Raw genomic sequence first — 57,671 nt, forward strand, 5'->3', positions numbered from 1 at the left:
TCAACGAGAAACGTGATGAAGGCAAATCTGAACTAACCATTTCATCTGCCGATCTGACCTCTGATGGTCTGAACCTGACCGATGCCACGTCCCTCAGCGCTGATGAATCCAACCTGAAACTGGATTCCTTGTCAGACGCTCTAACAACACTGCGCAAGCAGGCATCAACCTTCGGTTCCAACCTTTCTACAGTGCAGATCCGTAAGGACTACACCAAGGAAGCCATCAACACCCTTCAAACCGGTGCGGATGCTCTGGTTCTGGCCGATGGCAACGAAGAAGGCGCAAACATGCTGGCCTTGCAGACCCGTCAGACGCTGTCTACAACAGCCCTGTCTCTGGCATCTCAAGCAGACCAAGCCGTTACAAGCTTCCTTCGGGCCTAATAAGCTCCGTTACAAAAATACGAAAAGGCGGGGAAATCCCCGCCTTTTTTCATTTTTACGGTTAGCAGCTTATCAGCCCTTGCCTTTTGACCTTTGCATACCGCTTTAACTAGACTAGAGCCTATCCATATAACATTGCGAGGTTTTTGCGATAAGTGATCTCGTTTAAAGAAAGACTTCAGCATCCTACAGTATGAGGATCGTTGGAACCGCTCTGGGAAAAAAGGTGGGCTGCTGGCCTAACTGCGAAAACACAGGATTTGCTATGTCTTTGAAAATAGAACTTCGCCCCGCCGAGCGCATCATTATTGGCAACAGCGTCATCACCAACGGAGACAATCGCGCCAAACTATATGTCGATGGCACAGCCCCTATTTTGCGCGAAAAAGACATCCTGACGAGCGATACCGCCAACAGTCCAGCTCGGCGCATTTATCTATGCATTCAGCTGATGTATTTGGGCCAGGATCTCTCCAAGCATAAAGAAACCTACTTTACTCTTATCAACGATTTTTTACAGGCCGCCCCCAGTGCATTAACGATTGTAGACACCATAAATAGTAAAATATTAACTAATTCTCTCTACCCTGCTTTGAAAGAAGCCAAAGCTCTTATTAGGTATGAAGAGGAGTTACTCCGGGATGTACAGCCAGTCCGCAGCGAAAGCCTACCAGAACACGGGTAACCAGGCAGGAAATCCACGTGAGCGAGAAGCTGCGCTTTTGATTAAGGCAGCCGCATATCTGCAACGCACCAAATTGGAAACATCGACACCCGACGATCTTGATTATGCCCTGACTTTCAATCGCAAAATCTGGACTATGTTTGTTGGTGAACTGCTTGATGAAAACCATGAAATGCCCAAACCGTTGCGCGAAAACTTAGTCAATCTGGGACTGTTTACATTCAACCATACCTTGGAAATCATGACGGATCCCCAATCCAAGACAGTGGATAGCCTGATCAATATCAACCGCAATATTGCTGAAGGTCTGCGCGCCAACAACTAGGCGAGACGCAAACAGATGATCGCATTTTTCTGCGCCGCCCAAACGGGTCCGGCGCAGTTTTTGTTTGTGGAGTTCCTATAAATCAAGACACCAAAGGAACCACAAGCAGACCGACACCGAACAAAAAGGGCAGCTGTTAAGCCACCCATTTTCAATTGCTCCAGTGCTATTCACAACAGGCTAAATATAGTTGGTCAAGGTCAACTGATACATCATAGACGCTGCCTGATAGGAGGCTTCTATGGTATTTTTCAGGGTCATGATTTTCGCCGCGACCTCTTCCGTATCAACGCCCTCGATATTGTCTGAAACCGTCTGAAGCATGCTCGTAGTCGTCATATGCCGCGTATCCGCGTCCTTCATCACTTTACTTGCAACACCGAGTTGGGTTTGAATGGTCTTGACCACGTCACCCTGATTGACGCTTGAAAGGCCGGACGAAATTGCATCGGCAAGAGCACCGTAGCGGTTCTTATCCAGGCTGCTATTCTCATCAAAGGTAGGCAGTGAGAAGGCGGTCATATAGGCCAACTGCCGCGCGATACTGTCTTCATTTGCTCGCGCTCCGTAGGATATATCCAGCCGACTATCGACCTGTGCCACGGCCGTATCACGAGCACTTCCGATACTATTGTCTCCCACATACCAATTCACGGTTGGTTTGCCCGCAGCAGTCGCAGTATCCAATGTGGTGGCTGTTTCAGGGGTACCAACAACGCGTTTGGGTTCCCCGCCATTTCCGGTGAGGAAAAAGTCCTGCGCGGCTTGTATTCGAGAAGCCGCCTCTCCCTCTGTCGCAACACTTTGCTCAATCTGAAAGGCCAACTCAACTTCGATTGCAGCGGCGATATCATCGGGTGTGCCATTTAGAGAGAAATTCCCCTCACCCGGCATCGTTATGCCATTGGCAGCAACCAAACGCACCACTTTGGACGATCCATCAGGCAGTTCAAAGGTAAAACTCATGGCCTCATTAGCCGAAGGCGCCGCCGTTAGAGCCACTGAGATACTGGCGGGACTCCCCGTAGGGCCCGTAACGGTCGCATTACTCAGAGTGCTTGAGACCGCGCTCAGCTTATAACCAAAATCGGTAACCTGTTCCGACATTGTCATGATCGAGCCGGTGGTTGAAAGGTCCAATCGACCACGCCCGTCACTACCAGCATCGGCACGCATCCGTTCATCGGTCACAGTGATCAGACCATCCTGACCAGTCATACCATTGACGATCTGATCGTAGCTCCTTGTCGGCTGAACATCGGATGTCGTGCCTGAAAACACAAAATCACCATCGACCTCAGTATCAAGAAGCCCCAAGGCCTCTTTCACCAAAGTCGCAGCCGTCATCTGACCAACAGACTGGTTCTCGGCGGTGATATCATATTGGGTTGACGTCGCCGAACCACTGACCTCAGAGCCAATATCGACCAGACGCTGCAACGATACATCCATCATGGAAATCTGAAGTTGTGCTTGATCGATCGTGGAACGAAATCCATCGATTGACGAAATCTGCGCACGTAGATCCAGAGACTGTCCGACGTCCCCACCCAACCCGCTATAGGTTAGAGACTTCTTGCCCGTGCTGAGCTGGACGGTCAAATCTTCCAGTTTGTTGGAATTGCCGCTGAGGATATTCATAAGCACAGAAGAGGAGTAACCATTAGGTCCAGTGATCATAATAAGCCATCTCTCTTTAAATACGCATCAACGCGTCCATCATTTCCTTAACAGCGGTCATGACACGAGCATTTGCGGAATAGGCTGTCTGCAATTCCAGCAGATTGGCCAATTCGATATCAATGTCGACATTTGAGGTTGATTCAAACCGCGCCTGAACATTGTTCATCACAATTTCCTGGCCCTCTAGTCGGGTCTGTGCGGTATTAGCCTGTTCGGCCTGATAGGAAATGATCTGTCTCGCAAATTCATCCACCGTCATCGTCACCGGGGCGCCGCCTGACTGATAGGTGAACTGCAGTTCAGTGTTGGTCAGCGCATCATACAATGCGCTCGGACGCGTCTGATCCGATGCCCCTGCAGAACTGTCATATTTAACGAGCAAACTCGGATCGTCAACAAGAGCCGAATTGATGGCAATGCGTCCAGCAAACCCCACTTGCTGAGGGATACCTTCCACTTCACCTGAATAGATACCCGGTCCTGTGCCACTATCGACAAAAAACGGTAACGCCGTTGCCTCTTGCTGCAAACCGGTTGCAGTGGCTTTGGCATCAAAAGACTGAATATCGACCGTATTTGCTGCGCCATCATCCAGAACACGCAAAGAATTACCAGATGGATTGCTGACTGTGAAAGCCGCTCCAAGAGCTGTCTGCACCTGCGCTGCAACACTGGCCATGCCACCGGAAAAGTCAATGCCGACAACTCGATCATCATTGCGCGCGGTTACATCATCAACCAATGGCAAAGACAAAGCAGTCTCGGCCCGCACGAATGATACTGTGTTGGTATCTCCTGTTCCGACATCCTGATACGTAAAGGTGAAGACATCACCCGATTGCAAATCGCTCAGGTCAAGATCAAATCCGGCTTGCGCGCCAGATGTTGCGGCAACGCCCTCAACATCAAACTTGCTGAACGCATCGGCCATGCCGTCGGCCAAACTATCGAGTTGGTTCTGCGCTTCAACCAAAACGTCATCGCGCAATTCGATCAACGCACCAATCGTACCGCCATCAAAACCACCCGACGACGTCATGTCCAACAGACCGCCATTGGAGTTTTTCAGAGAAATACTACCCAACATGCTTTGTGCAGGATCTGCGTTCCATTCGGTCTCGGCACTGACGGTGCCATAGGCTGTAAATTCAAATTCTGAAGCAGCTTGATCATAAAGTGACACGCCATTGGTCGTAGAAATCTTGACAGAATTATTCTCGCCATGTTCGACGCGAACTGGCACCAGTTCAGACAATTGTGTAATCAGCATATCTCGCTGATCCATCAATCCCACCGGATCCACGCCATTCAGCGTCATTTCCTGAATTTTGCTGTCAATGCTATCAATATTTTGCAAATATCCATTGAGGTTTGCAACAGTTTCCTCAATTTCAAACTCCGCGTTCTGACGCAGTCCCTGAATGGCTTCAGAGGTTTCATTCAGTTTCTGGACCAGAACCGCAGCTTCATTGAACACTTCCAGCCGCGTTGCCTCGTCATCTGGACTTGTCTGTAGTTTCTGCAATGAACTGCCAAATTCATTGACCAGAGTATCGAGTGCGTTCGACCCACCCGGTTGCCCCAATAGGGCATCAACCTGACCGAGATATTGGTTGAGGGTGCTGGCATAACCGGTGGCAGCGGTTTCCGACCAGAATTGCTTCTGCGCAACTTCATCGAGCGTCCTCTGCATAGTCGTATTGACTACGCTGGTGACTTGCCCATTGAGAACCAGATCCTCGCGGTTGCTTGTCTTTCTAGTGTAACCAACCGTATTGGCATTGGTAATATTGGAGGACACAACCTCCAGCTCGCGGTTGGTCGCCCGCAATCCGGATTGCGCAATCGTCAATGCTGTACTCAGAGCCATTTGACTTCCTCCTGATCGCAGCCCCCCGATCCACAAAGGATCGGGAGACTAGGATCAATTTCCATAAACTAACGAATGACCTGCATGACTTCCGAAAGCATATCTCGTGCGGTCGACAACACGCGAGTATTGGCGGTATAGGCCTGTTGAGACACGATCATCTTGGAAAATTCATCAGCAATATCAACGTTAGAGGCTTCAAGTGAGGAACCGCGAATCGAACCGGTCGCTCCCAAAATAGCTTCGCCCGAATCTTCAGATGCGAGGAAAGCGCCGCCACTTTCTCGCGCCAGATAGTTATCACCATCAAACGACGCCAGAATGATCTCCGCCATATTGCTTGATTTGCCGTTGGAATAGTTAGCAACCACATACCCGGAAGAGTCGATGCTGATATTGGTCAATTCGCCGGCAGCTGCACCATCCTGTGACAAATTCATATTGGCCACACCTGTGTTGGTGGAGTAGCCGGTGATGCCGTTGCCACCATGGTCGAGCACGATATTACCCAGATTATCGCCATCAACCGTCATAGCAGGCACAGTTACCGAAGCCGTAGGAGCCGTCATGTCACCTGCAACGTTAAACGTATAATCCTGCCCTACGTTGGTCCATTTGGTTGCAGTCCCTGTGGCCTCAGAATCGCTTTTGTAAAACAGGTTCCACGTATCTTCTGTCGCGGGCACCGCAGATGCGTCGCCTTCAAGGGTTTTGGCCCAACGCAGCTGTACGCTGACATTTTCACCATTAGCGACATAAGCAGTGATTGCGCCACCAGAGATGGACTGGGACAGGAAATTTGTTTCATCCTGAGCCTGAACCGTACCGGTACCAGCCGTGGTTGGATCTACGGTATATCCTGATCCCGGGGTCAACACAGAACCGCTTGAATCTGTGGTAGATGGTGTTGCTGGCAAGTTACCGGTGTAGGTAATGGTCGTTGTTGCCTCGGCCGCCATAAAGCCTTCTTCAAAAGTAGTCGGCTTGGGAACAGAACTAACGGGGTTTCCGGTCGCATCATCCAATTCAATCACGGCCAGATAGTTGCCGGCGTCATTGACAAAATAGCCATCCTGATCGAGCGTAAAGTCACCTCGGCGGGTATAAAGCGGTGTGCCATCAAAAATTGGGGAGCCATCCACTTCGCCGATTTTGTTATAAACCACGAAATAGCCATCGCCACTGATCGACATATGTGTCGAAGTATCCGACGCACCGACAGGTCCAGCCACTGTGTTGGTGCCGCGTGAACTGGTCAACACAGAGCCAGATTTCTGAGCGCTTTTATCAGAGGTAAAGTTGCTTACCAAATCAACAAACGCCGTATCAACGCGTTTATAGCCCGTGGTAGAAGCGTTGGCGATGTTGCCTGAAATGTTTTGCATTGCAGTTGACTGCGCGCTCATTCCTGCGACGGAGGTCGTTAGCGCTGAATAAAGACTCATGGTACTTCCCTTTGAAGAGATACAAATCAGATTGCCTTTACATCAGCAAGTTTCGGGCCAGTTTTGATAAATTTTTAAATTCAATAAAATCAAATACTTATCAATATTAACCCTTTATTAAGCAGGAAGTTTTGACCTTATCGAGAGGGCAAGCGGAAATATTTGCCCGTAGGAACGAGGCCATTTGAGTCGCGGTTCTGGTTCTGAAATTGGCTCGCGCCCGGTGAAATTTGATTGCACGCCTCATTCTGGCCGATATAGTCGCACTGCGAAGATGAGCAACCTCAAGTGCTCGGACCTTAAAATGGCCAGCCAATCCAAAAAACCACAGGGGAATGTTATGCGCTTTGAAGGCACATCAAATTATGTCGCCACAGAGGATCTCAGAATTGCGGTCAATGCGGCGGTAACACTGCAACGCCCCCTTCTGGTCAAGGGAGAGCCGGGCACCGGAAAAACAGTTCTGGCGCAAGAGATTGCCAACGCCCTTGATGCCCCTTTGATAGAATGGAACATCAAATCAACCACCAAGGCGCAACAGGGCCTGTATGAGTATGACGCTGTCTCACGCCTGCGCGATAGCCAATTGGGCGATGAACGGGTCAAGGATATCGCCAATTATATTCGCCGCGGTAAGGTTTGGGAGGCGTTTGAATCTCCCAAACGGCCAGTGTTGCTGATTGACGAGATCGACAAAGCGGACATTGAATTTCCAAATGATCTTTTGCAGGAACTGGATCGCATGGAATTCCATGTCTATGAAACCGGCCAATTGGTCAAAGCAAAACAGCGCCCGATTATTCTCATCACCTCGAACAACGAAAAAGAATTGCCCGACGCCTTTTTGCGCCGCTGCTTCTTTCACTATATCCAGTTCCCCGATGAACAAACGATGCGCGACATTGTTGAAGTTCACTATCCGGGTATCAAAAACCGGTTATTGAATCAGGCATTGTCTATCTTCTATTCTGTGCGTGATGTCTCCGGCCTGAAAAAGAAACCGTCAACGTCTGAATTGCTCGACTGGATCAAGCTATTGCTCAACGAGGATATTGATCTGGAAACCTTGCGAGAAACCGACCCAACCAAGACAATTCCGCCTCTGCACGGTGCCTTACTCAAGAATGAGCAGGATGTGCATTTGTTCCAACGCCTTGCTTTTATGGCCAGAGGGCAACGTTAAAACAGGACAACGTTAGACCCAACACCCAAGACAGTGGCGCTTAACTGCGCCACTCATCCCACCAGTCATGCATTTGCAGTCCCCAATAGACAAGCTGCGTCCCCATACGTCCGATAGGACCACCGCCCCATTGCGCATCAAAAGGCTCAAACAGGCGATGCCGGTCTGAAAGCCCCGCGATCCCTTCCGCTGCCAGCATGCCGATGGTTGCCGTGCTGTTGAGCCCATGCCCGCCCGTCGCAGTCGCAGACCACAGTCCGGGCTCCATTTCGCGTAAGACAGGCATTTTGTGCAGGCAATAGCCCATCAAACCAGCCCAGGCAAAATCCACCCCGAAGTCGCCAAGCTGCGGATAGATCGAAAGAATGTCTTTTTTCAGCATTGATGCCAGCGCCTGAGGCTGCGACCGGCGGGTCGTCATGCGACCACCCCACAACAACCGCGAGCTATCTTCAACGAGGCGGTAATAATCCCCTGCTCGACGCGTATCCCCAATGCACCCCGCGTATCGAATGGCACGGCTTAACTGGTGCGCCATCGGCTCAGAAGTCATAACATAGGTCGCAACAGGCAGAACCGCGCGTTCGAGCTTGGGATAAAGATCTTGCATATAGGCACTGCCGCACAGCAAAACCGAACCGGCTTGCACATGCCCATTGCCCTCACAGCGCACAGTCCAATGCCCACTGGACTTTTCCAACGAACGGGCCTGTTGGCCTTCATATATTTGCCCGCCGCGCTGCCGAATATCCTGAGCCAAGGCCAATGCATAATTGAGAGGTTGAATATGAAAAGCCTCAGGATCTTCCATGCCCTGAAAATAGAGTTCTGAGACCAGATGCTCGCGGACGCGTTCCTTTGGCCAATAGCCATAGGCGGTGCCATACACCGAATTGAAATAATCGATGTCTCGTTGCAACCGGTCTTCATTGCTATAGCGAGACACCCGAAGCCAGCCTTCTTGGGGGCGCACACCGCGCGCGCCCAGCTCTGAGACAGCTTGCTGAACATAATTGGTCCCCAATCTGGAGACATCGAACAGCGCCTTGGTTTGCGCCACCCCGAGCTGCCGCTCCAGCGCACCAAGCCCTTGCGCATAGCCGTCAGAGACAAAACCGCCATTGCGGCCAGAGGCACCCCAGCCAACCCGATTGCCTTCAATCAGCACCACTGACTTACCGGCTTTTAGCAACTCACGAGCAGCAGTGAGGCCTGCCAACCCCGCCCCGATGATACAAACATCCACCTGCACTAGACCATTCAGGGTCAAAGGACTTAAAGCTGGCACCATTGTGTGCTTATAAAAACTGTCAATATAGTCAATATGTGTCATGCAATTGCAGTATCTTTGAGTAAAATATCAGGACTTGCGTCGCGTTCATCGCGGCTACACTATAAATGTCTTGCCAAAGATATGCCCTTGTCGTGCTGCATGCCAGCCTCTTTCCTGATGTGTAGCTTCGTTTTCACAGTTCAATCAATGATGAGTGCAACTGAAGTGCGCGTCATGGACCCGAAGGAAGTTGCATTCATGCTCAGACTTTTTTTGCTGCGCCACGCCAAATCATCATGGTCTGATCCAGACCTGCATGATTTTGACAGGCCCTTGAACAAACGCGGCAAGAAGGACCCGCCCAAAATCGCCCTCGCGATGAAAGAACGGGGGTATTGTCCCGACCGCATTCTCTGTTCATCGTCCATGCGCACAAAAGAAACACTGGGCGGCATTCTTCCCGGTTTACAAGGCGACGTCAGCCTGAAGCTGCTGGATGATCTCTATGAAGGCCATGCCCCCGACTATCTTGTGATCATGCGGGCCCATGCCAAAGACAGCAACAACCTGATGATCGTCGGGCACAACACCGGCCTGCACGAAATAGCCCTTCGGCTGATCACCAACACCAACACACCGTTGGCTACCGACATGGAAATAAAGTTCCCAACTTCGGCTCTGGCCGTGATCGACTTTGATTGTGACAGTTGGAACATGGTAACGGCCCAGAGTGGTCAGCTGATCGATTTTATAAAACCACGAGATATAGCAATTGATATGCACGCAATCCTTCTGGAAAATCCGGCACCCGCGTTCTTTCGTCGCTAAGCACCAGAGGCGCAACAGCCGCTCACTTTGATAAAACGCCTGCGTTATATTTGCATTCTCGCCGTGCCTTGCTTACATCCATAAGCATGCTAGAGCATGATGGATAAGCGTGGTTGCGCCGTTTCAAGCGACCAAAGACAGGCGAAGCTATGAAACTATTCGATGAAGTAAGGATCGCAACGTCCAATCTAACGGATTTTGCCAGCGACTTGGCAGAGCCCACCTTGCGTTTGGGTGTCACGGGATTGGCGCGTGCGGGCAAAACCATTTTCATATCCTCCAGTCTGCATAACATCATCCATGGGGGGCGTTTGCCACGCTTTGAAGCCCATGCGACAGGACGCATCGGCACCGCAGAAATCAGCCCCCATCCAGACACCCTCATTCCGCGCTTTCGGTATGAAGATCATATCGCAGATCTAACCGACACCCGCGTCTGGCCCTCCTCCACCAGCAGAACCAGCCAGGTCCGTCTCTCCCTTCGATACCAATCCAAAGGAAGCTTCAAACGCACGTTCCAATCGGACAGGTTGGCGCTCGATATTGTCGATTACCCCGGTGAGTGGTTGCTCGATCTGACCTTGATGGATCAGGACTATCGCACGTGGTCTGCACGGTCCTTCAAACAAGCCAACAAACCGCTTTACAAAACCCATTCGCACCTATGGCGGGCCTTCGCCGAGGGCATCCATGGTAAGCTGGACACACAGCTGCAAGGCGACGAACCAGTGTTGGAGACCATCGCCCGCGAGACCACAAACAACTTTACCGCGTATCTACTTGAGGCAAAAAAGGCCCGCGGAGCCTATGCTCTCCTGACCCCTGGCCGCTTCCTTATGCCCGGCGATTTACAAGACAGCCCTGCCCTAACATTTGCTCCCTTGCCCGACGATCTGTTTAGCAAAGACCGCAAGAGCCTTTGGGCCATGATGGAACGCCGGTTCGAGGCTTATAAAAATTCGATCATTGTGCCTTTCTATCGTGATCACTTTGCCAGACTTGATCGACAGATTGTCCTGATTGACCTTCTTGCCGCTCTTAATGAAGGACCTGAAACGCTGGCCGAGCTGGAAGAAACCATCACCGAAATTCTCCGCGCCTTCCGCCCCGGCTCTCGTTTCTGGCTTCGCAATTTAGTCTCCCGCCGGATCGATAAAATCCTGTTTGCCGCCACCAAAGCAGACCATTTGCACCACACCTCCCACGACCGTTTGGAGCGCATTCTCAATCGCCTCGTTGAGCGCGCCGCACAGCGGCTGGAATCGGCAGGTGCCGACTATGAAACCATGGCCATTGCCGCCGTCCGCGCCACCCGTGAAGCCACACTTAATGTAGATGGTGAAGATCTACCGTCCTTGGTCGGAATCCCGATGGCCGGTGAATCTTTAGGTGAAGACGAATTTGACGGAATATCAGAATTTGCCTTATTCCCCGGAGACTTACCGACAAATTTTGAATCACTTTTTGAACCAATTGATTCAATATCTCAAAAAAAATCTAACACTAGGGATGAAGAAACCAGCAGCAAAGCGATTTCGGTTTCCGCACCGCCGCTCCACTTCAAGGACCCGTTACGGTTTGTGCGATTCCGGCCTCCCGAACTTGACAAATCCTCAAGTGGAACGGCGCTTTCGCTGCCCCATATCCGCCTTGACCGCGCCCTTGAATTCCTGCTGGGAGATATTTTGAAATGAGCAAAAAAGACCCAAAATCTGGCTCAACACCCTCCCACAGCAGGCGTGCTCCGCGTGCAGTCCGCCTTGACCGCGGGGCCTATGGTGACGATATTGCACGCCCCACACCAGACACTGGTGCCACAATCTCCATGGGATCAGGTTCAAACGCCAACGGCAGCGATTATTTTGACAATACCGCTCTGGAGGAAGAACCGGCCTACAAGCCCATCCGCAAGAAGGGCTGGTCTTTGGCCTCACTATTCTGGAGCGCCCTAACAGGGGTCTTGATGCTGGCGCTTGGGCTCTGGCTGGACACCCTGATCCGAGAACTTTTTGCTCGCTGGCAATATCTGGGATGGTTCGGAATCGCACTGGTTAGCATGGCAGTTTTATCCCTGCTGTTCTTCCTTCTGCGAGAGCTACTGGCCCTGCGACGTTTATCACATTTGGACCACCTACGCGAAAAAGTTGCAGAGCTTTATAAAGACGGAGACCGCAAACAAGCGATGAAAATCGCCAACGATCTGCTGCACCTCTATGAGCCACAACCCTCCTTGTTTCGCGCCCGTCAGTCCTTAAAACAGGATCTTCCCCACCTGTTTGACCCCGAAGATATTCTCGCCCAAACCGAACAGACCTTGATGCCGCCGGTCGATCAGGCCGCCACCCATCGGGTACATCAAGCCGCCAAGCGCGTCGCCGTCGTCACAGCCCTCAGCCCGCGCGCACTGTTCGATATCATTGTTGTTCTGGTCGAAACCGTCCGTATGGTCCGCGCCATTGCCGAGGCCTATGGCAACCGCCCGGGCTTTGTTGCCATGCTTCGGCTAACGGGCCATATCGCAGGCAATCTAGCCGTCACCGGCGGCATGGCAGCCGGTGAAACCCTGATGCAGCAAATCATCGGTCACGGCCTTGCCGCGCGCCTCTCTGCCAAGCTGGGAGAAGGGTTGTTAAACGGCATCCTCACCGCGCGGATCGGACTGGCAACCATCGCTCTGTGTCGCCCTATGCCCTTTGTCACGCAAGAACAACCCAAGCTGGGCGCGGTCATAAGAACCTTGCGCGCCACATCTGACGAGATGGAAGGCGAGCCGGTTAAAAACAAGAAAGCCAAAACTTGAGTTTGGCCCCGCGCCCTATTGGGTCCGGCATCACGCATCCTGCTAAGGACCACTTGCCCCAACCATCCAAGCGCGCCTAACTGAAGCGAACGCCCCATCTTCTCAGGGCTTTAAATCTGGCCCGCTTTGACTTTGAGATGTACCGATATGTTCATCCACTTCTTCACACAATTACGCGCTGCCAAGGTCCCCGTTTCATTGCGCGAATATTTGATGCTGATGGAAGCACTCCAAGCCGACCTTGCGGAAAAGAGAGTGGAGGACTTCTACTATCTCTCCCGTGCGATTCTGGTTAAAGACGAAGCCAATCTAGACCGGTTCGACCAAGTCTTTGGTGCCACCTTCAGAGGCTTGGAAAGCTTGAGCGATGCGGTAAACGAGGCACCCATTCCTGAAGAATGGCTCAAAAAACTAGCCGAGAAGTATCTGACAGAAGAAGAAAAGGCGGAAATTCAGGCTCTGGGTGGTTTTGACAAACTGATGGACACGCTGAAAGACCGGCTCAAAGAACAGCAAAAGCGTCATCAGGGCGGCAACAAATGGATCGGGACGGCAGGTACATCTCCGTTTGGAGCCTATGGCTACAATCCCGAAGGCGTTCGCATCGGACAGAGTGAGTCCCGCCATCGCCGCGCGGTTAAAGTCTGGGACAAGCGCCAATTCAAAGATCTGGATGGAGATTTGCAGCTTGGCACCCGCAACATCAAGGTCGCGCTGCGTCGCCTCAGACAATTTGCCCGCACCGGTGGCACAGAAGAGTTGGACCTATCGGGCACCATCAACAGCACAGCCCACAAAGGCTATCTCGACATCACGATGCGTCCGGTGCGGCACAATGCGGTCAAGGTCTTGCTGTTTTTCGACATTGGCGGATCCATGGACGACCATGTGCGCATTTGCGAAGAGCTATTCTCGGCTGCACGCACCGAGTTCAAGCAGCTAGAATATTTCTACTTCCACAATTGCCCCTATGAATATGTCTGGAGGACAAATGCGCGCCGCCATGCAGAGCGCATCCCTACATGGGATGTGCTGCATAAATTTGGCTCCGATTATAAAATTATCTTCGTCGGTGACGCTGCCATGTCACCCTATGAGATCGCCCACCCCGGTGGTTCAGTTGAACATTGGAACCAAGAGGCCGGCCATGTTTGGCTTTCTCGCATTCAGACTATTTATGACCATGCGGTCTGGCTCAACCCTACACCGCAACAGCACTGGGACTATACCTATTCTATCGGAATGATCCGAGACTTAATGCAAAAACGCATGTATCCGCTCACGTTGGAAGGCATTGATCAGGCCATGCGCACCTTGATGCGGTGACCTCAGCCCTGACATTTGTGCCCATCCTGTTGTTGCATGTCTGCAATCCATCTTCTTTATTTGACGTAAAACGGCCTTAGCTGCTAAATCAAGGCTACCTTCCCTGATCTGACAGGCCCCCGAAATGACCGCGACAAATTCCCAGACAGCCAGCAGCTGGCGCACTCCCTTTATGTTGCTCATGCTTATGAGCGCCGCTATGCAGCTGTCTTTTGCCAGTTGGTGGAACCTGTTGAACAATTTTGCGGTCAATGAGATCGGCTTCACCGGAAGAGAGATTGGCATTCAACAGTCACTGCGCGAGGTCCCCGGCTTTCTGGCCTTTACTGCAATTTTCGTCTTGTTGATCCTGCGCGAACAGACCTTTGCACTCTTGGCGCTGCTGCTGCTCGGCATAGGTGTGAGCCTGACAGGCATGATGCCATCAACTTGGGGGCTATATTTCACAACCATCATCATGTCCATTGGCTTTCATTATTACGAAACGACCAATCAATCGCTGTGCCTTCAATGGCTACCCAAAGACAAAGCCCCCGCGATGATGGGGCGCATCCTGTCCGTCGCAGCCATGGCGCAATTGGTCGCCTATGCAGTGATTTTCATCACATGGCAAACCCTGCATCTTTCCTTTGAACTGGTGTTTGCCATCGCAGGAAGCCTAACCATTGTGATGGTGATCTTCCTTTGGCGTGCCTTTCCCCAATTTGAAGCAACAACACCACAGCGCAAACATTTGGTGCTGCGCAAACGCTACTCGCTCTATTATGCCCTCACCTTTATGAGCGGCGCTCGGCGTCAGATCTTCACAGTCTTTGCCGGTTTTATGATGGTTGAGCGGTTTGGCTATCAGGTGCACGAGATTTCGGCCCTCTTCCTGATCAACTGCCTGTTCAACATGTTCTTTGCTCCCGTTATTGGTCGCTTCATTGGCCAATTCGGCGAACGCAGAATGCTGACAATCGAATATACCGGACTGATTGTTGTCTTCCTGTCTTATGCCTTTGTATCAAATCCATGGATGGCAGCTGGCCTGTATGTGATAGACCACGCCTTTTTTGCCATGGTGATCGGCACAAAGACCTATTTCCAGAAAATTGCCGACCCTGCAGACATTGCTCCCACTGCCGGTGTGGCATTCACGATCAATCATATCGCTGCAGTGATCATTCCGGTTGTCTTTGGTCTGATATGGTTGGCGCATCCGTCAGCGGTCTTCCTGATCGGTGCGGGCCTTGCTTGCATTTCGCTTGTTTTGGCGCGGCTCATTCCAACAGACCCGATTGAAGGAAGAGAATGGATCGGCAAAGTCACAATACCACAACAGCCCGCTGAATAAACGGCTGCACCAAAAGCCTATCCTCTGCGGGCGACGCCCACATGGTGGGTACCGATAATGCGAGAGCCGAACCCCAAATCATAAATATCGTAGCGCTCAAGCTCAAACCCTGCCGCTTGGATCAGCCCACCCACATCGCGATTAAGATGGCATCCCGATGCCATCCACCGCCACGGTGGCGTTAGAACATCCTGCAATCGGGATACATGGTGTGTTTCGGACCGACCATGCTCACAAAAATACAGCCGCCCAAACGGCTTGAGCACTCTATGGGCTTCCGACAAGGCCGCTGCCACATTGGGTATAGAACAAAGCGAATAGGTCACCACCACAGAATCAGCACAGTGTGAGGACAGTGACATCGCTTCTGCGCTTTCAACCAACAGCTCGGCAGGGATATCCTGTTGCGCAATCGCCCGTCGCGCCAAGCGCGGCAGGCCGTCATCGGGGTTGATACCAATTACCTTGCGCACCAATGACCGATCATAGTGCGGGAGATTGAGCCCAGAACCGAAACCGATCTCCACCACATCACCAGAGGCAAAAGGCACGACCTTCTGACGCTGACGCGCCACCATAGGTAAGCCACAAACCAGATGCACGCCCGACGGCATAATACGGCCTAAAAGAGTGTCAGGCTTACTATCTTGGCAGCTGTGCGTCATGTCTCACCAATGCAATTGATATATTCGATATATCGAAACTACATATTGCGACTTCCAACACATAGGTCAACCCACGCTTTTGAGAAGGCCCGTTGCAAGAGACACAAGAACAAGAGATCGCCTGATGGGAAGATACATCTTGTTAAAAAAAAGCCGGCATCACGGTGCCAGCTTTTCCCGTCCGAATGCAAATCCGGATCCACTCACGTGCGCGGTTGTCGTATCAAGCCTGAAATTCGGGAATACGAATAACCACACCATCAAGCTCTTGGGTCATTTTGATCTGACAGGACAAACGACTGGTCTCGTTGGAATCCTGAGCAAAATCGAGCATATCTTCTTCCATGGCCTGAGGTTCGCCGGTCTTATCGGTCCATGCCTCATCGACATACACATGACAGGTCGCACAGGCGCAAGCACCGCCGCACTCGGCTTCAATTCCCGGAACGCCGTTTTTCACGGCGGCTTCCATCACGGTTGCGCCATCTTGGGCTTCAACTTCATATTTGGTTCCGTCAAACGTGACGAACGTAATCTTAGGCATTGAATTAGGCTCTCTAATAAAAGGTTTGATGACCTTCGCTATACCCTAATTCGCCCACAAGGCAAAGAAGCAGATTGTATCGTAAAGTATCGTTTCGAATCCTAGGCACCCTTAAGTGTTTAGAATCGAGCGGATCTCCAGCAAGGTTTCATCGACAGCCAGCCGCAGCGCTTGCACCAGATTTTGAGTATCACCTTTACCAGCTTCCAACGCCTCCGCGGCATGGGCCACTTGCCAAGCCCCTATGCCTTTGGCCGCTCCCTTGATACTGTGAGCATACTCTTTGCGATCAACCACTCCCACATCCAATTGGCCAAGTTTCAACACCATTTGATCGGTGAACAATTGCAAAACCTCACGTTGGAGATCTTCATCTTCCATCGTTTGCCGCGCCAAATGATCGCGATCTAATATCACCGTCTGACTTTGCATTCCGCCCTCACTGCCCAGCCTCAACAGACCACTCCAATTTTGAAAAATCCAATTTTAACGACCTCTGTTAACCATAAAACCCTATTTTGCCGCAAACCAAAGCAATTAATTTGCAGACAAGCAAAGCCGTCGGCAGCAAAGCCAATGAAGGCATGCACAGAGGCAAAATAATCAAATTTTCCAAGCTCTTAATGACGGCAATCTGGGCTACAATCTGGCGATGTCAAACCTTTGATCGCCGAATGGTTAACAAATAGCGACAAGGGTCGGAAAATTATGGTTTCTTTGCCTTTCCTCTCCTTGTACGATGCTCCTCTATATATCGGACATCTGCGACCAATCGGCATTTGCACAATTTCGCTCTTTTCGCTGCCTAACTTTGTTACAGTCAGAATAGCGCTAAAAAGAAGTTTGTTGTTGGATTGATCGACTGTGGTGATATCAAAAAATTCCCGCAAGGGTGGCATTGTTGTCTCTATGAGGCAGAAACCCGATGGATGACATCGGGGGTTAGAAACGACAATGAGTTGGCGAGTATCGAGTAAATAAGGCTAGAACCGACATGGTAAGAAAGTCTCCAAAGATTCAGGACCCGACAGAAGCGGCTTTGTCGGCAGTTGAAGATGCTTTGAAACTGGATTTCGATGTCTCAGAAGAGACTGGCGAAAGCAAATCCACAGACAGCGCTGTGACTTCACGCGATTCCCTATCAGACAATGGCTCAGCCACGTCTGATGCGAGAAGCAACAGGGTCAAACCAAGACCTGCCAACGACGATCAGCAGTCGGTCGGCCATTTGCTTCATGCTTTGCAGCAACCACCCAGCTCAACACCCTATTGGTTTGCAACCCTGCTCTCTGGTGCCTGGTTCGCCATTGGCGGTGCAGCTTTCTATTTTGGGTTGGCCAAGGACCTCCTCGCCACGGGAGGCATGGATGCCCTTTTGACCTCTCCCACCGCATTGGCATCGCTTGCAGGGGTCGTCCTGCCCGTCATCCTATTCTTTATGATGGCTTATATGATTGTCCGCTCGCATGAAATGCGTCAGGTCTCTTATACCATGACCGAAGTTGCCATGCGTCTGGTTGAGCCGGAAAATGTCGCCAAAGAATCTGTCGTTAACGTTGGACAAGCCATTCGCCGCGAAGTGGCTTCCATGAGTGATGGCATCGAACGGGCATTGGCCCGCGCTTCCGAACTGGAGGTGATGGTGCATAATGAAGTGTCTTCACTGGAGCGCGCTTATTCAGAAAATGAATTGCGCATCCGCTCACTCATCGAAGAATTGATCACCCAGCGCGAAGCCATTGTTACCAACTCCGAGCGTGTGCGTGCATCAATCTCTGGCGCCCACACAAGCCTGACCGACGAGTTGAGCACATCAAGCGAATCTATCTCCAAAAGTGTTTCGGACGCAGGGTCACGCGTTACCTTGTCTTTGGCTGAAAAAGGCGAGCAAATCACCATTGCTCTGGCCAATGCAGGCGAGACCATGGTCAATGTCCTGTCCAACCGTGGTTCCGATCTGGTTGACCGCCTCTCTTCAACCGGTTCAAACGTTACTGAGTCGCTCTCGACAGCCGGTGAAAGCATCACCAATCAGCTCAACATGTCCGGCACCGACATTTCCCAAAAACTGGAACTCACCGGTAGTGATCTGACCAGCCAACTCGCAAGCATTGGCCATGAAGTCACGGACCGTTTCATCGGAGCGGGTCAGGAATTGACCACAACATTGTCCGAAACCGGAGCCAATGTTACACAGAATATTTCGCAAGTCGGCGATGGCCTGAATGCCAATCTGAAGTCCATCGGTAGCGAAGTCACCGAGAATTTGGCCAACACCGGCGGCGCACTGACGCACGAGCTGAAAGAAATCGGCGCCAATGTTACCGGTAGCCTGACCGAGATCAGCACCAATGTGACCACCAGCCTGACCGAAATCAGCGCCAACATGACCAATACCATGTCGGAGACCGGTTCAACGGTTGCCGAAAACATCCGCGAGCAAGGCACCCAGATTGTTACGGCGATCACCGAACGCTCTGCCGATGTTTCCGAAGCACTCAAAGGGACAGGCGACGCATTGTTGGTCGATTTGTCCTTGCGCGGCAACGAAATCAACGAAAAACTGGATGAAACGGGCAGCAACATTGCCCATACCATTTCCGGTGCTGGCGACAGCCTCACCTTGAATATGACCGAAACCGGTACACGCATTGCAGAAACCATCTCCAGTCAGGGCGACAGCCTCACAAGCAAGCTGGACCAAACGGCAGACCGTATACATCAGACCGTTACGGTCAAAGGCTCCGAGCTCAACCAGCAGCTTGAAGGCCATGCAACCAATCTGGGCGCAATCCTCGATGAGCGTTCACAATCCATGGGCACTTTGCTCGAAGGCCAGACCAACAATCTTACAGAACGTCTCGATGAAGCGGCAGGCAAAGCAAGTCAGGCCCTCAACAGCCGTTCAATGGAAGTGACCGAACGTCTCGCAATGGTTGGCACCGAAATCGCCAAAGTCATAGCGCAACGTGGTAACAAAGTTAAAGAGCTGTTCGAGACGACCGGTGGCGAACTCACGGACGCCCTGCAAGGCCAGAGCGAGGCAATACGCCAAGCTATGGAAGAACGGGTCAAAGCCTTTGATGACGTCATTGGAGTACAGGGCACAAATCTGGTCAGCCACCTGGGTGACAGACTGGATACGCTCAGCCAATCCATGGACCAGCGCATCAATACGCTGGATCAAACCCTGTTTGCCCGTGCTGGCGAAATAGAAAGCATGCTGGACACCCGTCTGGAAGGCTTCTCTGTCAGTGTTTCAACCAAAGCACAGGAAGTGGCCAGCACTCTTATCAGCCACACCACCGGATTTGAAAAAGGTATCTCGGAACGCTTGGGCGGGTTCGAACAAAATATCTCCAGCCTAACGCAGACATTTGCCTCCAAGGCAGACACACTCAATACGACATTGGACGAACGCACATCCAAACTCGACGATACTTTGGATAATCGTGCACGGCAGATCAACGAAACGCTGTTGGAACGCACCACCGACATTGCCGCGGCCTATTCCAAAGGGCAGAAAGACATCAACGAGAGTATGGACAACCGTCTCACGATGGTTGGCGACACCTTGTCCCGTCAAGCCCACGAGCTTACGGAAACACTTTCTGATCGTGTTGCCGAGATCAATGTCTCACTCGGTAGCAAAGTCTTTGAAGTGGCCGAAACCCTTGATAGCCGCTCGGCTCAAATCGAGGCTATTCTCAATGATCGCATGAACGCCATTTCGACCAATTTCGCGACAGAGAGCGCCAAAGCGCGCGATTCACTGGCTTCGACCCTCACCACCGCCAGCGCCGAAATCACCGAGAAAACAGAAAACTTCAATGCAGTTCTAGGCTCCCGGTCTGCCGAATTGTCCTCCATTTTGGATGAAAAAGGCAATGCGGTTGTGCATGCTCTGGACAGTCGTTCAGAAAATATCACCAGCACATTCCAAAAAGCGGGTGAAAGCATCATTCATAGTCTCGCAAGCCGCGGTGGTGAGATTGCTAAAGCTGTGGCTCAGGAAAGTGCCCGCGCTTCTCAGACTCTGGCTCAAACCGGAGAGAATCTGGTCGCAGCCATCACCGAGAACAGCACACGTGCAACAGAAACACTGGATCTAAGCGCCAGCAAAGCAGTTCAGGCAATCACAGAAAGCTCAGATCGTTCTGTCGGTTCCCTAACCAGCAGCACAGAGCGTGCAGCACAAACGATGATCGCCAGTTCCGAAAAGGCGGTACAAACGCTGGAAGAAAGCACCAACAGGACCCAGCAATCATTGGTCGCAACCTCTCATCAAGCTGTACAGACTTTGGAAGAGACCACCACCCGCACGCAAGAAACAATGTCTGCCAGCTCACAAATTGCGGTTCAGGCACTTGAAGAGAGCACCAACCGTACCCAGCAATCACTGGCGACAAGTGCACAGCAGGCAGCAGAATCTCTCAGCCAAAGCTCCAGCGAAACACTTTCTGCAATGAATGAAAGTTCGCAGCGTACGGTCAATGCCCTGAACCTCAGTTCCGAGCAAGCCAAAGCCGCTCTGGAAGCGTCTTCCAGTAATCTGGTTAAAGCAATCGCCCAGAGCAGCCATGATGCCATCATCGATCTGGACACCTCCAACAAGCGTCTTGTTGAAGCGATCCGAACCTCTGCCGAGGAAGCATCGCAGTCGATGAACAGCACCAACGAGTTGTTGCGCTCGGACGGAACCGAAATCGTAGAGCGCCTGAAAAATGCCAACGACACCTTGTCCGAGCTCTTGCTCAATGCTGGACGCAGCTTGTCGACCATAGAGACCAGCCTGTCAGCCCAGACCGGACAGTTCCGCGATGTTGTTGAAACAGTGGTTGCGGAAGCAGGCAACTCAACACAGCAGCTCACAAGTCATGTTCACGATTTGCGCAACGTCTCCAGTGGTATTCTTGGGCAAGTCGCATCCCTGACCGACAAATTCGAAGAACAGGCCTCTGCATTGGTCAATACCACCCAACTGATGGAATCCACCAACCATCGCCTGGAAGGAACGACTGAGGAACGCCGCGCCATGTTGGCGTCCATGACGGACGACCTCACACGACGCACCGAATCTATCGAGGCTGTGCTTAATAACTTCACCTCAATCATTGCAAGCACCCTTTCCACTGCGGAAGGCCGCGCACGCGATGTAGGCATGTTGCTCAGCCAAAGCACCGAAGGTGTTTCAAAAGAAGTGATGGATCAACTCGAGCAACTGCGTATCAGCGCCTCTTCCGAGGGACGCCGCGCAGCGGAATCCATCCGTGAAGTTCAGCGTGAAATGAGCGAAGAAATGGCTCAGTCCATGGCGGAAGCCAACGAGCGCTTTGAAAAGGCAACTCACGACATTCGCTCAATCACACAAGAAGTGAAACGAGATCTAGATGCCACACGGGCTGAGCTCAAACATGGTCTTGCGGAACTACCCGGCGAAACGCGGGAAGCAACAGGCGCAATGCGCCGCGTTGTATCAGAGCAGATAGACGCTCTGAAAGAACTGTCGCGTGTGGTCCAACGCCACGGTAACAGCTTCGATACAGTGCCAGCTGAAAGGCCTGCCCAACGCCCTGCACCAGCGGCACGCACCTTGCCTCCTGTCCCTGTGCAACAACCGACCCGTCATCCAGAGCCGCAAGCGCCTGTAGCCCCTGCTCCAAGCAGCTATACCGCACCGGCACATCATGACGACGACGACAATCGGTCCGGTGGATGGGTTTCCGACTTACTGCGCCGAGCGTCCCAGGAAGACTCGATGCCACAACCCGGCGACGCTGCCGCTCTAGCCCCGCTGAGCAATGACATTGTCAGAGGAATCGATGGGTCAAATCAGTCTCTAGCTTGGGAAAGCTATCGTCGCGGCGAAGGGGGAAGCTTCACTCGTAGGCTCTACACTTTGAAAGGCCAACAAACGTTTGAGGATATTCGCACCCGCTATCAGCGTGACAATGACTTCCGCACAACGGTGAATCGTTATGTTGCAGACTATGAGCGCATTCTCGATGACATTTCCAGAAAAGACCGTGATGGCTCGGCGACGATGAACTATCTCACCTCCGAGACGGGCAAGGTCTACACCATGCTGGCTCATGCAAGTGGTCGCTTGGGCTAAACCAGCGGCGATTTAAGCAACGATTGAAAACAAAAAAGGGTGCCAAATGGCACCCTTTTTATTCGCACTTCTTTTAGGTGCTCTAAATAGAGACGTTAAAGATTGGACTTAACTGAAATCAGCAACACGGTCTCTTAAATCAGCAAGTCGCATTTCCATGTCTCCGACCATGACATCCCGCTCAGCCTTAGCATCAGACTTATCCGCTTTAGCAGAAGCAAATACATCTGCATCAGCGCTGTGCACATCAGAACCAGTGAGAACTTTTGCTTGCGCAGAAGCCTCTTCATTCTGCTGACCTGTTTCCTCAACAAGGGCAGAAGCAAAAACATCCGCCTCTTCCATTTTGTCGTTTGACGACACAGCGACAGCATCTACCGTTTCAGTCGCCCAATCGAGATCGTTCATGTCAAGAGTGGCAAACTCGACGGTCTCAGCAGTCAATTCCGAGATCGGCTCATCAGCGGTAACGGAGGTTTCAGAATCGGTTTCGGTTTCTATGGAGTCAAAATCAATATCAATCGATGCATTGTCAAACACATCAGTTGCATCCGCAACATCTGACATCTGATCAAAAAGAGCATCGACATCATCTTGACTGGAATCATGTTGTTCCGCAGATTGACTCAGGATCACATCCACATCACTCTGCTCAACACCTTCACCATTCAGAGAAGGGCCATTAAGCAAGTGGGAATCAGGGCGCGCATCCTGAGATTTGGCCTGTGTATGATCAATCTCAACACCTTGGGATTCAAATCCCCAGATGTTGATCATGGAATTGATGCGGGTTTCAACATAACTCATCGCATCTACGATTTTCTTGATACGTTGCCCTGTCAAATCCTGGAATGAACAAGCCATATAGATATTTGTTGCTTCACCATCCAACGCATTGCAATCTTCTTCATTGGCGCCCTGTTCACGTAAAGTCCAAGCATATTCCTGAATCTTTTCAGCAGCACCGAGAATTTCACTGGTCGCGTTTTCAGTCTGGGAAACAATGGCATCCAGTTCGACGGTTGCTCGCTCAAAGCGCTCGGCACCATCGTTGTCTTCGTGCTTGATCTGAGCAATTTCCAGTTTGGTTTTTTCAATGGCGGCCGCCATATCCGCCAGATCCAGCTTAACCCGGTTCATCACAGACGCAGGAGCACGCTCACGAACAACTGATTTTTCCAGTTTATCTATCGCGTTTAATAGAGTATCTGTATCAGCATTCCGATTTCGTCTCGCATATTCCGACAAGAACCACCGACCTCGAGCGGTCTCCATCACAGCGGCTTCAATTGCCAGATAGTCCTCTTGTCTCAGAGGTGTTGGTGGCATGGGCTTGCTCATCTGTTTGACCACAATCCTATAGTAATTGGCTCGAATCAGCGTCTGGATTACGCATATTCATACTCAGATGCTACAGCCGAATCCTTAACGTTTTTTTACTTTTCATCAGGCGGCCCAAAATGCAAGCACCATCACCAAAGGGATATGCGCTCCGCATGTCGGCTTTCTTTGGAGCCTTTTTCTTTCCACTTGGCATTTATATTCCATTTTTTGCCGTTTGGCTAAACAGCCTCGGCGTGGAACCAAAAGAAATTGGTCTCATACTGACCATTCCAATGGCAACGCGCGTGATTTTCACCCCTTTCATGGCAGGAATCGCTGATAAAATTGGAGACCGCCGGCTGACATTGCAAATTTATTGTGTTGTTTTTGCAGTTACTTTTGCCATGATCACAATCAGCGACAATCTCCTATGGATCGCGCTGGTCATGGCAGTATCCCACATCGCCCAGAGTGCCATTATTCCCGTATCTGACTCTCTAGCCATGGCAGGAACAAGACGCTTTGATCTGGATTACGGACGGATGCGCAGCTGGGGATCCCTCGCCTTCATGGTCGCCAATTTGATTGGCGGGGTGGTTCTTGATGCCTTTGGTGCTGCAAATATTATTTGGGTTATGGTGATCGGAAATATGCTGCACATCATCTTTTCCATGACATTACCCTCAGATCCAAGGTTAAATGACAACCGTAATCTGTCCAAAGGTGCAAATTTAAACTGGGCTCAACTTAAACAATTTGCGCAGTTAGGTTTCTGGATCATTTTATTTGCCGCCAGTTTTGTACAAGCCTCACACAGCGTACTCTATGCTTTTGCGACAATTTTTTGGCAAAAAATCGGCATTTCGGCCAACATGACTGGAATCTTCTGGTCGGTTTCCATTCTGGCTGAGGTAACGCTATTCTTCTATTCCAAAAAGATTTCAGGCAGACTTAGCTGGAAATCCTTGCTTATAGTCGGGGCATGTTTGGCGACATTACGTTGGCTTCTGTTCCCGCTAGAACTGCCCGTTAGTGGCTATTTTCTCTTGCAAATACTACATGCTGGAAGCTTCGCCTGCACCCATCTTGGCATGATGTTCTTCCTCACCAAAATGGTAGATGATGAATTGTCAGGCACCGCTCAAGGACTTTTTACCATGTTAACGGGCTTGTTAATGGCCATCGCGACCTTTTTGTCCGGTTACCTTTATTCACTTCTGGAAGGCGATGCCTTTTACATAATGGCTGGGATCAGCCTGTTCGGACTAGTGCTGTTCCTCATCGCGCCTATGTTCTCACTCGGTCATATCAATGCCGACACAGTGCCTCTAGACAGAGACTAAAACACCGAGCACCATAAAATCGTGACGAAACCATCGATCTTTCCTTGCCTCACAGTAAGGATGTGGGGCATGTAACACATGAGAAAAGCCTTCCTATCGACAGATTCTTGCGTCATTATAAAGCAAGCATCAATCCCAAGGAGCTGGCTAAAATCAGGACCTGTGACCGAAGCGTGAGACCGAACATGACTCCAGACAAGATCGACCAAGGAGCACAGATCACAACGGTCTTTCAAACACCACAAATCGTGTTGGGGAACGCTGGCGCCGAAGGCACCCTTTTTATCAAAGGTGACTGGACGATTGAGACCATCAAGGACGCCGACAAACTTGTCTCCGATGCCTTTCAGCAACAGTTACATCCCACTGCTATTGATTTCTCGGATCTATCAATCCTGGATACATCGGGCGCTTGGGTGATTGTGCGCCTTATGCGCGGATTAAATCTAGAACTCTTCGCGACAAGCCCAATCCAATCTGACCACCGCATTCTGTTTGATGCCGTGTGGCAAACCAACCGCGTCCAGCCCCAAACCCAGCCTCCCCCCAATATGTTTATACAAGCCGCCGAACAAACAGGCCGTGATGTATTCGAAATCTATAAAGACATCAAAATTCTGACCTTTTTGATGGGCAGCGTGATCGCTGGTTTGGTGCAAAGTCTGATTAATCCGCGTAAGCTGCGCATAACCGCCATTGTGCATCATCTCGAACAAACCGGTCTGAAAGCTGTTCCTATCGTTGCAATGATGTCCTTTCTCGTCGGCGCGATTGTTGCTCAGCAAGGGGCATTCCAACTTCGCCAGTTTGGGGCCGAGCCATTTGTGATTGATCTGGTTGGCATTCTGGTGTTGCGCGAAGTCGGTATTTTGCTAACGGCCATTCTCGTTGCGGGCAGATCCGGTAGTGCTTTTACGGCAGAAATCGGCTCCATGAAAATGCGCGAAGAAATTGATGCCATGCGCGTCATGGGTCTGAATGTAACGCAAGTGCTCATCACGCCACGCGTGATCGCCCTTGTTATTGCTCTGCCCTTGTTGGGGGTGGTGGCCAACTTCTCTGCCTTGTTTGGTGGCGGGATATTGCTTTGGGTTTATTCAGATATAACGCCCATTGCCTACATCAACTGGTTGCGAGAAGCGATCGCTGTCAACACATTCATGGTTGGCGTTATCAAGGCGCCTTTCATGGCTTTGATCATCGCGCTGATCTCCTGTTCAGAAGGTCTTCAAGTCGGAGGCAGTGCAGAATCTCTAGGTCGTCGCACAACAGCAGCGGTCGTGAAATCCATTTTCCTGATGGTTCTTGTCGACGGCGTCTTTGCCATTTTCTTCGCAGCCATTGGATATTAGGGAAGATTGCATGACCGTAAATAATCTTCACCAGCATTCTAAACCCGGAGCAGGCAATCAGGACGATATCCTGCTTGCTGTGCGCGGCCTAACGGTCGGCTTTGGTGATCGGGTGATCCTTGAGAATCTGGATTTGGACGTCAGACAAGGCGAGATTATCGGCATTGTTGGCGCCTCCGGCACCGGTAAGTCGGTCCTTCTGCGCGCCATCCTTGGCCTCACCCCAAAACAGAGTGGAACCTTTATTCTGTTCGGTCAGAATACAGACCAGCTCAAAACGGCTGAACGCATGAAGATTGAGCGCAAACTGGGCGTATTGTTCCAACATGGTGCGCTTTTTTCTTCGCTGTCAGTGTTGCAAAATATTCAGGTGCCAATGCGCGAATATCTTTCGTTGCCCAAGCGCCTCATGGATGAATTGGCAATCTCCAAACTTGAACTGGTCGGACTGTCCCCTGACGCAGCCCACAAGCACCCGTCAGAGCTGTCAGGCGGCATGATCAAACGAGCCGCCCTAGCCCGCGCGCTCGCGCTCGATCCCGACATGGTGTTGTTGGATGAACCAACCTCCGGTCTAGATCCAATCAGCGCCGAAGAGTTTGATGACCTCATATCCAAACTCAGAAACACTTTGGGCCTGACTGTTTTTATGGTAACTCATGACTTAGACAGCCTGAATCAAGCCTGCGACCGTATTGCCGTTTTGGCAGAACGTCGGGTCCTGACGACAGGCACCATGCACCAAATGCAAAACAATGATCACCCCTGGATCCGGAAGTATTTCACCGGCAAGCGCGCCATCCGACAGTGGGACAGGAACTGACACATGGAAACCAAAGCCAACTTTATACTCATTGGCCTGTTTACCCTGCTGTTGACCGCAGTCGGCTTCGGCTTTGTCTTTTGGATCGCACGTTATGATGACGTGAAGCCAATGAAAGAAGTCATTGTGCGCTTTGAAGGCTCTGTAGCAGGGCTTTTCAAGGGAGGGCAGGTTCAGTTTAACGGCATCAAAGTCGGTGAAGTCTCCAATCTCAACTATGATCCTATCAATCCAAAATATGTAAAAGCCCATCTGCTGGTGGATTCAGAGATCCCGCTGAAACAAGACAGCAAAGTCGAGCTTGCCTTTCGCGGCCTAACTGGCGTTGGCAATGTCGAGATCAAAGGAGGCACACCAGAGCTTCCAGATCTGCTGGATCAGGAGAAAGTGCCACAATTGATCGCCACCAATTCTGCCATGCAGGACTTGATGTCCGGTGCACGGCAAATACTAACACGCGCCGACACTCTTCTGGCCAAAGTAGAAGACGTGGTTGATACCAATGAAAGCAGTATCAAAAATTCAATCAGCAATGTCGAGACCTTCACCGCTGCCCTGAAAAACAATGCCGGCAACATAGATACATTTCTTGCAGATGCCTCTGGAGCAGCAAAAGGCCTGACGTCTTTATCCGCCCGTCTTGAAACACTCAGCGACAAAGCGGAATCGCTTCTGGCCGCAGTTGACCCCAAAAGCATTGAGAACAGCGTCGAAAATGTCGAAAAATTCAGCCAAAAGCTGGCAAGTGCATCCGAAAAGTTTGATGTGGTTGTCGAAGATGCGTCTGAAGCGGCAAAAGGCATCAACCAATTCTCGGCAAGCCTGACCACCTCATTGAGCAAAGTCGATACATTGGTTGAAAGCGTTGATCCAAATGTGGTCCGCACTGCGGTGGCTTCTTTGGGAACCTTTGCAAAGTCTCTCGAGACTTCTTCCAGCGATATTGACGCCATCCTGTCCGAAGCCAAACTGGCTGCCGGCAACATCAATACCTTTTCCCAAACAATGTCGTCACGCACAGAAGACTTCAATACGATCATAACCGATGCCAAACAGCTTGCATCTCGCCTTAACGCCGCATCCAAGCGCGTCGACGGGATTCTGGGCAAAGTTGATGGCATCCTGTCGGATGAAGAAGGTGGCAAAGGCTTGGTACAAGAAGCCACCTTGGCAGCCCGTTCGATTCGCATCGTCGCAGAACGCTTTGAATCGCGCGCTGATGAAATTGCCAGCGGATTGGCCCGCTTCTCGGGCAAGGGCCTGCGTGATGTGGAAGGCATGGTTTCGGAGGCGCGCCAAACACTTCGGCGCCTTGAAGGAGCTGTTGGGAAGCTGGAAGACGACCCGTCAAGCCTGATTTTTGGTGGCAACAAAGTCAAAACCTTCAACCGTCGCCACTAACCCGTCCCAACGCTCACTGCAGCGTGATGTGGAGATGCCTCGTTGAGATCATCTCGGGTGGCACGATGAAGTCTTCTGCAAATATGTGGCAAAATCGCATAAATCCATCAAAAATCCGCCCAAAACGTCAAAAAGAAGTTGGTTTGTCCGGCCACATGGTTAGAGTAGGCGCCATTGGGTTTCGGGTATTTGAGGTTCTGCGTTTGTTTGGTTTTCGGTCATATGCAAGGTATTTTGCCATCATCGGTGCGTGCACCATACTGGCATCCTGCTCGTCCCTCACAGGTGGCAAGGAACTAACCACCTATGACCTCAGCGCGCCGGACAATTTCTCCAATTTGCGAGGGCGGACAAATGCGCAAATTCTAGTCGCAGTTCCGACCGCTCTGAAGTCTCTGGACAGTGAGATGATTGTCGTCCGCCCCGGTGGATCGGAAATAACCTATTTTGGTGATGCCCAGTGGAGTGACCGTCTTCCTCGTGTTGTTCAGGAAAAGCTGGTTCAAACGTTTGAAAATTCCCACCGAGTGCGTTCTGTTGCCAAACCGGGCGATGGTGTTGTGGTCGATTACAAAATCGTCACATCCATTCGTGCATTTGAGCTAAGCGATGAAGCTGGAGCTTCGGCTCACGTGGCTCTTTCAGTCAAAATCATCAATGACCGCAATGGTCGCGTCCGCGCTTCCAAGCAATTCAACGCTACATCGCCAGCCAATCTGAGCAACTCTCAAAAGGGTGTCGAGGCCATCGATCGTGCCATGGATGTAGTGTTACGTGACATCTTGGTTTGGGTGCTAGACACGATTTGATGATGCCCAAAGGCCCGACCAAATAGACCAACAGGCACACTTCACCGACCCACATACATTGTTAGAAGCCAATCAGATTTCAATATTGCTCTGAAACTGCTTTGCGCTGGCTTCCCAGCTAAAACCGGCAGCATAATCAACACAGGCCTGTCTATCGATTTTCAAGGCCTCTCGCACAGCGGTTGCTAAATCGTCGTTCAGCGCACCCACGCTGCTATCACCAATCACATCAAGCGGTCCCATGACAGGATAAGCAGCAACCGGTAGGCCGGACGCCAGAGCCTCTAACAACACGATACCAAAAGTATCTGTCTTGGATGGAAAGACAAATACATCACACGACGCATAAATGGCCGCCAACTCTTCACCTTCTTTCAATCCAAGAAAGTACACCTCAGGGTGTTTTGCTTCAAGCTCGGGCCTCTGGGGACCATCGCCAACAACTATTTTGGTGCCTGGACAGTCGAGTTCGAGAAAAGCATTGATATTTTTCTCCACCGCCACACGCCCGACATACAACAACAAAGGCTTGGCATCGTCCAAAATCTTTTCATTCCGAGGGTGAAACAACTCCAAATCAACACCACGCCCCCAATAATGTAGATCGGTGAAACCTCGATCTTCCAGATCGCGCTTCAAGCTGGGTGTTGCAACCATGCAGCAGCGACCTGCGTTATGAAACCAACGCAAAGCCGCATAGGTCCATGCAACCGGCACAGGAAAGCGTGCTGCGAGATATTCAGGAAAGCGGGTATGATAGGACGTGGTGAAAGACACATGACGCTGCATACAATAACGCCGCGCCCAAAACCCCAGCGGCCCTTCCGTCGCGATATGAACATAGTCAGGCTTAATCGCATTGATTTTCTTGGCCACCCCATGTCCAAGGGTTAAGGAAAGGCGGATTTCCGGATAGGTCGGGCATGGCAGGGTCTTGAAACAAAGAGGCGTTAAGTAGTGAACATCTCGGCCCTGTTTTTTTAATTCCAGACCTAAACGGTCCAAAGAACGCACCACACCATTCACTTGCGGGTGCCACGCATCTGTCACGATTAAAATTCGGGTCATGCAAGAGCCTTGGCTGGCACAGGGCCTGTCAATTTTGGCATAGCACCGACGGTTTCACCCCATCGGATCAGTTCAAACCGGCCGTCACCATGCTCGACAATCGCGGTACAGCTCTCGACCCAGTCACCTGTATTATAATAAGCAATGCCAAATTTTTCGTGCATTTCTGGATGATGGATATGTCCGCAGATCACTCCATCGACATCGAATTTTTTGGCTTCCTGACACAGGGTTTCCTCGAACGTACCAATAAAATTGACAGCGTTTTTCACCTTCAACTTGGCCCATGCTGATAATGACCAATAGCCAAACCCTAACTTGCGACGCACCGCGTTCAATCCTGTATTGATAGCCAACGCAAGCCCATAGGCCCAGTCACCCAAGTAGGCGAGCCACTTAGCATGGCGCACCACCATGTCATACTGATCCCCGTGGATCACCAACAGGCGGCGACCATCTGCCGTTTCATGAATGTCATGTGCCAGCAGTTCAACATCGCCAAAATGCGCGCCGACATATTTGCGCAAAAACTCATCGTGGTTGCCAGGCACATATACCACGCGGGCCCCTTTACGCGCTTTACGCAGCAATTTCTGCACCACATCATTATGGGGCTGCGGCCAATACCAACGGCTTTGCAACCGCCACCCATCAACGATATCGCCAATCAAATAGATCGTATCGGCATCATGATATTTTAGAAACTCAAGCAGCATTTCGGCCTGACATCCGCGCGTGCCCAAGTGAACATCGGACAAAAAGAGCGTGCGGTGTTTAAAAAGTCCTTCGTCACTGGTCTGGGTCATAGATCTGCTCTGAATTGGAGGCGGCAAACATTTGTGACACTTTTTAAGAACCCCGCGTCTCACTTTTGTGACAGCGAGAAAAAAAGCAGTTCAAATGCAAAACAGCCCCCAAGTTAGAGCAAGATAGCGGTCTTTTTCACAGAGAAACCTAGCCAATAAAAAAAGGAGAGCCATTGGCTCTCCTTCAATCATGCGTCTGATTTCCGATCAAATTCAGTATTTTCGTTCAAACGGCTCATCACCTGCAAACAAGGGGGCTGGATGCCACTGATAACGAAGAGAAGCGGAGATGATGTCGGCACTGGAATCGGCCCTGCCCGTATAACTCCCAAGACCATTACTTCCAGACACTTGAACATCATCCTTGATAAACAAATGGCTATATCCGACATCCACGGACAGCTTCTCACTCACGTTGTAGGAGGCACCCAAACTTGCCCAGACACGGTCTGCATCAGGGAGGCGCAGGTTGCGATGCTCGGTCGGAATAGGCGATTTTTCATAACCGACACCGGCACGCAACATCAGATTGTCATCATAGGCATATTCACCGCCAAGCGATGCAAACCAGCCATCTTCATAACCGAAATGCAACGTTGTTCCAGCGAGGCTACCATTAATCACAATCGGATCTTTCAGCGTGCTCCAATCGGACCATTCAAAGCCCGCCAGCAGTGCAAACCGTTTTGATATATCCTGGCGCAGCCCCACCGTAATGCTCGATGGAAGGTTTAAATCCGCAGTAATCGGCGTCCGAGCTGATCCAACCGATGTCAGATATTGGGTTCCGGACAGTTTTAAATTTGTCTCGGAGCGATAACCAACACCGATCGTAGTTCCTTCAAATGGCTTAAAAGTAGCGCCAAGACTAAATGTCGGCGCCCACGCATCACCCTTTAGCTCATGATCATAAACACCCACTTGTGCTGCAGTCATGCGAACCTTTGCATAAGTTACTCCCACACCAACCCCGACACTGAAGGCATCACTGATGCGATAGGCGATATTCGCTTTTGCATCAGTTGTGAAGATTTCGGATGTGGCAGCATGATAGGCAGAACCCGACGGGTTTTTGGCCTTGGTCGCCATGCCATAAGGTGCATTCACACTCAAACCAACATACAAATCATTCATCAGTTGCATTGCGGAATAGGAAGCAGGAATGAGAGCATCCAACCCAACATCGCCGGGGTCCGCAGTGCCATATGGCCCGCTGAGCAAACTAACATCCGTTTTGGGAATAACAGCAGTCAATACGCTTTCGGTGTTCACACCGTCTATCTGTGTGAGCGTAGCTGGGTTCCAGAACGCCGAAGACAGAGCACCACCCGCAGCTACACCTGCAAACGAAGATCCCTGACCAATGGCACTTTGTTCGCGCAGAGCAAAGCCCCCTGCCTGCGCGGCCGGAACGGAAGCTGCGGCCATGACGCTCAAAACGGCGACAGAGGCAACGCTTAATTTTAAGGTTTTTTGGCTGCGATTTTCGGACACTCATTCCTCCAGCATCTTAAAGACATTTGCCATGTTTTTGACAATTGGAAATGAACTTCACATACGCAATTTTATCAAATCAAGCCCTCCAAACGGGCGCCTTTGTCCAAAGGTGTCAAATTGTCGCCATATCGCGCTCTATCGACACAATGAAAACTAACAAGTGTTCATTCGTTAAATTTGTAGCAGTCGCAAATGAGTATATTTTTTTGAAAACAATCAGATACTTACCAAAGAACATTCGAGATTACATAACTAAGCCCCACAGAGCTGACCTTAGGGAATACCCTTACGTCACTGATTTCATTATCTTTATTATGAAAATAAGGGGATAACTTGAAAACCAGGCATTGATCTGCACGATCGAATGCAACGAGTTGGAAAAAATCTTACTGTTTTCGAATCTTTTCAAGTAATAATTGCCTTACTCTTGACACCGTATATTTACGCACAATTTTCAAACCAAGTGAGCATCTATTCAATGAACAAAACATTCATAAAGCTGACATTTGCCGCCTGCTTGCTGGCGTCAAACTTTGTATCGGGAACAAGTCAGGCGCAAAGTCTTCCGCCCGAGCAAATAAAATCTATTCTAAAGCTAACGAAAGCCAATTGGGTTGCCTACCGAAACTACAATGGTCAACAGCTCGTCTATTTCACACATCTAGAAAGCTGGAAATGCGGACTAACCACAGTGCAGTATGGTCTCAACGATCAACCACTCAACAACAATTGGCCACTCGCAAAATGCGACGAAAAGCAGCCCAACCAAGTCACAAAAGAGCGCCCCTATCTGGCCTTCCCGCTCGGACATGTAAAAAGCATTAAGCTAAAGCTTACCTTCATTGACCAAACAGACAGCGAGATCGTTGAATTCAAAGCCCCATAACCATCTAGTCAGAGGGCAGACTGTCAGCAGGTTGCGTTATTGCCGTTTGACTAGAGCGGCTTCACGCGCAATTCAGCCTTACGGGCCAAACCGAGGGCGCGCTCGCGATAGACAACAAACATGCCAGCGAGAATAACGATCGTGCCTCCAATGATAACAGGCATACTGGGATATTCATCGAATACCAAAATCCCGATGATCACAGCCCAAATCATATTCACATAATCAAACGGGGCCAAAAGCGAAGCCTCGGTCAAGCGAAAAGCCTGTGTCATCAGCATTTGGCCAAGCCCACCCATCACACCTGCCAAAACCAACAAACCAATGATTTGCCAATCCGGCAACACCCAGCCCCAAATAAGGCTGACGAGCGAGAAACAAGATGTCGCAACAAAAAAGTAAAAGATGATTGCAGCGTTCGTCTCGCTGCGTGTCATTTGACGAACCATGATTGATGTGGATGCTATGAAGATAGTCGAAATCGCAGCAAAAAAGGCTCCCAACAACGCAACGTCTCCATCCGATTGGGACAAGCGCGGCCACAGAATGATCAACACACCAATAAATCCCGCTGCCACAGCGGTCCAGCGATAAAACCGCACTTTCTCCTTCAAAAATATTGCAGCCAGTGCCACCACCATCAACGGTGATAAGAAAGATATCGCGGTGGCTTCAGGCAATGGCATCAACCCCACCGCAGAGAACCAACAAAACATGCCCGAAGCCCCAACAAGAGCGCGCCGAAAGTGTAACCAAGGCCGTGCTGTTCGAAGGCTGTCGCGTAATTTCCCCTGCATTATCGCAACAATCAACAACGGAAATAGAGCGAAAAAACAGCGATAAAAGACAACTTGCCCCGTAGGAACCGTTGCCGATGCATATTTTATGATTGCAATCATGACTGCAAAAAAACAGGTCGCAGCGAGTTTCCAAACAATGCCAACAAGGGAATTCATGACGCGATCTTTCCAATCATCATGGTGTGAAAGCACCAACATTCCGTTCGTTCCGCCACAGTCGGCTGAACGAGCCTAATCAAACCCGAATTAAAATTTGAAACATCAAAATGAACCCATAGATGTGAAATCAGTTTGACCAAAGGAAGATTTACAATTCTTCACGCTTTGACAAAAAGATCAAGCGGTAAGCAAAAAAAATGCTCATTAACCACCGCCGCACTTATGACACCAAATCCGATTGCTCCAAAAACAGGCTTGGCTGCCCGATGAATAGAGGCAGCAAACGACTGATTAGAACACCTTGGATCTTTACATACTGAATTGATCACTGATAGATTGGCAAAGATCTTCCAACCGACTTCAGCGTTCATCGCTCTACTGACAAACCTCATTGGCTTGTCAAAAAAGCCCCCCGCCTTTTGCAGAGATTCGGCCGCGTTATGACTTCTGTGCCTCAATTCATACAGAAAATGACGGCAGTATTTGAAAGACTGCCCCTGAACATCCGCGCAATCCTGATTATGTTCATTGCAATGATGTGCTTTTCAACAATGTCCGCAACGATCAAAGAGCTTGGGCAATCGCTTCACGTCACCGTAATCATAGTCATTAGACAAGGCTTCATGGTCTTATTCCTCGTGCCACCCTTGCTAAAATCTAGCAAAGGCAAGATAAGAATTGTAAGAAAAGACCTGTTTTTGTTGCGTGCTTTTTTGACATTTTTCAGCATACTTGGTGGGCTGACAGCGATCATCAATCTGCCACTAGCCACAGCGACCACACTGAGTTTCACGCGGACTTTCTTCATTACGGTTTTCGCTGTGGTGATCCTGAAAGAAACCGTTGGCATCAGACGCATTGGCGCTCTTGTCGTCGGATTTACCGGTATCCTGATTATCGCGCGCCCCTTTGATATGTTCAGTGGTGGCTTGGCCGCTCTAGACAACAATATCATCTTTGCAATGGTTGCTGCCGCCACCATCGCCGCCAATCAAGTGATCATTCGCATTCACACACGCTATGACCAACCAACCGTCATGGTAACTGGCCAAGCGCTGCTCATCGGATTGGCGATGATACCCCTCGCCTATCTTTACTGGACAACGCCCAGTTGGAAGCAGATCGGCCTGATTGCGCTAACCGGCGCTTTGGCAAGTTTTGCCCAATGGTTGATGGTGCATGCATTTAAATGGACCAAAGCGACAACACTCGCGCCGTTTGATTATATGCGATTGCTTTTCTCGACCGCCTTTGGCTGGTTCCTGTTTGATGAGTTCCCCGACGGCTATACTTGGCTGGGGGCAGCGGTCATTTTTGCTTCGACCTTCTACATCATGCGCCGGGAAGCCAAGCTCAAAAAGTCAACCACACCGCAAACCGTCGAATAGAGTGGTTTATCAGAAATCAGGACACTACAGACAAAAAGTCAGGCCAAAGCCTGACTTTTCAAACTTGGTCTCCGAGCCTCAGTTTCTGAGTTTTACCGCCACCCGATCCTTCAAAACCAATCGTTGCCTCTTTAGATTGTCGAGATAAAAATCGGAAGCATGGTCTTCCTCATGCTCTATCCGGATTATTTCGCGGTTAACCTCGGTGTAGCGCGCAGCAAGCTTTAAAAAATCCTCATCATCAATCATCAAAGCTTGCAGTTTCTCAATGGCATCAGGAAACTCCTCGCGCAATTTATGCGTTTCGTAAAACATTGCTCTCTCCTCCCGTGGAACACATTTTCAGTCTGCATCTGGTAAAACCCTGACACCATGAAACAGATCAAAATCACAACCAAAAGACACTTAAAACAAAACCCACAAACCACCGCATAAAAAAAGGGAGCAGATTAAAATCCGCCCCCTTCATATCTCACATTTCAAACCGTCAAAGCTTACTCAGCAGCGCTGGTCTGTGCATTCTGAATTTGCTTTTCGCGACGCGTCACCAGCTTGTTCAAGGCCGACACATAAGCCTTGGCTGACGCCACCATCGTATCGGTATCAGCAGAACGACCGGTTACAGTGGTCTCATCTTCGCTCAAACGGCAAGAGACCTCAGCCTGTGCGTCTGTACCAGCCGTCACGGCACTCACTTGATACAGTTGCAACCGAGCGCGATGCGGGAACATTTCTTTAATCGCATTAAAGATCGCATCGACAGGGCCATCGCCAGTGGCTTCCTTGGTTACATGGGCGCCATCCATATCCAGCGTTACGATCGCTTTCTGTACACCGCCAGTACCGGCAATCACCGTCATGGCAATTACCTTAATCTTCTCGGAAGCATTAGAGACCTCGTCGTCAACCAAAGCCTCGATGTCTTCGTCGAAGATATGTTTCTTTTTGTCAGCCAAATCCTTGAAACGGGTAAACGCGTCCTGCAAGGCATTTTCGCCCAACTGATACCCCAAGTCTGACAGCTTTTCTTTAAACGCATGGCGACCCGAGTGCTTGCCCATAACCAAATCTGTACCACCCACACCCACATCTTCAGGCCGCATGATTTCGTAGGTTTCAGCATTTTTCAACATGCCGTCCTGATGAATACCGGACTCGTGGGCAAACGCGTTTTTGCCCACGATGGCTTTGTTATACTGCACAGGGAAGGCAGACACAGCGGAGACCAGCTTAGAGGCACGGGTCAGCATCTTGGTATTGATGCCGGTTGTATAGGCGAACACATCATTGCGTGTGCGGATCGCCATGATGATTTCTTCCAACGCCGCGTTCCCGGCACGCTCACCCAGCCCATTGATGGTGCATTCGATCTGGCGTGCACCACCCTTGGCCGCGGCCAAAGAGTTGGCTACTGCCATGCCCAAATCGTTGTGACAATGCGCCGAGAAAATGGCTTTGTCAGAATTGGGCACATTTTCAATCACGCGGCGGAACAGGGATTCGATTTCATCCGGTGTTGTATAGCCCACGGTGTCAGGGATATTGATGGTCGTCGCACCGGCGTTGATTGCTGCTTCGACACAGCGACACATAAAGTCAAACTCGGTGCGGGTGCCATCTTCGCAGGACCATTCCACGTCATCGGTCCAGTTGCGCGCCCGTGTGACCGAAGAGATCACTTTTTCATAGACAGTTTCAGGTTCCATTTGCAGCTTGAATTTCATGTGCAACGGGCTGGTGGAAATAAAAGTATGGATCCGGCTTTTATTGGCATGTTTAACCGCCTCACCGGCGCGATCAATATCCTTATTGCCAGCACGGGCCAAGCCGCAAACAGTGGAGTTCTTGACCACTTTGGCAATCTCGGAAACAGCTTCAAAGTCTCCGTTGGAAGCGATCGGAAAACCCGCTTCAATCACATCCACACCCATTTCATCCAGCAATTTAGCGACTTGAATTTTTTCTTCCAAGGTCATGGATGCTCCGGGAGATTGTTCGCCGTCGCGCAAGGTGGTGTCAAAGATAATGATATTGTCGGTCATGGGATTTATCCTGAATTTGGCCGTTCCAGCCAATAAATGAAAATTGGTCAAGGCTAGTCACACGGCAAGAATGTCTCTGGCTGCTTTGAAATGTCATCCCCTGAAGATCCGCCGTAAACCGAAGTCAACGCCTGTCGATGTTCAGGGGCAGATTAGGAGTAGTAGAGCGGAGTTTAGACGTGCAGCTGTGGCGGGAGCTTTGGGCTCAACCGTAACAACTTGACCAATTGTGCTCAAAGGAGCGGTCATTTCCGTCTCTCGCATATAATAAAAGAAAAACCTAAGATGGTTTTCATATCTCGATCCATTTGTCATAAACGATCAATACCAACTCCACAAGGCCGAATTTTCAATTTTTTTGAACCCGACAAAAACAATAAATTTTAATTATAGAAGTATAACAAACAATATTAGAAATATTCTAATAGAATAAAAATTACATAAACCGAAAAATAAAAACTATGACGATAATTAAATATAAGAATTCAAGTAATTAATTATATTTCCGAAAATAAAATCAATTTATTAACTCTTTTTGTACAGTAATGAACTTTAGAAATTATACGCGACCAGCATAATAGGACCGAAGGTTTACAAAAATGAATTTCTTGTCCAAGATGAAGATGACACAGAAAGTCACGCTTCTAATCGTCGCCTCTGTCGTGGTTTCGATGGTGTCATTGGCAACTGTTGCATGGATCACTGTCAGCAACAAAGTCAGACAGGACGTTATAATACAACAGTCTACAAGCATACGTGTAGCCGCCCAGGTGTTGGAAACGTCCATCGAAGGTGTGGGAGTCGATCGCACCGGCGATGGCGACATCAGCCGCTTGACAATGCAGACCATTCCCGCTTTTGAAAACCACACATTGATCGACCGAGTTGGTGGTATAACCAACGAAACCGCAACAATCTTTGCTTGGGATGAGAAGACCAAGGATTTCTGGCGCAAAACAACCAACATCGTAAAACCCAATGGAGAACGAGCAGTCGGCACACCGCTTGGCCAGAAAGGCGCGGTCTATCCGATTATAGCCAGTGGCAAAAGCTTCGTTGGCGAAGCTGTTATTCTCGGCATACCTTACTACACACTCTATCAGCCGATATTCTCACCGTCTAATGACGTTGTAGGCATTCTTTATGTAGGTATCGAGCGTTCCAACGTTGAAGCTGTGTTGGGTGACGTGTCCTCCCAAATGCTTCTTTGGGCGTCGATAGTATCTGTCATTATTCTAGCCTTGGCTTTCGCAATCGTCAGCAAAATGATGAGACCACTGCCCGTGATTACCGGCTTGCTCACACTGATCGCAAAAGACGAGCAGCTTGAAAAGATTGACTATCAAGAACGCAAAGATGAAATTGGCGATATTGCCCGTTCTGTCAATGTCCTGAACCAACACAACGCGCAACGCCGCGAGTTGGAGCATCAGAAGGCAGAAACAGATAGAGCAAATATCGAGCGGCATACCAATACACAACGAATTATTGATGCGTTCCAAGGCGGCATTCAATCGGTTCTTGAGGAGTCTGCAGAGAACTCCCGCACCATGGAAGCCACGGCGCAACGTTTGAACGAGATCGCGCTGAACACCACAGCTCAGACCAACGACGCCTCCAAAATTTCCCATGATGCAGCAACCAACGTGCAAGCGGTCGCCTCGGCAGCCGAAGAATTGACAGCGTCAATCGAGGAAATCTCCAGCCAGCTTGGACGCACCCAGCAAGTTGTTTCCACCACCACCAATGAAGCACAAGCAACCAACGAAAAAGTCTCCAGTTTAGACCTTGCTGCCCAAAAAATTGGTGAGGTGGTTAGCCTCATTCAGGCCATCGCCGAGCAGACCAACCTTCTCGCACTCAATGCCACCATTGAAGCGGCCCGAGCCGGTGAATCAGGCAAAGGCTTTGCGGTTGTGGCGGCCGAAGTGAAAGAGTTGGCTAACCAGACATCAAAAGCGACGGAAGAAATCTCAAGCCAGATTTCAGGCATTCAGAGCTCTTCCAAAGAAGCTGTGTCAGCCATTGCTAAAATCACCCAAACGATGGATGAGGTCAATGAATACACCAATTCAATTGCATCCGCTGTAGAACAACAAGGGGCTGCGACCTCCGAAATTAGCAACAATGTTCAGCAGGCATCTCAGGGGACTTCGTTGGTCACTCAGCGGGTCGCCGCGGTTAGCGATTCTGTCACCGATACCCAACAATCAGCCACTCAGGTGCTCAATGCATCTCGTTCATCTGCAGAACAGGCTAAAGATTTGCGTTCGAAAATTGAGCAATTCCTGCAAGAGATACAGGCAGCATAACCCTCAAAATTGCTTGGATTCCAAGATTGCCAAAAGACAAAAACCGCAGTCCCAATGGGGCCGCGGTTTTTTTATGCCTTATCAAATATATTGAAACCAAGAGGCCTCCCTACATGGCAGCCAGATAAGCACGTGTTGCACCAGTGATAGTCCAAACCGAGTTGGCGCGTGGTGACTGACAAAAGGCCAGAGCAGGCCCCATAGACGCCTGCCCCAGAGCAACATGGCTAAAAGCATCAGCTCCAGTCAGAAAAGCATCAATCGCTTTGGCCAAAGCCTGACGATATGCCTCAAGATCACCAGACAGGAACAAAGACCAGACATCAGGCAAAAGAATGACCTTAAGACCAACAGCCTCTGCCCCCATCTCTACTCGGCATTGTTCAAATAGCGTACGCGTGGGGACAACGGTTGTCGGGGCTGCAATAAGAACAGCAACACTCTGCGCCCCCGGGGTCTTCATAGCACCCGCAAAAACCGCCTCTGCTAGTAACCGGTCCGTTCGTTCAGCCGGCACTCCGCTCGCCTTGACACCATCAACCACCGAACTGAGACTTGAACAGGTGAGCAGCAACAGATCAACATCCAAAGCGTAAGAGTGAAGAGCGTCAGCAATTTCCACCGACAGCGCCTCATCGATGCCGCCCTGTGCAGTGGCTTTATCCAACAGGTCCGCACGAACATAATGCGCTTTTGGTGATAAATTAGTGCCGTTAATTGCGTCTTCAAACAAAGGCACCAAACTCTGGGAACTATGGAGAAATGAAAAAGTCAAATGAGCCTCAAATTACAAATGGAGAAGACCTGTTAGCGACAGGATCAGCGAACAGTAAAATAACTAGATATAAAGTACTCCCGAGGCCACAATCACGGCTTTCCCGCCAATGCGTTCCGCGCTCAAACGTCCATCAGCGACTTCAAACTCCAAATTGATGATAGAGGCACGCCCCATCTCAAACCCTTGTTCAATAACGAAGCTGTGCGTCCCTTTCCCTGGCTGATCAAATCGGCAAATACAACCGGCAAAAGCTGCCGCAGCCGACCCCGTTGCCGGGTCTTCTACGATCCCCATCGTTGGGGCAAACATTCGTGTATGAAAGCTGGACCCATGGCGCACGGTCTCGCGTGTATAAAGATAGGCATCATTGTGGTCGTGCGACCCAAAGGCAGTGTTCCAACTGGGCAACACCGGGCTGGCCCGTCCGATCGCTTCCATATCTCGGATCGGCACCATAACAAAAGGCACTCCGGCGGCAAAAACAGTCGGCACGTGATTTTCAAACCCGATGTCTTTGATATGCAGCCCCAAAGCGGCGGCAATCTCGTCTTTCGATCCCAATTGAATATCAAATGGCTTTGACAGGCTAGGCACATCAAATACAGCATCCCCTGCCCCACCTCCTGCGCCATTGGCATAGAGCTTGACCCGTGCGCGAACCAGTCCGATCTTCTCCTCCAGCATCATCACACTGTCCATATCACGTTCAAGGTCAGGAAAGCGCTGAGAACCGAGCAAGACGGCAGCACCGACTGTGGGATGCCCTGCAAAAGGCAATTCACATGATGGCGTAAAAATCCGCAAGGCGGCGTTGTGGGCAGGATTTTTTGGAGGACTAACAAAAACCGTTTCGGAGAGATTGAATTCTCGTGCGATTTTCTGCATCTCACCATCACTCAACCCGTCAGAATCGAGCACCACTGCCAGAGGATTACCCGCGAGAACTTCATGTGTGAATACATCGAGAATGAAGTAGGCGCGCTCTGACTTAGACATTTGGCAAAATCCTCAAACTGACAGGCAAAATTACGGGTGTTCACTAACGGGTGTCCACTATAAGCGCATTGCCGATACAGGAACAGCACACAACGCTCGGTAAACACAAATTACTCTTAATAATCCCCTAAACGAAAAATCCCGGCCATTGGCCGGGATTTCGATCAAGTCAACGAAAAAGATGAGCTTAGTTTTTCTCTTTGTCTACCATTGCTTTTTCTTTGATCCAAGGCATCATTGCGCGCAATTTTGCGCCAACTTCTTCCACTTGGTGTGCATCGTTACGAGCACGGATCGCTTTGAATGAGGTCTGGGCAACTTTGTTTTCCAGCATCCAGTTACGCACGAAAGTGCCATCCTGAATGTCGGTCAGAACATTTTTCATTTCCGCTTTGGTTTCAGCAGTAATAATGCGAGGACCGGTTTCATACTCGCCATATTCAGCCGTGTTGGAAATGGAGTAGTTCATGTTGGCAATGCCGCCTTCATAAATCAGATCCACGATCAACTTCATTTCATGCACGCACTCGAAATAAGCCATTTCAGGCGCATAACCGGCTTCTACCAGTGTTTCAAAACCGGCACGCATCAACTCAACAGCACCACCACAAAGAACAGCTTGTTCACCGAACAAATCAGTTTCGCATTCTTCTTTGAAGGATGTTTCGATGACACCGGCACGACCACCACCATTGGCAGAGGCATAAGAAAGAGCCACATCATGTGCATTGCCAGAAGCATTCTGCGCAATCGCAATCAGAGTTGGCACACCAGCGCCACGCAAATATTCACCGCGCACGGTATGACCAGGACCTTTTGGAGCGACCATGGCGACATCAAGGTCAGCGCGTGGCTCGATCAGGTTGAAATGCACATTCAAGCCGTGAGCAAACAGAAGCAGAGCATTCTCTTTGAGGTTGTCATGCATGTCGGCATAATAGATGTCAGCCTGCAGCTCATCCGGGGTCAACATCATGACAACGTCTGCCCATTTAGAAGCTTCAGCAACGGTCATCACTTTCAGACCTTCAGCTTCAGCTTTCTTGGCGGACGATGAGCCTTCACGCAAGGCAACGGCCAGATTGGTCACGCCAGAATCGCGCAGGTTCAAAGCATGAGCATGACCTTGGGAGCCATAGCCGACGATAGCGACATTTTTGCCTTTGATCAGATTGATGTCAGCATCGCGATCATAATATACGCGCATTATTTCTTCCTTTTCCTAGAGCGTATCCCGAAAATGATTTCACATTTTGGATAAGGATACGCGTCAAACAAAGACTTAAGTCACTCCGCAATGCAACAATTGCGAAAATTGCTCTTATGTCAGCTCATAAAATTTCTCGATCAGCCTCTGAAACAACAGAAACCGAAAATGTTTGAACAGGGCCTAAAAGATGACAAAGCCAAGGTCAAGTCCAAACAAGGATTCAACGCTTCAGTGAAGCGTAAAAATCAAATCTCACCCATCGCGCGCTGAAAACGTCTTACGCTCTCGGCAAAGCCATGGAGCAGGGCGTCGGCAGTAAAACCATGCCCAATGGATACTTCTTCGATAAAGCCCGCCTCTTTCATCAGAGCCGGCAGATTCTCCGGTGTCAGATCGTGACCGGCATTGACACCCAAACCAGCGGCCTTGGCGGCATGAGCGGTTGCCACAACATCTGCCAAATGCTTTTTGGCTTCCTTTGTATCAACCTGACAGGCACCATAGGGCCCTGTGAAAATCTCGATCCGGTCGGCCCCCACAGCAGCAGCTTTTGCCGGTTGGGTTGGGTCGGGATCGACAAAAACAGAAACCCGAATACCGGATCGTTTCATCAAGGCGATCACATCACGCAACAATACCTCATTGACCTCGAAATCCCAGCCATGGTCTGAAGTCGTCTGAGCCGGAGCATCTGGCACAAACAGCACCTGATCAGGTTTGGCTTCCTGACACAGGGCCAAAAATCCTTTGTCAGGATATCCCTCGAGGCAAAGCTCTTTGCCAGCAAAATCCTTCCGGATCATTGCCACCAGATCTCGCACATCTTGTCTGCGAATATGCCGCTGATCCGGACGCGGATGCACAGTTATACCTTTGGCACCCGCTTCCAATGCAATTGCAGAAAGCCCGGTGACACTCGGCCATGGCAGGTCCCGCCGATTGCGCAACATCGCCACCGCATTCACATTCACACTCAGTCGTGTTTTCATAGATTTTTCAATCCAATATCAGAGCAAATCAAGCAACGGATCAGGTTTTTTCCGGACCACGTCGCAGAGCAATCACACCGGTTCTACAAACCTCAACCAAACCGAGAGGCTGCATAATACTGACGAACTGCTCAATTTTCTGCTGACGTCCGGTCATCTCAAACACAAAATGCTCCGCAGTGGCATCAATCACAGTGGCCCGGAAAGCATCAGCAAGACGCAAGGCTTCCACCCGTTTCTCACCTGTACCAGATACTTTGATCATAGCCAATTCACGTTCCAGCGGAGCAATCTGATCAATCGACAAATCCGCCACTTCATGAATTGGCACCAAGCGCCCCAATTGGGAGCGGATCTGTTGAATGACTTGCGGCGTAGCTGTCGTTACGATGGTAATGCGGGAAATATGCTCCTCATGAGAGGTCTCCGACACAGTCAGCGAGTCAATGTTATACCCCCGTCCGGAGAAAAGGCCAATCACTCGTGCTAGAACACCCGGCTCGTTATCAACGAGCACAGACAAAGTATGAGTTTCTTCCACTGTCGACACTTCTTCGATGAAATAGGCAGATCCGTGTTGCATCTTGCCGTTCCTTATATTTGCATATTGCGGGGTGCTTCATCTCAGTAATTGAATAGAAACACACACGCACATCAATGATACGCGGATCAAACCAGCTTCTTGCCAGCTTCTCCGATGGCCGTTGCAATCTTGCCCTCATCTTCGGCTTCATCCGACAACAACATGTCATTATGGGCTCTGCCTGATGGGATCATGGGGAAGCAGTTGGCCAGTTTAGCAACGCGACAATCAAACAGCACAGGTCCGTCATGGGCAATCATCTCGTCAATGGCCGCATCCAGATTATCTGGATGATCACACCGAATGCCATGTGCTCCATAGGCTTCAGCCAATTTCACAAAATCCGGCTGAGACTCGACATAGGAATTAGACATCCGATTGCCATGCAACAGTTGCTGCCACTGACGCACCATCCCCATATACTCATTATTCAGGATCATGACCTTGACCGGCAAATTATACTGGATAGCTGTCGACAGTTCCTGAATACACATTTGGATCGAAGCATCACCTGCGATATCGATGACCAAGCTCTCTGGATGCGCAACCTGAATACCGAGCGCAGCAGGGAATCCATATCCCATGGTACCCAATCCTCCGGACGTCATCCAGCGGTTCGGTTCTTCAAATCCAAGATATTGCGCAGCCCACATCTGGTGCTGCCCCACTTCCGTCGCGATGTAGCTGTCTTTATCCTTGATCTTGGCGCTCAGACGCTCCAAAGCATATTGAGGCATGATTATATCGGCATTCTTACGATAGGCCAGACACTCGCGCTTGCGCCAAATCTTGATCTGCTCCCACCAGTCAGCCTGCGCCGAACGATCAGGCTCCTGCCCACTGGCGCGCCAAATGCGCACCATATCTTCAAGCACATGCCCGACGTCACCCACAATGCCCAAATCAACCCGCACAATTTTGTTGATCGATGAAGGATCAATGTCGATGTGAATTTTCTTAGAGTTTGGCGCAAAAGCATCCAGACGCCCTGTGATCCGGTCATCGAAACGTGCTCCGATACAAACCATGACATCACAATCATGCATCGCCATATTGGCTTCATAGGTGCCGTGCATACCCAGCATGCCCAGCCAATTATCACCAGACGCAGGATAAGCACCCAGCCCCATCAGGGTCGACGTGATGGGAATATTGGTCAATGCAACCAGTTCACGCAACATCTGGCAGGCTTCCGTGCCAGAGTTGATTACTCCACCACCCGTATAGAACACCGGTTTCTTGGCGTTGATGAGCATTTCGACCGCTTGCCGAATAGAGTTAAGGTCGCCCTTAACCTGCGGATGATAGGTCTTGTGACTAATGTTAGATGGTCCCTGATAGGTACCTGTGGCAAACTGCACATCTTTCGGGATGTCGATCACAACCGGCCCCGGACGACCAGAGCGTGCAACATAAAAAGCCTCATGCAGAACGCGCGGCAAATCCTCAACATCGCGAACCAGATAATTATGCTTGGTGCAGGGCCGTGTGATGCCGGATGTGTCGCATTCCTGAAAAGCATCAGAGCCGATCAGGGCTGTCGGGACCTGCCCTGTAATGCAGACAAGAGGAATGGAATCGAGCAAAGCATCAGCAAGTGCGGTCACAGCGTTGGTAGCACCAGGGCCTGAAGTCACCAACATCACGCCGACTTTGCCCGTTGACCGAGCATACCCTTCGGCCGCATGCCCTGCGCCTTGTTCATGGCGCACCAAAAAATGTTGAACATCTTCCTGCTGGAAAATTTCGTCGTAAATTGGGAGGACAGCTCCTCCAGGATAGCCAAATATATGGTCTACGCCCTGATCTTTCAGAGCTTGGATAACCATTTCAGCACCTGTCATCTGCCGTGTCATTTATCCATTCCTTAAATTGACATTGGTTCAAACCAACCAATTGCCTGTCCAAAGCTGCCATTCTTGCGAGCAATAAAAAAGGGCCCCTGAAAGGCCCTAGATGCGCACTACCATTTGCAACGGTTACTCAACCATCGCAGCAGCGCGCCTTCCCACTAGAATCACAACAATATTTTTCATCACAAGTACAGCTTTTCCGTTTGTTTCGAGAGGGACGTTAATCGCTCCAAACTGGCAGGTCAACCCGGAAGGAACAAGATTCTCCGGTCAAGACGCAATTTTAAGCTAGTTTCCCACCTAATTTTTTTCCATTTCTATCAAAAATTGAGCAATTGCGGCTTCAGCTGTTTCAAACTGCGACCATTCGCCCATTTGATTTCGGATCCACGTCATCTGTCTTTTGGCATAGCGACGCGTATCGCGCTTGCACAATCTGATCGCCTCTTCATAAGGCATTTCCCCACGATCAAAAGCCGAAAGATGGGCGACCCCAATCGCTTTCATGGCAGGCAAGTCTGGAGACAAACCAAGGCCCGTTAGATGAACGGCCTCGATGATGCCGCCCAGCTCCACCATCTGATCAAAGCGATTTTCTATTTTTTGATACACTTGAGCGCGGGGTGGATTGAGCGCCAGACACAGCGCATCTTGCGCAATGGCCGGATCTTGGCGCATATCGTCTCCAGCATGCCATTGCGCCAAAGACTTGCCAGTGGCATCCAGAATTTCCAAAGCGCGCAAAGTCCGTTGCGCATCCCCCGGCTTCAGTGTCGATGCCACCACGGGGTCTCGATCGGTCAAAATGGCATGCAGCGCTTCAGGGCTCCCCAGGCGCACCAATTCAGCGGCCCAGAAATCGCGCACCTGTTGCGGGATATCGGGCATCGCATTCAGCCCCTCAAGCAGCGCCTTAAAATAAAGTCCGGTTCCACCCACCAGAATAGGACATTGCCCTTTGCTGCGCACATCCTTTATTGCAGCAACCGCATCATCCAGCCAACGGCCAACCGAATAACGCTCAGACGGGCTAACATAGCCATAAAGGCGATGTTCTACGTCTCCCATCTCGTCAGCGGTCGGACGCGCAGACAAGATCGACATTTGATCATAAATTTGCATGGAGTCAGCGTTGATAATTACGCCATTGACCAATTGCGCCAACTTAACCGCAAGAGAAGACTTGCCGCTGGCCGTTGGCCCCGCTATCAACACCGCAGTCGGTGCACAAGAATTTTTTGTTCCGTCCATAATCATACGGTCTTTACAGCCTCGCACGAGAGGCATTTATCCTTCGGGGGTTCCATGTCCTTCACCTTGACCATTATCAGCGCACCCGCCAATCCTGCCGTTAGCGCCGATCTTGTGGCCAAAATCCAGGCCGCCATCAAGGTCGATACAGAGTTTGTTTGGCTTATGGAAGGGGTCGCTTGCGATTTTATCATCCCGAACCATCCCGACCTAGACAATTTATATGCCCAATTGCGCAGCCTTCTGGCGGACATTCCAGTCGACATAGCACTACAACCCAGCCAAGGACGCCGCAAAAAACTGCTTCTCGCGGATATGGACTCGACCATGATCCAGCAAGAATGCATTGACGAACTGGCCGACGAAGTGGGCCTCAAAGACAAGGTCTCTACCATCACCGCACGTGCCATGCGCGGAGAAATCGAGTTTGAACCAGCCCTTAAAGAGCGCGTCTCGCTACTTGAAGGGCTGGACTTGTCCATCGTCGATAAATTGTTCGCCGACCGGATCACCTATACGCATGGCGGCATGGCCCTTGTCCAGACAATGAAAGCTCATGGTGCCTATTGTGCATTGGTGTCGGGTGGCTTCACGCATTTCACGTCCCGCGTTCGCGAGAAACTGGGGTTTGATGAAGACCGCGCCAATCTCCTGTTGGAAGAAAACGGTACTCTGAGCGGCAAGGTCGGCATGCCCATTCTGGGCAAAGAAGCCAAACGCGATCGTCTGCACGCTTTGGCCCAAGAGCTCAAACTGAACCTGTCCGAAACAATGGCTGTCGGTGACGGGGCCAACGATTTGGCCATGATCATGGATGCTGGCGCTGGCGTGGCCCTACATGCCAAACCCGCAGTCGCCGCACAGGCTGAATTCGTGATTGATCATGGCGATCTGACCGGACTTTTGTTTTTGCAGGGATATAAGGCCGAGGAATTTGTGTTGGGCTAGACGCCATCCAACGAACAAAATGACGAAGGGGCCACAAGCCCCTTCAACCCTGTTGGGCTTTGATCGGATCAATCTTTAGGAGGCAAGCCCCCCTCAGGGGCACTGTCATCAAGCTTGATCGGCACGAACACCAATTCGCCCCCATCCGGTCTTGCCAAAAGAAACACTATGGTGCTTTTGCCTTCTGCCTTGAGCGTTTCTACGCGTTTCACAACGCTCTGAGGTGTCGAGACTATTTCCTGATTGATCTCAACGATTACCATTCCGGTCTGGATGCCCTTTTGACCTGCGAGGCTGTGCGGCTCTACTTCATGCACAACAACGCCTTCAACGCTGTCTCCAAGATTGTGTTTTCTGCGTTCAGCGGGTGTCAGCTCAGACAAAGACATTCCAAACAAGCGGCTTAGTTTATCCGCATTTTTGGCGATTGGCACCTTGCTTTCACTGGCTTCCAAATGGCCTGCAACCACTGACAAGGCCATAAGCTGACCTTTACGGTAAAACTCAACCTCAACCTCGGCACCAATAGTCGTCTCGGCAACAAAGCGAGTCAAATCCCTCACCTCACTGACAGCTTCCCCCCCATACCGGACAATAACATCGCCGGGCTTCAAACCGGCTTTCTCTGCAGGACCGGCCTCATTCACCCAAGCAATCAACACCCCACGCGCATCACTCAATCCCAGCCCTTCAGCCAGATCTTCAGACACTTGTTGAATCCGGATACCAAGCCAGCCACGCCGCGTCTCACCAAACTCTTTCAATTGTGTAACAACACGGCTGGTAATATCGGCAGGAATGGCAAAGCCCAGTCCAATTGAGGCCCCACTTGGGGAAATAATTGCGGTATTCACCCCGACCACGTTGCCATACATGTCAAACAACGGGCCACCAGAATTGCCGCGATTGATGGCAGCGTCGGTCTGAATAAAGCTATCATACGGCCCGGTATTGATATTACGATTGCGCGCAGAAACAATACCAATAGAGACAGACCCACCCAAACCAAACGGGTTACCAATGGCCATAACCCAATCGCCGACACGCACGTCCTTTTCCAAACCGAAGGGAACTGTGGACAGCGGCTTCGGCGTATCCACTTTAAGCAGAGCCAGATCGGTCTTGGTATCGCGACCTACGATTTCGGCGTCATACTGGCCTCCATCAGAAAATTTAACACGGATCTTATCCGCTCCGGCAATCACATGATTGTTGGTGACGATCAGGCCAGACGCATCGATAACAAACCCTGAGCCGAGTGACTGTACACTGCGCTTTCGTCCCCCCTCTTCCTGATTTTTCTCAAAGAAATCTTCGAAAAAATCCTGAAAAGGCGACCCGTCAGGCACTTTGGGTAGAGGTATACTGTCTTTGCTGTCCACCAATGATCGGGTTGAAATATTCACCACCGCTGGAATCAGCCGCTCTGCAAGGTCGGCCACACTTTTAGGCCCCATAGATGTCTGATGAGGCATTTGGCCGGACGCGGCCTGCCCCTGCTCTGCATCTTTCGCATCCACATCGCACGGTAGGCCAGCCATCACCGCAAGAGCAATGGTACCACCTATGAGGCCAAAGCGTCGCAGACCATGAGCGCAATGTGACAATCGCTCCAAAACCAACATCAACATTTCGGCTTTCCTCTCCCGACACCAAAGGCGTGATTTCTCAACTCAAAAAGCAAGAGCATACACAAACTAACATATTGCGCGTAGTAGGCATAAAAAACGCCCCATTGTGCAAGATGACAAAGGGGCGTTTAAACAACAAATCTGCAAGATGATCAGGCTCTTACCATCCAGACAATACCGACACCGATCGCCATTGCCAGCAAACCACCGACACGCAAATTGCTTCCCGGTATTGTGGCAACCTCAATCATCATCCGTTTCATCGACTCTGGCAGGAGGGCATATAACAACCCTTCGATGACAAGAACCAAACCAACCGCCGCTAGGAAATCAGACATCAAAGCCCACTTTCTCCCTATGCAGCTGATAAAGCCCCCTTCCCCTTAGGCGGAGAGAGGAGGCTTCAGCATTATTGGGCAGTTTTTTCCGAAGGAACAGATCCACTGAAGTAGTTGAAGAACTCTCCATCGGGCGACAGCACAAGGCGTGTGTCTCCATTGGAAAGGCTTCTCTCATAGGCCTGCATCGTGCGATAGAATTCAAAGAATCCCGTGTTTTTGCCATAGGCTGCAGCAAAGATACCGTTACGTTCCGCATCACCTTCACCGCGTGTGATTTCTGAGTCGCGACGCGCATTAGCAACAATCACCGTTGCGTTACGATCAGCAATCGAACGGATCTGCAAAGCCAACTGCTCACCGTCAGCACGAATACCGTTGGCTTCCTGTTGGCGTTCTGTCTGCATCTGACGATACACCGCTTCGGAGTTTTCTTTTGGCAGATCTGCGCGACGCACGCGGAAATCGACCACTTCAACACCAAGACGGGCAGCTTTGTCATTCACAGCAACACGAATGGCTTCCACCAACAGATCACGCTTGTCACGAACGATTTCCTGAAAATCAAAATCGGCCGCCACATCGCGCAGGGACGAGCCCATAAAGCCGCTGAGTTGGCTTTCAAAGTTCGGAATGAACTTGGCTTTCTGTTTGAACAGGATGGGGTCTGTGATTTTGTAACGCGTGAAAGAATCGATCAGCAGGCGCTTTTTATCAGACGCGATGACTTCGCGTGCAGACTCTTCAAGATAGCGTGCGCGTTTGTCGATATATTCCACGTTCTGGATGAAAGGCACTTTTACATAAAGACCAGGTTCTTGCACGGCCCGCTCAATACGGCCAAACTGCGTAATCACAGCTTGCTCATATGGATAGACAATAAACACCGAGCTAAGCCCCACCACAGCAACAACAGCTGCGATGATAAGGGAAAGAATTGCTTTACCGGACATAATCAGTTCCCCGCCTTTTTCGTCAGTTCATTAAGGGGCAAATACGGCACGACACCTTGGGAGCCGGCACCTTTGCTATCAAGAATGATCTTCTCGGAATTGCCCATAACTTTTTCCATGGTCTCCAGATAAAGACGCTTGCGTGTGATTTCTGGCGCTTTTTCATATTCGCCAAGAACGTTCAAGAAACGCTCTGCTTGACCGCGGGCTTCTGCAACGGTCTGCTCACGATACGCATTGGCAGCTTCCAAAATCTGAGCAGACTGACCTTTTGCTTCTGGCACAACCTTGTTGGCATAAGCTTGAGCTTCGTTCTGCATGCGCACATTATCCGCCTTGGCAGCCTGCACATCACGGAACGCATCAATCACCTGTTCTGGGGGCTCCACGCCCTGAAGCTGAACCTGCACGATCGCAATACCCGATTGGTATTTATCGAGCATGGCTTGCGTCAGTTCTTCTGCAGCACGCTGAACGGCAACACGGTCACCGGTCTGGATCTCATCCATATTGTTGCGACCAACGATCTCACGCATGGCGCTTTCAGCCACTTGTTTGACGGCCACTTCAGGATTGTCAATATTGAAAAGATATTGCTCTGGATCCTTGATGTTCCACTGCACTTTGAAATCAACATCAATGATGTTTTCATCACCGGTCAACATCAGGCTTTCTTCAGGCACATCCTGCCTGCGAATGCCGCGCTGGGATGCAGATTCACGCGTCCCAATGGTAATATCACGAATCTGGGTCACATTGACCTTTTCAACACGACCAATTGGATATGGGAAATTATAGTTCAAACCCGGGCTAGAAACGCCGACCGCTTCGCCGAGCAACAATTCAACCCCAAGCTCTTCCTGAGCAACGGTGTAAAAACCAGTTACCATCCAGATTGCCACGGCACCGGCAGCCAAAAGGCCAATACCTTTGGCACCCAGAGAACCGCCACCGGATCCACCGCCGCCAGGGAAAACCTGACGCAGGCGCTCTTGGCCTTTTCGGATCAAATCTTCCAGATCAGGAGCATTGGGACCCTGATTTTGAGGGCCTTGACCCCATGGACCGCCATTCTTGCCGCCGCCGTTGCCCCAAGGGCCACCGCCGTCGCCACCACCGTTCTGATTGCTCCAAGGCATAGTCTATCCTTATTCTTGAGCGTTTCCATACTGTCTTGACTTATCAAGACGACAAGGGAACGCCATGTTTCAATAGGTTGCAGCAATTTTCGCGATTTCTCGCCCATCAAAATTGCCCGAGACACCCGTTGAGCTGCTTTTAGCCCACAAACCGTAACATGACCGTAAACAGGTCTTAAATTAATATGGCATCGGCCACACAAGTCGCAAACGCCACTTTGATGACAAGGTGGGAAGCAAGCGCCGCAAAATCAAGAGCTAACTGGCCTTTTCTGCGCGCAAACTCGATTTACCTGAGGAAAGCACGCTTCAATCGGCAATTTGATGTCTATAGCCCCACTGTTTGCAACAAAACAGCATCAATTACGCACACTGAAGCCCCCGCCCCACACGCGGTACCATGACATGCCATGCATTGCCAGAGGCACCATCTCCTGCTTCTCTGGTAAAGTAGATGCGCCTTCCCTAACGCAGGAAAAGCGGATCTAGATAGACAAGACCAAGCCTTAAGAACGCCTCTGACGTTCATACACGACAAAACTCATCGCAGCGCTGTCATTCTCGCCCTGCACGGCCTCTTGGCGCGACGTTTCGTGCCAAATGGCTTCATCAATGGCCGGCAAATGCGTATCACCCTGAGGCTCTGCATGAATATGCGTCACATACAAGCGATCGGCTTTGTCCCAAAGAGCGTTATAGATCGTGCCACCACCGATAACAGCGATCTCATCAACACCATCCAGCAAGGCCTGAGCTCGGGATTGCGACAGTGCATCTTCAACAGATGGCACCAAGACAACACCATCAGCAGAAAAAGCTTGATCGGCTGTGACCACAAAATTGACCCTTCCGGGCAAAGCGCGCCCAATGGATTGAAAGGTGCGGCGCCCCATGATGATTGGTTTGCCCATCGTCATCGCCTTGAAACGTTTGAGATCGCTCGAAACATGCCAAGGCATCCCATTGTCCTTGCCAATGACGCCATTGTCAGCGACCGCATAGTGAAACACCAGTTTGGGTTCATCGTTCAAAGTCATGCCAATACCTGCAATCAGACAGCCACAACACCCGCAACACACGGATGAGAGACACAGTTAGTGAGTTCAAAGTCGCCAGTTCCAAAGCGCTGATTTGCGCCACCCTCATGGGCACAGCCTCCGCAATATCAAACAGCCGAGATTACCCCAAAGTCCATTCACGGACTGAAATATCATCATCGGCGTAAGATCGCGACGAAAAAAACATCCATAAGTGCGGGACATCTGGCTTTGTCGCAGCAAAGATCGAGTGAGACCACCAAATATCAAACCGACCTCGACCGCGCGGCCCCCTACGCATAGGTTACACACGCCAACGCCCACCCATACGAATAATGAACCATCTCATTTCGTTTTGGCGATAGCGGAGCCACACCTTCGGCCATCATGGCCATTGTTGATCAACTCACGGGTAAACTTTTGGCAGGTAGGGCGCTATTATCATAGCGTTAGTTTCGAAAATACTCAGGTTTGTATATATATCTATGAAACGAAAGAATGCTTTCAATGCAGACTGTTGAGGGCAAGGCTTTTAATGAAAGCCGTTTTTCTTTACTCGCTTTAGGCATTTTCCAATCCGCTTTTGAACATATAGCCAAGATACCGTTTGGAATCGATCGGATCATATCCCAAACGCACTTTCAGTTTTTTGCGCAACTTGCTGATATGACTTTCAACGACGGTTTCTTCAACCCCCTCGTTGAGGAGACCATAGACGGCGTTATAGATCTGGGCTCGACTGACACGGCGTTCTTGGTTTTTAAACAAAAATTCTAAGATGCGCCGTTCACGTCTCGGGAGTTCAAGAATCTCACCACCGATTTCAGGTGCTCTTCCATCAAAAAATACACGAATATTTCCCTCCGGCAGCATATCTTTCAGCTCTCCTGTTCGGCGACGTATAGCAGCAGCTCTCACCAGAATTTCCCTGACGTGAACAGGCTTACGCACAACATCGTCTACTCCAGCGGCAAATAGATTAAGCGTTAATTCAAGTGATGATGTATCGTTGAGCGCAATTACCGGAGTGTTCTTGCATCTTTTTCGTATCAACCCCGGATAATTTACCCTTCTTTCGCAATCCCCCAAAAGAAAGGCTTCCACAGATCCAATATCTGTTTCTGATATACTGGTCACCCAGCTATCAAATTCTTGCGGCATGATCCCAATAGATGCCACACCTTCGCGCTCAAATCCTGAAGTGTATCCTTCAGCTACAATACCACGATTATCAATTATAACTATCATCGTAATACTCCCTCTTGCTGCCAATAGGAATATTTCAAATCGGCGCAAGCGTCATTACAAATCTGATAGATATAGAGGGGAAATAGAAATCTCTGGAAATAAATTTAAAACTTGGGAAGCAAATTTTTAGCTGAATTATGAATAGATATGCATAAATATAGCGAAAGATTTAAACTAACTTCTCGATAGCCAATAATTAAGCGAAATTTATAGCCAGACTTTCCAAGAGTTTTATATTCCCAGTTCCGTTTGATTTCAAGAATGGAGACTGTACTTGGTAAATCGGCATTTGATGAATAAGAATCGCGATCCAGATTTGCTATACAATTCAATGGATTATAGTATTTTAGAATTATTGAAAGTGTTAACAAATGGAGATAGCACGGTTCCAGATCAAGTTGTACCAACAAGCGTCAGTTGATCTGAGGTAGATTTATCGTTCAAATCCACCGGGCTTTATGATTGAGGGTGCCCACCCTTTAACATCTCGGCCTCAGCCTGCCGCAGCTAAAACGAATAACTGCCCGCCACCGAAAAACGAGACCTCAAGATATATTTGGAAACATTGAGCCTTAACTCGACATGGATATATGGCCTAGGCTTGGTGGGATAGATTAACCCGTTGCTGTGAAGCAGGGCGTCCTTGCCCAAACAAACCGATACCACCAGAATAATAAACAGCTGTCATAATTGACACTATCCGTTTTTTCGGGCTGCCACCTGGCTCTGATACCTGCGTAGGTTGGCCAACAGGAGCAAACCTTAGAGTTATTCTCCAAACCTGTTCGTGGGCAACAATTGGATCAAAGACACAAATCATTACCCACATAAGGACAGGCTAAAAAACGACAACTGGGCAACGCGGGAGACATATCGCACCGACTAACATCAAATAGGCTCTGATCGCCTGTTTGGTTTGGAAGAGTGCCATCCCGCAATTGGGCACATTGGAGGCTCCATATAATTTGCATAAACAGACCGGCCTATTGAATTACCAGTTCGGCCTGAAGAGCGCCCGCTGTCTTGATCGCTTGCAGGATGGAAATAACTCCCGACGGGCGCAAGCCAATGCGATTCAAACCACTGACCAATGTTTGCAGATCGGTGCCGCCGATGATTTTCAAAGGGCCACCACTCTGAGCTGCCTCAATATTGGTTTCCGGCAGAACAACAGTCTCCCCCCCTCGCGAGAAGGGCTGCGGTTGGCTCGCGACAGGTTGCTCTGTTATGCGCACCACCAGATTGCCATGGGTCACAGCGACCGTTGATATTTGCACTTGGCTGCCGATCACAACGGTACCGGTACGCTCATCAACGACGACGCGTGCAGGTGTATCCGGTTGAACTGCCAACCCCTCAATTTCTGCGATAAACCGCGTTGGGGTGATATTGCTGGGTTTTCTCAGGATTACAGACCGGAAGTCTCGTTCCTTGGCCAATTTCACTCCATAACGGGCCCTCGAAAAGGCATTGATTGCATCTGCGACCCTAACCGCCGTTTTGAAATCTGGGTTGGAAAGCTGCAGCACATAGTTTGGTAGATTGGCAAAGGAATCCCCTAACGCGCGCTCCACGATGGCACCATTCGAGATAAGACCTGATGTTGCTGTGCCCACTTGCAAGCTTTGCGCATCTCCCTTGGCAGAGAGACCGGATACAGCAAGGGACCCTTGCGCTATGGCATACACCTGTCCATCAGCCCCCATCAGCGGAGTAACGATGAGTGTGCCACCCGAGAGTGAACTCGCATCCCCCAAAGAGGAGACCGTCACATCGATACGCGTTCCCTTTTGTACAAAGGCAGGGAAATTTGCCGTTACGACAACAGCCGCGACATTGCGTGTTCTAAGGCGTGCATCACGAACATTGACGCCCATGCTGTCGAGCATCGACTGTAAGGACTGTTCTGTGAAAGGCGCGTTGCGCAGGGTGTCTCCGGTGCCGAGCAAGCCGATGACCAAGCCATATCCGACGAGTTGGTTATCCCTCACCCCCTCCAAGGAGGTAATATCTTTGATGCGAACCGCCGCATGACCCGGAATTGAGAGCGTCAAACACAGAATACCAGCTAAAAACCATTTGAAGAGATGTTGCATTTTCTACGGCCCTATAGAGATGGTGCCATTGGCTTGCACCCGTCCACGAACAATCAGTCCAGAATCCATATTGCGCACGCGAACGATATCGCCAACGGTTCCATCTTCCAGCGGTTCGACATGCGCAATGATACTGAGCCCTTGCTCT

Annotated in this window: 48 protein-coding genes (1 of these 48 running past the window's edge); 19 read left to right on the top strand and 29 right to left on the bottom strand. The window is 50.3% G+C overall.

Translation table 11 applies throughout. From position 1 onward, the window contains the following. From C0081_RS19050 to flaF, 3 genes are all read left to right on the top strand, one after another. On the top strand, positions 1–386 hold a 386-nt coding region (locus C0081_RS19050), incomplete at its 5' end, for a flagellin (RefSeq protein WP_280952897.1). A 265-nt stretch (positions 387–651) separates the two neighbouring features. Further along, positions 652–1,071 (top strand): flagellar biosynthesis repressor FlbT, encoded by a 420-nt coding sequence (gene flbT / locus C0081_RS19055; RefSeq protein WP_101532333.1) that lies wholly within the window; start codon positions 652–654, stop codon positions 1,069–1,071. After that, on the top strand, positions 1,028–1,396 hold the full coding sequence (gene flaF / locus C0081_RS19060) for a flagellar biosynthesis regulator FlaF (protein WP_101531938.1): 369 nt from the start codon (positions 1,028–1,030) through the stop codon (positions 1,394–1,396). Before flbT ends, flaF begins: the two co-directional genes overlap by 44 nt. A 180-nt stretch (positions 1,397–1,576) precedes the next feature. Here the strand turns inward: flaF and C0081_RS19065 are convergent, their stop codons facing one another. The 3 genes from C0081_RS19065 to C0081_RS19075 form a co-directional block, all read right to left on the bottom strand. Then, positions 1,577–3,076: a hypothetical protein gene (locus tag C0081_RS19065; RefSeq protein WP_101531939.1), complete on the bottom strand. Its 1,500-nt coding sequence runs from the start codon at positions 3,074–3,076 to the stop codon at positions 1,577–1,579. Positions 3,077–3,092: 16 nt separating this feature from the next. Next, a complete protein-coding gene (flgK, locus tag C0081_RS19070; RefSeq protein ID WP_101531940.1) occupies positions 3,093–4,949 on the bottom strand; it encodes a flagellar hook-associated protein FlgK in 1,857 nt (618 codons plus the stop codon). Positions 4,950–5,017: 68 nt separating this feature from the next. Further along, entirely contained in the window at positions 5,018–6,394 is a 1,377-nt protein-coding gene (locus tag C0081_RS19075; RefSeq protein ID WP_101531941.1) for a flagellar hook protein FlgE, read from the bottom strand. Between the two features lie 340 nt (positions 6,395–6,734). Between C0081_RS19075 and C0081_RS19080 the strand changes: the two genes are divergently transcribed. Beyond that, a complete protein-coding gene (locus tag C0081_RS19080; RefSeq protein ID WP_101532334.1) occupies positions 6,735–7,577 on the top strand; it encodes an AAA family ATPase in 843 nt (280 codons plus the stop codon). A gap of 40 nt (positions 7,578–7,617) precedes the next feature. Here the strand turns inward: C0081_RS19080 and C0081_RS19085 are convergent, their stop codons facing one another. After that, positions 7,618–8,910, bottom strand: a complete 1,293-nt coding sequence (locus C0081_RS19085) for an NAD(P)/FAD-dependent oxidoreductase (RefSeq protein WP_101531942.1) — start codon at positions 8,908–8,910, stop codon at positions 7,618–7,620. 198 nt (positions 8,911–9,108) lie between these two features. Between C0081_RS19085 and C0081_RS19090 the strand changes: the two genes are divergently transcribed. The 5 genes from C0081_RS19090 (at position 9,109) to C0081_RS19110 (ending at position 15,140) form a co-directional block, all read left to right on the top strand. After that, positions 9,109–9,678, top strand: coding sequence for a SixA phosphatase family protein (locus tag C0081_RS19090; protein WP_180966692.1), 570 nt, complete (start codon positions 9,109–9,111; stop codon positions 9,676–9,678). A 149-nt stretch (positions 9,679–9,827) separates the two neighbouring features. Then, on the top strand, positions 9,828–11,372 hold the full coding sequence (locus tag C0081_RS19095) for a YcjX family GTP-binding protein (RefSeq protein WP_101531944.1): 1,545 nt from the start codon (positions 9,828–9,830) through the stop codon (positions 11,370–11,372). Beyond that, positions 11,369–12,478, top strand: a complete 1,110-nt coding sequence (locus tag C0081_RS19100; RefSeq protein WP_101531945.1) for a YcjF family protein — start codon at positions 11,369–11,371, stop codon at positions 12,476–12,478. The genes C0081_RS19095 and C0081_RS19100 overlap by 4 nt, the downstream gene beginning before the upstream one ends. 147 nt (positions 12,479–12,625) lie before the next feature. Next, positions 12,626–13,804, top strand: coding sequence for a vWA domain-containing protein (locus tag C0081_RS19105; protein WP_101531946.1), 1,179 nt, complete (start codon positions 12,626–12,628; stop codon positions 13,802–13,804). Between the two features lie 124 nt (positions 13,805–13,928). Further along, a complete protein-coding gene (locus tag C0081_RS19110) occupies positions 13,929–15,140 on the top strand; it encodes an MFS transporter (RefSeq protein WP_210200353.1) in 1,212 nt (403 codons plus the stop codon). Positions 15,141–15,157: 17 nt separating this feature from the next. Here C0081_RS19110 and C0081_RS19115 read toward each other — a convergent pair whose 3' ends face one another. The 3 genes from C0081_RS19115 to C0081_RS19125 form a co-directional block, all read right to left on the bottom strand. Beyond that, a complete protein-coding gene (locus C0081_RS19115; protein ID WP_101531947.1) occupies positions 15,158–15,805 on the bottom strand; it encodes a class I SAM-dependent methyltransferase in 648 nt (215 codons plus the stop codon). Between the two features lie 223 nt (positions 15,806–16,028). Continuing rightward, a complete protein-coding gene (locus tag C0081_RS19120) occupies positions 16,029–16,349 on the bottom strand; it encodes a 2Fe-2S iron-sulfur cluster-binding protein (RefSeq protein WP_101531948.1) in 321 nt (106 codons plus the stop codon). Between the two features lie 111 nt (positions 16,350–16,460). Next, positions 16,461–16,781, bottom strand: coding sequence for an Hpt domain-containing protein (locus C0081_RS19125; protein WP_101531949.1), 321 nt, complete (start codon positions 16,779–16,781; stop codon positions 16,461–16,463). 562 nt (positions 16,782–17,343) lie between these two features. On the opposite strand from C0081_RS19125, the gene C0081_RS19130 reads away from it, so the two are divergent. Continuing rightward, positions 17,344–22,464: an apolipoprotein A-IV repeat region-like domain-containing protein gene (locus C0081_RS19130; RefSeq protein ID WP_101531950.1), complete on the top strand. Its 5,121-nt coding sequence runs from the start codon at positions 17,344–17,346 to the stop codon at positions 22,462–22,464. Positions 22,465–22,572: 108 nt separating this feature from the next. Here C0081_RS19130 and C0081_RS19135 read toward each other — a convergent pair whose 3' ends face one another. Further along, positions 22,573–23,793, bottom strand: a complete 1,221-nt coding sequence (locus C0081_RS19135) for a protein phosphatase CheZ (RefSeq protein WP_180966693.1) — start codon at positions 23,791–23,793, stop codon at positions 22,573–22,575. Positions 23,794–23,924: 131 nt separating this feature from the next. On the opposite strand from C0081_RS19135, the gene C0081_RS19140 reads away from it, so the two are divergent. From C0081_RS19140 to C0081_RS19160, 5 genes are all read left to right on the top strand, one after another. Continuing rightward, positions 23,925–25,130: an MFS transporter gene (locus tag C0081_RS19140; protein WP_101531952.1), complete on the top strand. Its 1,206-nt coding sequence runs from the start codon at positions 23,925–23,927 to the stop codon at positions 25,128–25,130. 185 nt (positions 25,131–25,315) lie between these two features. Beyond that, positions 25,316–26,482 carry an MlaE family ABC transporter permease gene (locus C0081_RS19145; RefSeq protein ID WP_101531953.1) on the top strand — a complete coding sequence of 389 codons (1,167 nt, stop codon included), beginning with the start codon at positions 25,316–25,318 and terminating at the stop codon, positions 26,480–26,482. Positions 26,483–26,492: 10 nt separating this feature from the next. Continuing rightward, complete coding sequence (locus C0081_RS19150; RefSeq protein WP_101531954.1) at positions 26,493–27,305, top strand: ABC transporter ATP-binding protein; 813 nt, start codon at positions 26,493–26,495, stop codon at positions 27,303–27,305. A 3-nt stretch (positions 27,306–27,308) separates the two neighbouring features. Continuing rightward, a complete protein-coding gene (locus C0081_RS19155; RefSeq protein WP_101531955.1) occupies positions 27,309–28,706 on the top strand; it encodes an MlaD family protein in 1,398 nt (465 codons plus the stop codon). A gap of 65 nt (positions 28,707–28,771) precedes the next feature. Next, complete coding sequence (locus C0081_RS19160; protein ID WP_180966694.1) at positions 28,772–29,515, top strand: ABC-type transport auxiliary lipoprotein family protein; 744 nt, start codon at positions 28,772–28,774, stop codon at positions 29,513–29,515. A 72-nt stretch (positions 29,516–29,587) separates the two neighbouring features. Here the strand turns inward: C0081_RS19160 and C0081_RS19165 are convergent, their stop codons facing one another. The 3 genes from C0081_RS19165 to C0081_RS19175 form a co-directional block, all read right to left on the bottom strand. Next, positions 29,588–30,583 carry a glycosyltransferase family 4 protein gene (locus C0081_RS19165; protein ID WP_101531957.1) on the bottom strand — a complete coding sequence of 332 codons (996 nt, stop codon included), beginning with the start codon at positions 30,581–30,583 and terminating at the stop codon, positions 29,588–29,590. Then, entirely contained in the window at positions 30,580–31,389 is an 810-nt protein-coding gene (locus tag C0081_RS19170) for a UDP-2,3-diacylglucosamine diphosphatase (RefSeq protein ID WP_101531958.1), read from the bottom strand. The genes C0081_RS19165 and C0081_RS19170 overlap by 4 nt, the downstream gene beginning before the upstream one ends. A gap of 213 nt (positions 31,390–31,602) precedes the next feature. Further along, positions 31,603–32,883, bottom strand: coding sequence for an OmpP1/FadL family transporter (locus C0081_RS19175; protein ID WP_101531959.1), 1,281 nt, complete (start codon positions 32,881–32,883; stop codon positions 31,603–31,605). 481 nt (positions 32,884–33,364) lie between these two features. On the opposite strand from C0081_RS19175, the gene C0081_RS19185 reads away from it, so the two are divergent. Next, entirely contained in the window at positions 33,365–33,772 is a 408-nt protein-coding gene (locus tag C0081_RS19185) for a hypothetical protein (RefSeq protein WP_210200354.1), read from the top strand. 50 nt (positions 33,773–33,822) lie between these two features. Here the strand turns inward: C0081_RS19185 and C0081_RS19190 are convergent, their stop codons facing one another. Next, the gene (locus C0081_RS19190) at positions 33,823–34,728 is read right to left on the bottom strand and encodes a DMT family transporter (protein ID WP_180966695.1); all 906 of its coding nucleotides are present in this window, start codon (positions 34,726–34,728) and stop codon (positions 33,823–33,825) included. 473 nt (positions 34,729–35,201) lie between these two features. Between C0081_RS19190 and C0081_RS19200 the strand changes: the two genes are divergently transcribed. Next, on the top strand, positions 35,202–36,119 hold the full coding sequence (locus tag C0081_RS19200) for a DMT family transporter (protein ID WP_180966696.1): 918 nt from the start codon (positions 35,202–35,204) through the stop codon (positions 36,117–36,119). A gap of 78 nt (positions 36,120–36,197) precedes the next feature. Here C0081_RS19200 and C0081_RS19205 read toward each other — a convergent pair whose 3' ends face one another. Together C0081_RS19205 and C0081_RS19210 are read right to left on the bottom strand one after the other, a co-directional pair. Further along, positions 36,198–36,434, bottom strand: coding sequence for an HP1242/YdcH family protein (locus tag C0081_RS19205; protein WP_101531964.1), 237 nt, complete (start codon positions 36,432–36,434; stop codon positions 36,198–36,200). 179 nt (positions 36,435–36,613) lie between these two features. Next, positions 36,614–38,161 carry a 2-isopropylmalate synthase gene (locus C0081_RS19210; protein WP_101531965.1) on the bottom strand — a complete coding sequence of 516 codons (1,548 nt, stop codon included), beginning with the start codon at positions 38,159–38,161 and terminating at the stop codon, positions 36,614–36,616. A gap of 623 nt (positions 38,162–38,784) precedes the next feature. Here C0081_RS19210 and C0081_RS19215 point away from each other — a divergent pair. Beyond that, positions 38,785–40,473, top strand: a complete 1,689-nt coding sequence (locus tag C0081_RS19215; protein WP_180966697.1) for a methyl-accepting chemotaxis protein — start codon at positions 38,785–38,787, stop codon at positions 40,471–40,473. Between the two features lie 109 nt (positions 40,474–40,582). On the opposite strand, the gene C0081_RS19220 is transcribed toward C0081_RS19215, so the two are convergent. From C0081_RS19220 to miaA, 7 genes are all read right to left on the bottom strand, one after another. Further along, positions 40,583–41,248 (bottom strand): Asp/Glu racemase, encoded by a 666-nt coding sequence (locus C0081_RS19220; protein WP_101531967.1) that lies wholly within the window; start codon positions 41,246–41,248, stop codon positions 40,583–40,585. 63 nt (positions 41,249–41,311) lie between these two features. Further along, positions 41,312–42,247 carry a PhzF family phenazine biosynthesis protein gene (locus tag C0081_RS19225; protein ID WP_101531968.1) on the bottom strand — a complete coding sequence of 312 codons (936 nt, stop codon included), beginning with the start codon at positions 42,245–42,247 and terminating at the stop codon, positions 41,312–41,314. 187 nt (positions 42,248–42,434) lie between these two features. Next, complete coding sequence (gene ilvC, locus C0081_RS19230; RefSeq protein ID WP_101531969.1) at positions 42,435–43,454, bottom strand: ketol-acid reductoisomerase; 1,020 nt, start codon at positions 43,452–43,454, stop codon at positions 42,435–42,437. A 248-nt stretch (positions 43,455–43,702) separates the two neighbouring features. Beyond that, a complete protein-coding gene (locus tag C0081_RS19240) occupies positions 43,703–44,446 on the bottom strand; it encodes a pyridoxine 5'-phosphate synthase (protein ID WP_101531971.1) in 744 nt (247 codons plus the stop codon). Between the two features lie 40 nt (positions 44,447–44,486). Then, positions 44,487–45,029: an acetolactate synthase small subunit gene (gene ilvN / locus C0081_RS19245; RefSeq protein ID WP_101531972.1), complete on the bottom strand. Its 543-nt coding sequence runs from the start codon at positions 45,027–45,029 to the stop codon at positions 44,487–44,489. An 86-nt stretch (positions 45,030–45,115) separates the two neighbouring features. Further along, positions 45,116–46,873, bottom strand: coding sequence for an acetolactate synthase 3 large subunit (locus C0081_RS19250; protein WP_180966737.1), 1,758 nt, complete (start codon positions 46,871–46,873; stop codon positions 45,116–45,118). Positions 46,874–47,182: 309 nt separating this feature from the next. Then, positions 47,183–48,133: a tRNA (adenosine(37)-N6)-dimethylallyltransferase MiaA gene (miaA, locus tag C0081_RS19255; RefSeq protein ID WP_245417823.1), complete on the bottom strand. Its 951-nt coding sequence runs from the start codon at positions 48,131–48,133 to the stop codon at positions 47,183–47,185. A gap of 54 nt (positions 48,134–48,187) precedes the next feature. Between miaA and serB the strand changes: the two genes are divergently transcribed. Continuing rightward, positions 48,188–49,081 carry a phosphoserine phosphatase SerB gene (gene serB / locus C0081_RS19260; RefSeq protein WP_101531975.1) on the top strand — a complete coding sequence of 298 codons (894 nt, stop codon included), beginning with the start codon at positions 48,188–48,190 and terminating at the stop codon, positions 49,079–49,081. Positions 49,082–49,149: 68 nt separating this feature from the next. On the opposite strand, the gene C0081_RS19265 is transcribed toward serB, so the two are convergent. The 8 genes from C0081_RS19265 to flgA all read right to left on the bottom strand — a co-directional run. Further along, the gene (locus C0081_RS19265; protein ID WP_245417824.1) at positions 49,150–50,712 is read right to left on the bottom strand and encodes a Do family serine endopeptidase; all 1,563 of its coding nucleotides are present in this window, start codon (positions 50,710–50,712) and stop codon (positions 49,150–49,152) included. 152 nt (positions 50,713–50,864) lie between these two features. After that, positions 50,865–51,050: a DUF2065 domain-containing protein gene (locus C0081_RS19270; protein WP_101531976.1), complete on the bottom strand. Its 186-nt coding sequence runs from the start codon at positions 51,048–51,050 to the stop codon at positions 50,865–50,867. Positions 51,051–51,121: 71 nt separating this feature from the next. Then, a complete protein-coding gene (gene hflC / locus C0081_RS19275; protein ID WP_101531977.1) occupies positions 51,122–52,003 on the bottom strand; it encodes a protease modulator HflC in 882 nt (293 codons plus the stop codon). Between the two features lie 2 nt (positions 52,004–52,005). Beyond that, entirely contained in the window at positions 52,006–53,142 is a 1,137-nt protein-coding gene (gene hflK, locus C0081_RS19280) for an FtsH protease activity modulator HflK (protein ID WP_101531978.1), read from the bottom strand. 506 nt (positions 53,143–53,648) lie between these two features. Continuing rightward, complete coding sequence (locus tag C0081_RS19285; RefSeq protein WP_101531979.1) at positions 53,649–54,179, bottom strand: dihydrofolate reductase; 531 nt, start codon at positions 54,177–54,179, stop codon at positions 53,649–53,651. A 561-nt stretch (positions 54,180–54,740) separates the two neighbouring features. Further along, entirely contained in the window at positions 54,741–55,427 is a 687-nt protein-coding gene (locus C0081_RS19290; RefSeq protein ID WP_101531980.1) for a response regulator transcription factor, read from the bottom strand. Positions 55,428–56,410: 983 nt separating this feature from the next. After that, on the bottom strand, positions 56,411–57,523 hold the full coding sequence (gene flgI / locus C0081_RS19295; RefSeq protein ID WP_101531981.1) for a flagellar basal body P-ring protein FlgI: 1,113 nt from the start codon (positions 57,521–57,523) through the stop codon (positions 56,411–56,413). 3 nt (positions 57,524–57,526) lie between these two features. Continuing rightward, positions 57,527–57,671 carry the final stretch of a flagellar basal body P-ring formation chaperone FlgA gene (gene flgA, locus C0081_RS19300; RefSeq protein ID WP_101531982.1) on the bottom strand. 380 nt of this gene lie beyond the right edge of the window, so 145 of the gene's 525 nt are visible here — the last part of the coding sequence; its start codon lies off the right edge, out of view; the stop codon is at positions 57,527–57,529.

Origin of the sequence: Cohaesibacter celericrescens (assembly GCF_002866925.1) — a bacterium.
In the GTDB taxonomy this organism is placed as follows: domain Bacteria; phylum Pseudomonadota; class Alphaproteobacteria; order Rhizobiales; family Cohaesibacteraceae; genus Cohaesibacter; species Cohaesibacter celericrescens.

Coding starts and splice junctions, on each gene's coding strand:
- C0081_RS19290 (WP_101531980.1), bottom strand. CDS start 55,427: ATGATAGTTATAATTGATAATCGTGGTATTGTAGCTGAAGGATACACT.
- C0081_RS19120 (WP_101531948.1), bottom strand. CDS start 16,349: ATGCCTAAGATTACGTTCGTCACGTTTGACGGAACCAAATATGAAGTT.
- C0081_RS19285 (WP_101531979.1), bottom strand. CDS start 54,179: ATGACTTTGAACGATGAACCCAAACTGGTGTTTCACTATGCGGTCGCT.
- ilvC (WP_101531969.1), bottom strand. CDS start 43,454: ATGCGCGTATATTATGATCGCGATGCTGACATCAATCTGATCAAAGGC.
- C0081_RS19095 (WP_101531944.1), top strand. CDS start 9,828: ATGAAACTATTCGATGAAGTAAGGATCGCAACGTCCAATCTAACGGAT.
- C0081_RS19150 (WP_101531954.1), top strand. CDS start 26,493: ATGACCGTAAATAATCTTCACCAGCATTCTAAACCCGGAGCAGGCAAT.
- C0081_RS19190 (WP_180966695.1), bottom strand. CDS start 34,728: ATGAATTCCCTTGTTGGCATTGTTTGGAAACTCGCTGCGACCTGTTTT.
- C0081_RS19125 (WP_101531949.1), bottom strand. CDS start 16,781: ATGCAAAGTCAGACGGTGATATTAGATCGCGATCATTTGGCGCGGCAA.
- C0081_RS19165 (WP_101531957.1), bottom strand. CDS start 30,583: ATGACCCGAATTTTAATCGTGACAGATGCGTGGCACCCGCAAGTGAAT.
- flbT (WP_101532333.1), top strand. CDS start 652: ATGTCTTTGAAAATAGAACTTCGCCCCGCCGAGCGCATCATTATTGGC.
- C0081_RS19205 (WP_101531964.1), bottom strand. CDS start 36,434: ATGTTTTACGAAACGCATAAATTGCGCGAGGAGTTTCCTGATGCCATT.
- flaF (WP_101531938.1), top strand. CDS start 1,028: ATGTACAGCCAGTCCGCAGCGAAAGCCTACCAGAACACGGGTAACCAG.
- flgI (WP_101531981.1), bottom strand. CDS start 57,523: ATGCAACATCTCTTCAAATGGTTTTTAGCTGGTATTCTGTGTTTGACG.
- C0081_RS19085 (WP_101531942.1), bottom strand. CDS start 8,910: ATGACACATATTGACTATATTGACAGTTTTTATAAGCACACAATGGTG.
- C0081_RS19105 (WP_101531946.1), top strand. CDS start 12,626: ATGTTCATCCACTTCTTCACACAATTACGCGCTGCCAAGGTCCCCGTT.
- C0081_RS19225 (WP_101531968.1), bottom strand. CDS start 42,247: ATGTCTAAGTCAGAGCGCGCCTACTTCATTCTCGATGTATTCACACAT.
- C0081_RS19265 (WP_245417824.1), bottom strand. CDS start 50,712: ATGTTGATGTTGGTTTTGGAGCGATTGTCACATTGCGCTCATGGTCTG.
- C0081_RS19160 (WP_180966694.1), top strand. CDS start 28,772: ATGAAGTCTTCTGCAAATATGTGGCAAAATCGCATAAATCCATCAAAA.
- C0081_RS19110 (WP_210200353.1), top strand. CDS start 13,929: ATGACCGCGACAAATTCCCAGACAGCCAGCAGCTGGCGCACTCCCTTT.
- C0081_RS19065 (WP_101531939.1), bottom strand. CDS start 3,076: ATGATCACTGGACCTAATGGTTACTCCTCTTCTGTGCTTATGAATATC.
- C0081_RS19215 (WP_180966697.1), top strand. CDS start 38,785: ATGACACAGAAAGTCACGCTTCTAATCGTCGCCTCTGTCGTGGTTTCG.
- C0081_RS19200 (WP_180966696.1), top strand. CDS start 35,202: ATGACGGCAGTATTTGAAAGACTGCCCCTGAACATCCGCGCAATCCTG.
- C0081_RS19080 (WP_101532334.1), top strand. CDS start 6,735: ATGCGCTTTGAAGGCACATCAAATTATGTCGCCACAGAGGATCTCAGA.
- C0081_RS19170 (WP_101531958.1), bottom strand. CDS start 31,389: ATGACCCAGACCAGTGACGAAGGACTTTTTAAACACCGCACGCTCTTT.
- C0081_RS19270 (WP_101531976.1), bottom strand. CDS start 51,050: ATGTCTGATTTCCTAGCGGCGGTTGGTTTGGTTCTTGTCATCGAAGGG.
- miaA (WP_245417823.1), bottom strand. CDS start 48,133: ATGGACGGAACAAAAAATTCTTGTGCACCGACTGCGGTGTTGATAGCG.
- C0081_RS19140 (WP_101531952.1), top strand. CDS start 23,925: ATGCAAGCACCATCACCAAAGGGATATGCGCTCCGCATGTCGGCTTTC.
- C0081_RS19135 (WP_180966693.1), bottom strand. CDS start 23,793: ATGCCACCAACACCTCTGAGACAAGAGGACTATCTGGCAATTGAAGCC.
- C0081_RS19075 (WP_101531941.1), bottom strand. CDS start 6,394: ATGAGTCTTTATTCAGCGCTAACGACCTCCGTCGCAGGAATGAGCGCG.
- C0081_RS19210 (WP_101531965.1), bottom strand. CDS start 38,161: ATGACCGACAATATCATTATCTTTGACACCACCTTGCGCGACGGCGAA.
- C0081_RS19115 (WP_101531947.1), bottom strand. CDS start 15,805: ATGACGCACAGCTGCCAAGATAGTAAGCCTGACACTCTTTTAGGCCGT.
- serB (WP_101531975.1), top strand. CDS start 48,188: ATGTCCTTCACCTTGACCATTATCAGCGCACCCGCCAATCCTGCCGTT.
- C0081_RS19090 (WP_180966692.1), top strand. CDS start 9,109: ATGCTCAGACTTTTTTTGCTGCGCCACGCCAAATCATCATGGTCTGAT.
- C0081_RS19100 (WP_101531945.1), top strand. CDS start 11,369: ATGAGCAAAAAAGACCCAAAATCTGGCTCAACACCCTCCCACAGCAGG.
- flgK (WP_101531940.1), bottom strand. CDS start 4,949: ATGGCTCTGAGTACAGCATTGACGATTGCGCAATCCGGATTGCGGGCG.
- C0081_RS19155 (WP_101531955.1), top strand. CDS start 27,309: ATGGAAACCAAAGCCAACTTTATACTCATTGGCCTGTTTACCCTGCTG.
- C0081_RS19185 (WP_210200354.1), top strand. CDS start 33,365: ATGAACAAAACATTCATAAAGCTGACATTTGCCGCCTGCTTGCTGGCG.
- C0081_RS19240 (WP_101531971.1), bottom strand. CDS start 44,446: ATGAAAACACGACTGAGTGTGAATGTGAATGCGGTGGCGATGTTGCGC.
- ilvN (WP_101531972.1), bottom strand. CDS start 45,029: ATGCAACACGGATCTGCCTATTTCATCGAAGAAGTGTCGACAGTGGAA.
- hflC (WP_101531977.1), bottom strand. CDS start 52,003: ATGTCCGGTAAAGCAATTCTTTCCCTTATCATCGCAGCTGTTGTTGCT.
- C0081_RS19250 (WP_180966737.1), bottom strand. CDS start 46,873: ATGACAGGTGCTGAAATGGTTATCCAAGCTCTGAAAGATCAGGGCGTA.
- C0081_RS19145 (WP_101531953.1), top strand. CDS start 25,316: ATGACTCCAGACAAGATCGACCAAGGAGCACAGATCACAACGGTCTTT.
- hflK (WP_101531978.1), bottom strand. CDS start 53,142: ATGCCTTGGAGCAATCAGAACGGTGGTGGCGACGGCGGTGGCCCTTGG.
- C0081_RS19130 (WP_101531950.1), top strand. CDS start 17,344: ATGGTAAGAAAGTCTCCAAAGATTCAGGACCCGACAGAAGCGGCTTTG.